The 56,230-nt window shown below is 62.5% G+C and carries 54 protein-coding genes and 2 tRNA genes; 32 read left to right on the top strand and 24 right to left on the bottom strand.

The annotated features are described in order from the left end of the window. Window positions 1-10: 10 nt before the first annotated feature. On the bottom strand, window positions 11-325 hold the full coding sequence (locus AC52Q4_RS15390; protein WP_495537678.1) for a cell division protein ZapA: 315 nt from the start codon (window positions 323-325) through the stop codon (window positions 11-13). Window positions 326-330: 5 nt separating this feature from the next. Then, window positions 331-567 (bottom strand): TIGR02449 family protein, encoded by a 237-nt coding sequence (locus tag AC52Q4_RS15385; protein WP_495537677.1) that lies wholly within the window; start codon window positions 565-567, stop codon window positions 331-333. 114 nt (window positions 568-681) lie between these two features. Here AC52Q4_RS15385 and AC52Q4_RS15380 point away from each other — a divergent pair, with 114 nt between their 5' ends. From AC52Q4_RS15380 to AC52Q4_RS15335, 10 genes are all read left to right on the top strand, one after another. Then, complete coding sequence (locus AC52Q4_RS15380; RefSeq protein ID WP_495537676.1) at window positions 682-1,260, top strand: UPF0149 family protein; 579 nt, start codon at window positions 682-684, stop codon at window positions 1,258-1,260. 22 nt (window positions 1,261-1,282) lie between these two features. Next, complete coding sequence (locus AC52Q4_RS15375) at window positions 1,283-2,587, top strand: aminopeptidase P N-terminal domain-containing protein (RefSeq protein WP_495537675.1); 1,305 nt, start codon at window positions 1,283-1,285, stop codon at window positions 2,585-2,587. A gap of 8 nt (window positions 2,588-2,595) precedes the next feature. After that, window positions 2,596-3,846 carry a 2-octaprenyl-6-methoxyphenyl hydroxylase gene (ubiH, locus tag AC52Q4_RS15370; protein WP_495537674.1) on the top strand — a complete coding sequence of 417 codons (1,251 nt, stop codon included), beginning with the start codon at window positions 2,596-2,598 and terminating at the stop codon, window positions 3,844-3,846. Next, the gene (locus AC52Q4_RS15365; protein WP_495537673.1) at window positions 3,843-5,039 is read left to right on the top strand and encodes a UbiH/UbiF/VisC/COQ6 family ubiquinone biosynthesis hydroxylase; all 1,197 of its coding nucleotides are present in this window, start codon (window positions 3,843-3,845) and stop codon (window positions 5,037-5,039) included. The genes ubiH and AC52Q4_RS15365 overlap by 4 nt, the downstream gene beginning before the upstream one ends. Window positions 5,040-5,069: 30 nt before the next feature. Then, the gene (gcvT, locus tag AC52Q4_RS15360; RefSeq protein WP_495537672.1) at window positions 5,070-6,152 is read left to right on the top strand and encodes a glycine cleavage system aminomethyltransferase GcvT; all 1,083 of its coding nucleotides are present in this window, start codon (window positions 5,070-5,072) and stop codon (window positions 6,150-6,152) included. A 28-nt stretch (window positions 6,153-6,180) separates the two neighbouring features. Further along, window positions 6,181-6,573, top strand: a complete 393-nt coding sequence (gene gcvH / locus AC52Q4_RS15355; RefSeq protein ID WP_495537671.1) for a glycine cleavage system protein GcvH — start codon at window positions 6,181-6,183, stop codon at window positions 6,571-6,573. A gap of 45 nt (window positions 6,574-6,618) precedes the next feature. Continuing rightward, window positions 6,619-7,992, top strand: coding sequence for an aminomethyl-transferring glycine dehydrogenase subunit GcvPA (gene gcvPA, locus AC52Q4_RS15350; RefSeq protein WP_495537670.1), 1,374 nt, complete (start codon window positions 6,619-6,621; stop codon window positions 7,990-7,992). A gap of 29 nt (window positions 7,993-8,021) precedes the next feature. Next, window positions 8,022-8,522: a thiol peroxidase gene (gene tpx / locus AC52Q4_RS15345; protein ID WP_495537669.1), complete on the top strand. Its 501-nt coding sequence runs from the start codon at window positions 8,022-8,024 to the stop codon at window positions 8,520-8,522. Window positions 8,523-8,574: 52 nt separating this feature from the next. After that, entirely contained in the window at window positions 8,575-10,026 is a 1,452-nt protein-coding gene (gene gcvPB / locus AC52Q4_RS15340; RefSeq protein ID WP_495537668.1) for an aminomethyl-transferring glycine dehydrogenase subunit GcvPB, read from the top strand. Between the two features lie 236 nt (window positions 10,027-10,262). Further along, window positions 10,263-11,204, top strand: coding sequence for a carbohydrate kinase family protein (locus tag AC52Q4_RS15335; RefSeq protein WP_495537667.1), 942 nt, complete (start codon window positions 10,263-10,265; stop codon window positions 11,202-11,204). Window positions 11,205-11,269: 65 nt separating this feature from the next. Here AC52Q4_RS15335 and AC52Q4_RS15330 read toward each other — a convergent pair whose 3' ends face one another. Both AC52Q4_RS15330 and AC52Q4_RS15325 read right to left on the bottom strand, forming a co-directional pair. Beyond that, a complete protein-coding gene (locus AC52Q4_RS15330; RefSeq protein ID WP_495537666.1) occupies window positions 11,270-12,130 on the bottom strand; it encodes an HDOD domain-containing protein in 861 nt (286 codons plus the stop codon). Between the two features lie 282 nt (window positions 12,131-12,412). Beyond that, on the bottom strand, window positions 12,413-14,485 hold the full coding sequence (locus tag AC52Q4_RS15325; protein ID WP_495537665.1) for a thioredoxin domain-containing protein: 2,073 nt from the start codon (window positions 14,483-14,485) through the stop codon (window positions 12,413-12,415). A 117-nt stretch (window positions 14,486-14,602) separates the two neighbouring features. On the opposite strand from AC52Q4_RS15325, the gene ampD reads away from it, so the two are divergent. Then, window positions 14,603-15,208, top strand: coding sequence for a 1,6-anhydro-N-acetylmuramyl-L-alanine amidase AmpD (gene ampD, locus AC52Q4_RS15320; protein ID WP_495537664.1), 606 nt, complete (start codon window positions 14,603-14,605; stop codon window positions 15,206-15,208). Between the two features lie 148 nt (window positions 15,209-15,356). On the opposite strand, the gene AC52Q4_RS15315 is transcribed toward ampD, so the two are convergent. The 6 genes from AC52Q4_RS15315 to AC52Q4_RS15290 form a co-directional block, all read right to left on the bottom strand. Next, entirely contained in the window at window positions 15,357-16,193 is an 837-nt protein-coding gene (locus AC52Q4_RS15315; protein ID WP_495537663.1) for a symmetrical bis(5'-nucleosyl)-tetraphosphatase, read from the bottom strand. 39 nt (window positions 16,194-16,232) lie between these two features. Further along, a complete protein-coding gene (apaG, locus tag AC52Q4_RS15310; RefSeq protein ID WP_495537662.1) occupies window positions 16,233-16,616 on the bottom strand; it encodes a Co2+/Mg2+ efflux facilitator ApaG/CorD in 384 nt (127 codons plus the stop codon). 432 nt (window positions 16,617-17,048) lie between these two features. Then, on the bottom strand, window positions 17,049-17,858 hold the full coding sequence (gene rsmA, locus AC52Q4_RS15305; protein WP_495537661.1) for a 16S rRNA (adenine(1518)-N(6)/adenine(1519)-N(6))-dimethyltransferase RsmA: 810 nt from the start codon (window positions 17,856-17,858) through the stop codon (window positions 17,049-17,051). 11 nt (window positions 17,859-17,869) lie between these two features. Further along, a complete protein-coding gene (pdxA, locus tag AC52Q4_RS15300; RefSeq protein ID WP_495537660.1) occupies window positions 17,870-18,877 on the bottom strand; it encodes a 4-hydroxythreonine-4-phosphate dehydrogenase PdxA in 1,008 nt (335 codons plus the stop codon). Window positions 18,878-18,886: 9 nt separating this feature from the next. Further along, window positions 18,887-20,185 (bottom strand): peptidylprolyl isomerase, encoded by a 1,299-nt coding sequence (locus AC52Q4_RS15295; protein ID WP_495537659.1) that lies wholly within the window; start codon window positions 20,183-20,185, stop codon window positions 18,887-18,889. A 100-nt stretch (window positions 20,186-20,285) separates the two neighbouring features. Next, on the bottom strand, window positions 20,286-22,544 hold the full coding sequence (locus AC52Q4_RS15290) for an LPS-assembly protein LptD (protein WP_495537658.1): 2,259 nt from the start codon (window positions 22,542-22,544) through the stop codon (window positions 20,286-20,288). A gap of 225 nt (window positions 22,545-22,769) precedes the next feature. On the opposite strand from AC52Q4_RS15290, the gene AC52Q4_RS15285 reads away from it, so the two are divergent. Together AC52Q4_RS15285 and murU are read left to right on the top strand one after the other, a co-directional pair. Continuing rightward, a complete protein-coding gene (locus tag AC52Q4_RS15285; protein ID WP_495537657.1) occupies window positions 22,770-23,786 on the top strand; it encodes an aminoglycoside phosphotransferase family protein in 1,017 nt (338 codons plus the stop codon). Further along, window positions 23,783-24,466 (top strand): N-acetylmuramate alpha-1-phosphate uridylyltransferase MurU, encoded by a 684-nt coding sequence (murU, locus tag AC52Q4_RS15280; protein WP_495537656.1) that lies wholly within the window; start codon window positions 23,783-23,785, stop codon window positions 24,464-24,466. Before AC52Q4_RS15285 ends, murU begins: the two co-directional genes overlap by 4 nt. Window positions 24,467-24,519: 53 nt before the next feature. On the opposite strand, the gene lipB is transcribed toward murU, so the two are convergent. The 9 genes from lipB to AC52Q4_RS15235 all read right to left on the bottom strand — a co-directional run bounded on the left by lipB (window position 24,520) and on the right by AC52Q4_RS15235 (window position 34,141). Beyond that, window positions 24,520-25,161 (bottom strand): lipoyl(octanoyl) transferase LipB, encoded by a 642-nt coding sequence (gene lipB, locus AC52Q4_RS15275; protein WP_495537693.1) that lies wholly within the window; start codon window positions 25,159-25,161, stop codon window positions 24,520-24,522. A 54-nt stretch (window positions 25,162-25,215) separates the two neighbouring features. Further along, the gene (locus tag AC52Q4_RS15270) at window positions 25,216-26,373 is read right to left on the bottom strand and encodes a D-alanyl-D-alanine carboxypeptidase family protein (protein WP_495537655.1); all 1,158 of its coding nucleotides are present in this window, start codon (window positions 26,371-26,373) and stop codon (window positions 25,216-25,218) included. 219 nt (window positions 26,374-26,592) lie between these two features. Further along, window positions 26,593-27,366 carry a septal ring lytic transglycosylase RlpA family protein gene (locus tag AC52Q4_RS15265; RefSeq protein WP_495537654.1) on the bottom strand — a complete coding sequence of 258 codons (774 nt, stop codon included), beginning with the start codon at window positions 27,364-27,366 and terminating at the stop codon, window positions 26,593-26,595. After that, entirely contained in the window at window positions 27,363-28,379 is a 1,017-nt protein-coding gene (mltB, locus tag AC52Q4_RS15260) for a lytic murein transglycosylase B (RefSeq protein WP_495537653.1), read from the bottom strand. The genes AC52Q4_RS15265 and mltB overlap by 4 nt, the downstream gene beginning before the upstream one ends. Before the next feature lie 169 nt (window positions 28,380-28,548). Further along, window positions 28,549-29,679: a rod shape-determining protein RodA gene (gene rodA / locus AC52Q4_RS15255; protein ID WP_495537652.1), complete on the bottom strand. Its 1,131-nt coding sequence runs from the start codon at window positions 29,677-29,679 to the stop codon at window positions 28,549-28,551. Window positions 29,680-29,696: 17 nt separating this feature from the next. Continuing rightward, window positions 29,697-31,547, bottom strand: a complete 1,851-nt coding sequence (mrdA, locus tag AC52Q4_RS15250; protein WP_495537651.1) for a penicillin-binding protein 2 — start codon at window positions 31,545-31,547, stop codon at window positions 29,697-29,699. 6 nt (window positions 31,548-31,553) lie between these two features. Continuing rightward, window positions 31,554-32,042 (bottom strand): rod shape-determining protein MreD, encoded by a 489-nt coding sequence (mreD, locus tag AC52Q4_RS15245; RefSeq protein WP_495537650.1) that lies wholly within the window; start codon window positions 32,040-32,042, stop codon window positions 31,554-31,556. Continuing rightward, the gene (gene mreC, locus AC52Q4_RS15240; RefSeq protein WP_495537649.1) at window positions 32,039-32,962 is read right to left on the bottom strand and encodes a rod shape-determining protein MreC; all 924 of its coding nucleotides are present in this window, start codon (window positions 32,960-32,962) and stop codon (window positions 32,039-32,041) included. Before mreC ends, mreD begins: the two co-directional genes overlap by 4 nt. A 135-nt stretch (window positions 32,963-33,097) precedes the next feature. Then, the gene (locus AC52Q4_RS15235; RefSeq protein ID WP_495537648.1) at window positions 33,098-34,141 is read right to left on the bottom strand and encodes a rod shape-determining protein; all 1,044 of its coding nucleotides are present in this window, start codon (window positions 34,139-34,141) and stop codon (window positions 33,098-33,100) included. Between the two features lie 121 nt (window positions 34,142-34,262). Here AC52Q4_RS15235 and gatC point away from each other — a divergent pair, with 121 nt between their 5' ends. The 3 genes from gatC (at window position 34,263) to gatB (ending at window position 37,561) form a co-directional block, all read left to right on the top strand. After that, on the top strand, window positions 34,263-34,550 hold the full coding sequence (gene gatC / locus AC52Q4_RS15230) for an Asp-tRNA(Asn)/Glu-tRNA(Gln) amidotransferase subunit GatC (protein ID WP_495537647.1): 288 nt from the start codon (window positions 34,263-34,265) through the stop codon (window positions 34,548-34,550). A gap of 64 nt (window positions 34,551-34,614) precedes the next feature. Next, window positions 34,615-36,069 carry an Asp-tRNA(Asn)/Glu-tRNA(Gln) amidotransferase subunit GatA gene (gene gatA, locus AC52Q4_RS15225; RefSeq protein ID WP_495537646.1) on the top strand — a complete coding sequence of 485 codons (1,455 nt, stop codon included), beginning with the start codon at window positions 34,615-34,617 and terminating at the stop codon, window positions 36,067-36,069. A gap of 58 nt (window positions 36,070-36,127) precedes the next feature. Then, window positions 36,128-37,561, top strand: a complete 1,434-nt coding sequence (gatB, locus tag AC52Q4_RS15220; protein ID WP_495537645.1) for an Asp-tRNA(Asn)/Glu-tRNA(Gln) amidotransferase subunit GatB — start codon at window positions 36,128-36,130, stop codon at window positions 37,559-37,561. A 100-nt stretch (window positions 37,562-37,661) separates the two neighbouring features. Here gatB and AC52Q4_RS15215 read toward each other — a convergent pair whose 3' ends face one another. After that, window positions 37,662-38,459, bottom strand: a complete 798-nt coding sequence (locus AC52Q4_RS15215) for a HesA/MoeB/ThiF family protein (RefSeq protein WP_495537644.1) — start codon at window positions 38,457-38,459, stop codon at window positions 37,662-37,664. Window positions 38,460-38,737: 278 nt separating this feature from the next. Between AC52Q4_RS15215 and AC52Q4_RS15210 the strand changes: the two genes are divergently transcribed. The 4 genes from AC52Q4_RS15210 to AC52Q4_RS15195 are packed head-to-tail and all read left to right on the top strand — an operon-like array spanning window position 38,738 to window position 41,155. Then, the gene (locus tag AC52Q4_RS15210) at window positions 38,738-39,502 is read left to right on the top strand and encodes a MotA/TolQ/ExbB proton channel family protein (protein WP_495537643.1); all 765 of its coding nucleotides are present in this window, start codon (window positions 38,738-38,740) and stop codon (window positions 39,500-39,502) included. Then, window positions 39,480-39,887 carry an ExbD/TolR family protein gene (locus AC52Q4_RS15205; protein ID WP_495537642.1) on the top strand — a complete coding sequence of 136 codons (408 nt, stop codon included), beginning with the start codon at window positions 39,480-39,482 and terminating at the stop codon, window positions 39,885-39,887. The genes AC52Q4_RS15210 and AC52Q4_RS15205 overlap by 23 nt, the downstream gene beginning before the upstream one ends. A gap of 12 nt (window positions 39,888-39,899) precedes the next feature. Further along, window positions 39,900-40,301 carry an ExbD/TolR family protein gene (locus AC52Q4_RS15200; protein ID WP_495537641.1) on the top strand — a complete coding sequence of 134 codons (402 nt, stop codon included), beginning with the start codon at window positions 39,900-39,902 and terminating at the stop codon, window positions 40,299-40,301. After that, the gene (locus tag AC52Q4_RS15195; protein ID WP_495537640.1) at window positions 40,298-41,155 is read left to right on the top strand and encodes an energy transducer TonB; all 858 of its coding nucleotides are present in this window, start codon (window positions 40,298-40,300) and stop codon (window positions 41,153-41,155) included. Before AC52Q4_RS15200 ends, AC52Q4_RS15195 begins: the two co-directional genes overlap by 4 nt. Window positions 41,156-41,264: 109 nt before the next feature. On the opposite strand, the gene prmC is transcribed toward AC52Q4_RS15195, so the two are convergent. Beyond that, complete coding sequence (gene prmC, locus AC52Q4_RS15190; RefSeq protein WP_495537639.1) at window positions 41,265-42,137, bottom strand: peptide chain release factor N(5)-glutamine methyltransferase; 873 nt, start codon at window positions 42,135-42,137, stop codon at window positions 41,265-41,267. Next, window positions 42,134-42,400 carry a Trm112 family protein gene (locus AC52Q4_RS15185; RefSeq protein WP_495537638.1) on the bottom strand — a complete coding sequence of 89 codons (267 nt, stop codon included), beginning with the start codon at window positions 42,398-42,400 and terminating at the stop codon, window positions 42,134-42,136. Before AC52Q4_RS15185 ends, prmC begins: the two co-directional genes overlap by 4 nt. Window positions 42,401-42,565: 165 nt before the next feature. On the opposite strand from AC52Q4_RS15185, the gene clpX reads away from it, so the two are divergent. The 3 genes from clpX to dksA all read left to right on the top strand — a co-directional run bounded on the left by clpX (window position 42,566) and on the right by dksA (window position 45,816). Next, the gene (clpX, locus tag AC52Q4_RS15180) at window positions 42,566-43,828 is read left to right on the top strand and encodes an ATP-dependent Clp protease ATP-binding subunit ClpX (RefSeq protein WP_495537637.1); all 1,263 of its coding nucleotides are present in this window, start codon (window positions 42,566-42,568) and stop codon (window positions 43,826-43,828) included. A 266-nt stretch (window positions 43,829-44,094) separates the two neighbouring features. Beyond that, entirely contained in the window at window positions 44,095-45,168 is a 1,074-nt protein-coding gene (locus AC52Q4_RS15175; protein WP_495537636.1) for a 3-deoxy-7-phosphoheptulonate synthase, read from the top strand. A gap of 216 nt (window positions 45,169-45,384) precedes the next feature. Beyond that, window positions 45,385-45,816 carry an RNA polymerase-binding protein DksA gene (gene dksA, locus AC52Q4_RS15170; RefSeq protein WP_495537635.1) on the top strand — a complete coding sequence of 144 codons (432 nt, stop codon included), beginning with the start codon at window positions 45,385-45,387 and terminating at the stop codon, window positions 45,814-45,816. 258 nt (window positions 45,817-46,074) lie between these two features. On the opposite strand, the gene prfA is transcribed toward dksA, so the two are convergent. Both prfA and hemA read right to left on the bottom strand, forming a co-directional pair. Then, on the bottom strand, window positions 46,075-47,169 hold the full coding sequence (gene prfA, locus AC52Q4_RS15165) for a peptide chain release factor 1 (protein ID WP_495537634.1): 1,095 nt from the start codon (window positions 47,167-47,169) through the stop codon (window positions 46,075-46,077). Beyond that, the gene (gene hemA, locus AC52Q4_RS15160; RefSeq protein ID WP_495537633.1) at window positions 47,166-48,440 is read right to left on the bottom strand and encodes a glutamyl-tRNA reductase; all 1,275 of its coding nucleotides are present in this window, start codon (window positions 48,438-48,440) and stop codon (window positions 47,166-47,168) included. Before hemA ends, prfA begins: the two co-directional genes overlap by 4 nt. Window positions 48,441-48,641: 201 nt before the next feature. Between hemA and AC52Q4_RS15155 the strand changes: the two genes are divergently transcribed. From AC52Q4_RS15155 to AC52Q4_RS15115, 9 genes are all read left to right on the top strand, one after another. Further along, window positions 48,642-50,330, top strand: coding sequence for a tetratricopeptide repeat protein (locus tag AC52Q4_RS15155; protein WP_495537632.1), 1,689 nt, complete (start codon window positions 48,642-48,644; stop codon window positions 50,328-50,330). Continuing rightward, window positions 50,330-50,929, top strand: coding sequence for a lipoprotein insertase outer membrane protein LolB (lolB, locus tag AC52Q4_RS15150; protein WP_495537631.1), 600 nt, complete (start codon window positions 50,330-50,332; stop codon window positions 50,927-50,929). The genes AC52Q4_RS15155 and lolB overlap by 1 nt, the downstream gene beginning before the upstream one ends. Further along, on the top strand, window positions 50,926-51,828 hold the full coding sequence (gene ispE, locus AC52Q4_RS15145; protein WP_495537630.1) for a 4-(cytidine 5'-diphospho)-2-C-methyl-D-erythritol kinase: 903 nt from the start codon (window positions 50,926-50,928) through the stop codon (window positions 51,826-51,828). The genes lolB and ispE overlap by 4 nt, the downstream gene beginning before the upstream one ends. Window positions 51,829-51,910: 82 nt before the next feature. Then, window positions 51,911-51,985: transfer RNA gene (locus AC52Q4_RS15140), tRNA-Gln, on the top strand. Window positions 51,986-52,053: 68 nt separating this feature from the next. Continuing rightward, window positions 52,054-52,992 carry a ribose-phosphate diphosphokinase gene (locus AC52Q4_RS15135; RefSeq protein WP_495537692.1) on the top strand — a complete coding sequence of 313 codons (939 nt, stop codon included), beginning with the start codon at window positions 52,054-52,056 and terminating at the stop codon, window positions 52,990-52,992. A gap of 253 nt (window positions 52,993-53,245) precedes the next feature. Further along, complete coding sequence (locus AC52Q4_RS15130) at window positions 53,246-53,947, top strand: 50S ribosomal protein L25/general stress protein Ctc (protein ID WP_495537629.1); 702 nt, start codon at window positions 53,246-53,248, stop codon at window positions 53,945-53,947. 30 nt (window positions 53,948-53,977) lie between these two features. Next, window positions 53,978-54,586, top strand: coding sequence for an aminoacyl-tRNA hydrolase (pth, locus tag AC52Q4_RS15125; protein ID WP_495537628.1), 609 nt, complete (start codon window positions 53,978-53,980; stop codon window positions 54,584-54,586). A gap of 17 nt (window positions 54,587-54,603) precedes the next feature. After that, complete coding sequence (gene ychF, locus AC52Q4_RS15120; protein WP_495537627.1) at window positions 54,604-55,695, top strand: redox-regulated ATPase YchF; 1,092 nt, start codon at window positions 54,604-54,606, stop codon at window positions 55,693-55,695. A gap of 153 nt (window positions 55,696-55,848) precedes the next feature. Then, window positions 55,849-55,925: transfer RNA gene (locus AC52Q4_RS15115), tRNA-Met, on the top strand. Window positions 55,926-56,230 lie beyond the last annotated feature (305 nt).

Below are 56,230 nucleotides of genomic sequence, written 5' to 3'. Positions count from 1 at the left end.
AGGATTACGGTCAATCGGCGTCCGTGCCGTCGTCCTGCCTCTCGGTGTCCAGCGCCTCGGCCACGCGACGGCTCAGTCGGCGCAGCCGCTCGTCTACGGTCTCCAACCGCCCGGCATTGTGCCGTGCCTCGAGCATCTCGTGGGTGATATTCAAAGCGGCCATCACGGCGATGCGGTCGATGCCTACGATCTTGCCCGAATCGCGGATTTCGCGCATTTGTTCATTCAGATAAGCGGCAGACTCGAGCAGGTTGGTGCGCTCCTCGTCGGGGCACGCGACGAAATATTCCCTTTCCAAAAGGGTTACTTTGACGGGTCCGGACATGGGCCTTAGTGATTCTCCATGGCTTTGAGACGGCTGATCATTGCCTCGATTCGGGAGCGGGCCGTCTCGTTTTTCTCCAGCAGCGAAGCTCGCTCGGCGTTGAGCGATTCATGAGATTGGCGGAGCATTTTGTTCTCATGACGCAGGCGTTCTATGGCACGCAGCAATGTGTCGATGCGCTGCTCTAGCTGGACGATCTGTTCAGTAACTGAATCAGTAACTTGGCTTACATCCTTCGTCATATGCTGAATATAAGGTGATGCGCGTGGCCGGTCAACGGCCCAGTCGAGGCCCGCTCTGTTACGATAGGCACATCCGATGCGGCATAAGGGCGCGAAAACGCGGCGGGTGCGATCATGTCAGAGCTCTATGAACCACTCGAGCAGGCCCTTGCGGCGGTCGAGGCGCAATCGGGCGCCGCGGCCGCCCACGGAAGGCTTTGCGGCATGCTCACTGCCTCGAAACGAACCGACAGCGCGCACTGGATTGCCGAGGTGCTGGAAGAGACCGCGCCGCGGGGAGAGGCGGCAAAAGCCTGTCTGGTGTTGCTGAGCCGTCTCTATGAGGAGACGTGGGAGGCGTTGGAGGACCCGGAGCTCGGTTGGCGAATGTTGTTGCCGGATGATTCCGAGCCTTTGGCGTCGCGCGCCACTGCCCTCGGTGCGTGGAGCGAGGGCTTTCTGCTTGGTCTGGCCGTCGGGGGCCTGACGGAGAAAAGCGCCTTGCCGAGCGAGGCGCGCGAGGCTTTGAGCGATCTCGCCGAAATCGCGCGAGTGGATACCGACCCGCAAGCCGACGAGGACGATGAGCAGGCTTACGAGGAGCTGGTCGAATACGTGCGCGTGGCTACGCTGCTCATACGCGAACACGTCCGGGGACCGCAAGCCGCTCGCGTACGTGCCGCCGGCCGTAACAACGAGCCGCAGTTGCACTGACTCAGACCTCGTGGGAGGTGCCATGGACCGTAGTGAGTTTGCCAAACGCCGAAGGGATCTGATGCGGATGATGGGCGAGGAGGGTATCGCCATTATTCCGGCCGCACCGCAACGACGCCGCAATCGCGACGTTTTCTATCCGTATCGTCAGGACAGTGATTTTTACTATCTGACAGGTTTCGCCGAGCCGGAAGCCGTCAGCGTTCTTGTCCCGGGACGTCAGCACGGCGAGTACCTGCTTTTCTGTCGCGAACGTGATCCTGCCAAGGAGATCTGGGACGGCCCGATCGTTGGCCAGGAGCGTGCGGTCAGCGAGTATGGCGTCGATGACGCCTTTCCCCTGGACGATATCGACGAGATACTGCCGCGTCTGATCGAGGGGCGGCGCAAAGTATTCTGCACGATGGGCGTCGATGCCGATTTCGATCACCGGGTGATTGGCTGGGTGAATCAGGTACGCGAGCGGGTACGCTCCGGCGCCCGGGCGCCGGCGGAATACGTCTCGCTGGAGCATCTGTTGCATGAGATGCGCCTGATCAAGGGACGCGCGGAGATCGAGCTCATGCGCCGTGCCGCCAACGTCAGCGCGCAGGCGCATCGGCATGCCATGGCGGTCTGCCGGCCCGGCCTGCAGGAGTACGAAATCGAGGCGGAATTTCACGCCATCTTCCGCCGCCACGGCGGCTGGCCGGCCTATCCGCCGATCGTTGGCGGAGGCGGCAACGCGTGTATCCTGCACTACATACAGAATTCGGCGCCCCTGCGCGCCGGGGATTTGCTGTTGATCGATGCGGGGGTCGAATTGGACTGTTACGCCTCCGATGTCACCCGCACCTTCCCAGTGAACGGGCATTTCAGCGGCGAGCAGCGGGCAGTCTACGAGCTTGTCCTTGCCGCGCAGCAGGCGGCCATCGCGGAGGTGCGGCCCGGCAATCACTGGAACCGGCCACATGAGGCGGCGACCGGCGTGCTCGTCGACGGCATGCTCGATCTCGGTTGGCTGCGCGGCGAGCGTGACGCGATCATCGAGCAGGGGGACTATCGGCGGTTTTTCATGCACCGAACGGGTCACTATTTGGGGATGGACGTCCATGACGTGGGCGATTACCGCATCGATGGGCAATGGCGTGAGCTCGAGCCGGGCATGGCGCTGACGGTGGAGCCGGGACTGTACGTCGCGGCCGACAGTGACGGCATCGATGAGCGGTGGTGGAACATTGGCGTGCGCATCGAGGACGACGTGGTGGTGATACGTGAGGGTTGTGAGGTGTTGAGCGCTAAGGCGCCGCGGACGATCGACGCGATCGAATCGTTGATGGCGGGATAGGCGTTGCGGTGGTAGCGGTGGACTACGATGTCATCGTGGTGGGCGGCGGACTGGTGGGTGCCAGTCTCGCTTGTGCGCTGGCCACGGCCGGAACACGGGTTGCCGTCATCGAGCCGTTTGCGCCCGAGCTCGATGCACAGCCAAGCTTCGATGAGCGGCAGATCGCCTTGGCGCCCGCGACGCGGCGTATCTTCGAGGCGCTCGGGCTGTGGCCGGCAATTGCAATGGAAGCGGCGGCAATCCGTGAGATCCATGTATCCGAGCAGGGTGGCTTCGGAATCACGCGCATGTCCGCCGCCGAGGAAGGCCTGGATGCCCTCGGGCACATACTTCCCAGCCGCCGTCTCGGTCGTGTGTTGTTCGAGCGCCTGCGGTCAATGCCTGAGGTTGCGCTCTATTGTCCGGCCAAGGCGCGCGAGGTGACGGTGGACGCGGCGAGCGCCACGGTGGGCATCGACTGCGAGGACGGCGTGCGGCATCTGAGCGCGCGCGTGCTCGCCGTGTGCGATGGGGCCCGCTCGCGTATCCGCGAGTGCCTGGGGATCGGGTTGCGGGAGCGCTCTTACGAACAAATCGCCGTGATCGCGAATGTGACTCCGGAGCGAAATCCCCAGGGGCGGGCCTATGAGCGCTTCCTGGCGGGCGGCCCGCTCGGCGTGTTGCCGGCCGCCGGAGGACGTTGTGCAGTGATCTGGACCCTTCCCGTGGATGCGGCCGAAGGGCTGCTGACGCTGGACGAGACCGAATTTCTCGCGCAGTTGCAGGAAGCATTCGGGTATCGGCTCGGGCGTTTCCTTGCTACGGGCAAACGTTCCGCCTATCCTCTGTCGGCTTTAGCGGCAGAGCGCTGCATCGCACAGCGGGCGCTGGTGATCGGCAACGCCGCGCACACGCTGCACCCGGTGGCCGGTCAGGGCTTCAATCTGGCGATGCGCGACGTGGCCGTTGTCGCCGAGCTTGTCGCGGACGCGCTTGCCGCGGGTGGCGATCCGGGGGAGCCGCTGTTACTGGAGCATTACCAGCGTTTGCGACGGCGTGATTACCAGCGGACCCTAACGTTTACGGACGGGATCGTGCGGATCTTCTCCAATCGCTTGCCTGGTTTGAGGCTGGCGCGGAATTTCGGGTTGCTTTTCCTGGACCTCTTTCCCGGCGGTCGGCAAGTGCTGATGCGCCAAGCCATGGGGCGCTCCGGATGGTTGCCGCGCCTTGCGCGCGGGCTGCCGCTCGCCCGCGCGGACCGCGGAGCAAGCGGATGAGCCGCGCTGACGCCGACGTTGCGATCCAGGGCGCGGGCATGGTGGGTCTGTTGCTTGGCGTGGCTCTGGCGCGCGAGGGGCTGCGCGTGGTGTTGCTGGACAATGCGAACCCGCCGCATTGGCAAGCGGATCAGTACGGTCAGCGCGTATGTGCGATCAATCGTGCCAGCGAGTGCATGCTGCGCGAGCTTGGCGTTTGGCGTGCGCTGCAACGCGAGCGCGTGAGCCCGTTTCGGGCGATTCGGGTGTGGGATTCACTCGGTGGCGGTCAGATTGGTTTTGATGCCGCCGATTTGGGTGAGCCGCATCTGGGCCATATCGTCGAAAATGAGCTGATTCGCCGCGTGCTCTATGAGGCGATCACGGCGATGAATGGAGTCCAGATGCGGATGCCGGCGGCTATCCAGCGTCTGGAACCCGGTGATGCGTCGGTCAACTTGCGCTTGACCGACGGTAGCCGTCTTAGGGCGGCTTTGGTCGTAGGCGCCGATGGAGCCCGTTCGGCAATCCGTGGGCTGCTCGGGATCCCGGTGAGGCGGGGGAGCTATGCGCAGAAGGCCATCGTAGCGCCGATCCGCACCGAGATTTCGCATGGCGAGGTGGCCCGCCAATGGTTTCTCTCCGGGGGGCCGTTGGCGTTTTTGCCGCTTGCTGACGGGCGCTGTTCCATCGTTTGGTCGCTACCGGCCGCGCAGGCGCAGGCGCGGCTCGCCCTGGATGAGCCTGCCTTCTGCAGGACGTTGACGCACGAATCGGCGGGGGCATTGGGCGAAGTCCTGGCGGCCGGTGAGCGGGGCGCGTTTCCATTACAGCGACTGCATGCCGCCCATTACTGCACGGAGCGGGCTGCTTTGATTGGTGATGCCGCTCATGTGATTCATCCGCTCGCCGGACAGGGCGTCAATCAGGGGTTTCGCGATGCCGCGGTGCTAGCCCGGGTCGTCATCGAGGCCAAGCGCGGTGGTCGGGATCCCGGTGGCCGGCTGGTGCTGCGGCGGTACGAACGGGCTCGGCGAGGCGACAACCTGCTCATGGAATGGTCCATGGAGGGGTTGCACCAGCTGTTTACGCGCGAGCGGACGTCCTTGGTGCGGCTGCGCAGCTTAGGGCTCGGGCTTACGGACCGCGTTGGCCTGGCGAAGCGGTTTTTCATGCGGCGGGCTATCGGTCGGGGTGCCGAAGCGCTGCCATGACGGACGTTGATTGGCGGTCGAAGAGAGATCATGGGATATCGTACGGCGCTTTATGAGAACCATCGCGAGGCGGGCGCCCGCATGGTCGATTTCGCTGGCTGGGAGATGCCGATTCAATATGGCTCGCAAATCGAGGAGCATCATGCGGTGCGTCGCGATGCCGGCATGTTCGACGTCTCGCACATGGCCGTCGTCGACTTGGACGGTGAGCGGATCAAAGACTGTTTGCGTTATCTGCTGGCCAATGATGTCGCAAAGCTTAAAGAGCAAGGCAAAGCCCTTTACACTTGTCTGCTGAATGAGCGGGGCGGCGTGCTCGATGATCTGATCGTCTACCGTCTTGCCGAGGGGCGTTACCGCAGCGTGCTCAACGCGGCCACGCGGGAAAAGGACCTCGAGTGGATCAAAGCCCATAGCGAGCGTTTTGGCGCGCACGTCGAATACCGCGACGACTTGGCGATGCTTGCGGTGCAAGGGCCCCAGGCGCGGGAGAAGGCGCTGCGAGTATTGCCCACCGAACTGGCAGCGGCCGCGCGGGAGTTGCCGCCGTTCTCCGGGCTCGAGCGGGACGGGGTGTTCGTCTCGCGCACGGGCTACACTGGGGAGGACGGCTTCGAGATCATGTTGCCGGTGGCGAGCGCGCCCGCATTGTGGGAGGCGCTCCGTGAGCAAGGAGTGCATCCGTGCGGGCTGGGCGCGCGCGATACGCTGCGCCTGGAAGCCGGCATGAATCTCTACGGCCAGGACATGGACGAGACCGTTTCGCCCCTTGAGTCCGGGCTCGCCTGGACGGTGGCCTGGAAGCCGGCCGAGCGGGACTTCGTCGGCCGCCAGGCCTTGGCGGCGCAGCGGGATGCGGGCGTGCAACACCACCTCGTCGGGCTAGTGCTCGAGGGACGCGGAATCATCCGGGCACACCAGACGGTGCGTGCCGGTGAGCTAAGCGGTACCGTGACGAGCGGCAGCTTCGCTCCGACGCTGGGTCAATCCATCGGTCTTGCGCGAGTACCGGTGGCGTTCGGAGAGCGCTGCGAGGTGCAGATCCGTAATCATTTTCTTCCGGCGCAGGTGATCAAACCGCCGTTCGTACGCCGCGGCCGGGCGCTGGTGTGACAACACGACGAGAACAGGGAATCTGACCATGAGCAATGTGCCAGACGATCTGAAATACACTGAAAGCCACGAATGGCTTCGTTTGGAGCAAGACGGGGCCATTACCGTGGGCATCACGAGCTATGCGCAGGAATCACTCGGAGATCTCGTCTTTGTCGAGACACCTGAAGTGGGTCGCAAGCTCAAAGCGGGCGAGGCCTGTGCCGTGGTGGAGTCTGTGAAGGCGGCTTCGGATGCCTATGCCCCGGTCGCCGGTGAGGTGGTCGATACCAATTCGCGCCTGGCCGAAGAGCCGGAGCTTATCAATCGCTCGCCGTATGACGAGGGCTGGATCATGCGGATACAGCCCGATGACGCCGGTGCTTTGGAGTCGTTGCTCGATCCCGAGGATTACGAGAATATCCTCGCCGAGGCGCAGTGACACTTTGCGAACGGCGCCTCGCAATGACTTCTCCAGGGGTTGGCCATGCCTTTCATTCCGCACACTGAGCAGGATATCCGGGATATGCTGAGCGCGATCGGCGTCGCCGATATCGCGACTTTGTTCAACGAGATCCCGGCGTCCCTGCGCAGCCACTTGCCCGCCAGCGTGCCGACTCAGGTCACGGAGATGGAGATCGCCCGGCTGCTGCACGAGCGCGCCAGCCGCGACGTGCAGCCGGTGTGCTTCATCGGCGCGGGTGCTTACGATCACCATATACCCGCGGTGGTCTGGGAACTCACCACCCGGGGCGAACTCTACAGTGCCTACACGCCCTATCAAGCGGAGGCTTCGCAGGGGACCCTGCAGATCGCCTATGAGTTCCAGACCATGATGGTCGGCCTCACCGGACTCGATGTCTCCAATGCCTCGCTATACGACGGCGCCTCCGCGCTGGCAGAGGCGTTATTGATGGCGGTGCGCAGTAATCGCCAATCCAAAGCTCGACGCGTGCTGATGCCAACCACGGTTCATCCGGCGTACCGTCGGGTTGCCGAGACGATCGTGCGCAATCAGGCCATTCGGCTCGAGGCGGTCGACTACGAGGACAGTGGCGGGAAGCTGGATCCGGCCGTCTTGGAGCGCTGGGATGGCGAGGATGTTACCGCCTTGGTCATTCAGCAGCCGAATTTCTTCGGGTCTCTCGAAGAGGTCGATGCCCTCGTCGATTGGGCCCACGCGCACGGTGCGCTGGTCATTGCGCTGGTCAACCCGATCTCGCTCGCGCTGCTTGCACCGCCCGGGGAATGGGGACAAGAGGGTGCGGACATCGCCTGTGGTGAAGGCCAACCCTTGGGTATTCCGGTGTCCTCCGGTGGTCCCTATTTCGGCTTCATGGCGTGCAAGAATGCTCATGTACGCCAGATGCCCGGGCGCATCGTCGGCAAAACGGTGGATGCCGAGGGGCGTCCTGGCTATACGCTGACCCTGCAGCCGCGGGAGCAGCATATCCGCCGTTCCAAAGCGACCTCAAACATTTGCACCAATCAGGGGCTGATGGTCACCGCCGCCACCCTGTACATGAGCTTGCTCGGCGCCGGCGGCCTGGAACGGGTAGCGGCGGCCTCGCATGCCAATATTCGCTCATTGGTCAATGCAGTGGGCGCCATGGATGGGGTGCGCCCTGCCTTCGCCGGACCGTATTTTCACGAAGTCGTGCTGCAGCTCGATGCGCCGGCGGCGCAGGTGCTTGAGCGTATGGCGGGCTCCGGCGTCCTCGGCGGTTACGACTTGAGCGAGTGTTACCCCGAGCTCGGTCAGGCCATCCTCGTTTGCGCCACCGAGAAGCATTCCAAAGAAGATATCGTGGCCTATGTCCAGGCGATGCGTGAAGCGCTGCGGGTGGCCTGGCGGGCTTGAGCGAATCTACCGGCAAAGAGGCAGCAGTGATGGCAACAGTCACCTTCAAGGGTAAGCCCATCCGACTCAGCGGCGAGCTTCCGGCCGTTGGGTCGAAGGCGCCGGACTTCCGCTTGACCGCAAGCGATCTCAACGAGATCAGCCTGGCCGACCTGCGGGGCCGCAAGAAGATTCTAAATATCGTGCCGAGCTTGGATACGCCAACCTGCGCCACGTCTACGCGTCGGTTCAACCAGCGGGCAAGCGAGTATCCGGATGCCGTCGTGCTGGTGGTCTCCGCAGACCTGCCCTTTGCGCAGAAACGCTTTTGCGAGGTCGAGGGAATCGACGGTGTCAGACCGCTTTCCATGATGCGTGACAAGCAATTTGCCCGTGATTACGGCGTGTTGATCGAGGAGGGGCCGCTGGCGGGCCTGACTGCTCGCGCCGTGGTTGTGCTCGATGGCGAGGACACCGTGCTTTATACGCAACTGGTGGCGGAGCTGGCCGACGAGCCGGACTATGAAGCCGTGCTCGCGGCGCTCGGTTGATGGTGAGCCATTGGGCCGGGCCCTGATTGCGCTCACGCCGGAGGAGTGAACGATGTTGATTTTCGAGCACAGTCGCGAGGGCCGGCGGGCGTTTGCGCAGGCGCCGCGTGCGGAGGCGGATGTTGCGGACATCCCCGCCGCCTACCGGCGCCGCAAGCGGGCTCTGCTGCCGGAGGTCTCCGAGCTGCAGGTGGTGCGCCATTACACCCGTCTGTCGCAGAGGAATTTTTCCATCGATACGCACATGTACCCGTTGGGTTCTTGCACAATGAAATACAACCCGCGGGGCTGCAATACCCTGGCCATGCAGCCGGAATTCCTCGGCAGGCATCCGAATGCGCCGGATCGCTTCGGCCAGGGCGTCCTCGCCTGCTTGTGGGAGCTCCAGGAGATGCTGGCGGCGGTTACCGGTATGCAGGGAGTTTCGCTCGCGCCGATGGCGGGCGCCCAGGCCGAGTTTGCCGGCGTCGCCATGATCCGTGCTTACCATGAGGCGCGTGGCGCCCACGAGCGTACCGAGATCATCGTTCCTGATGCGGCTCATGGCACGAATCCCGCGACGGCGGTGATGTGTGGCTATCGGGTGCGTGAGATTGCGACCGCCGCGGATGGGGACGTCGATATGGCGGCCCTCAAACAGGCGCTTGGGCCGCAGACCGCGGGTATCATGCTGACCAATCCATCGACGGTCGGCGTTTTCGAGCGGCGTATCGAGGAAATTGCACGCCTCGTCCACGACGCCGGCGGTTTGCTATATTACGATGGCGCGAACCTCAATGCCATTCTCGGTAAGGCCCGTCCGGGCGATATGGGCTTTGATGTCATTCACTTGAATTTGCACAAAACCTTCTCCACTCCTCACGGCGGTGGCGGACCCGGTGCCGGGGCGCTAGGTGCCGGGCAGCGCCTGCAGGAATTCATGCCGATACCCATCGTGGCGCGAGAAGGGGATTACTATCGCTGGCATTCCGAGGCCGACCGTCCGCATAGCATCGGTCGGCTGTCCACCTTCGGTGGCAACGTCGGCGTTTTGCTGAGGGCCTATGTCTATGCCCGGATGCTGGGCCGGGAGGGGATGCCTCGCGTGGCGGAATTTGCCACGCTCAATGCCAATTATCTCATGGCACGCCTACGGGCTGCCGGCTTCCAGGTGGCTTATCCGCAGCGCCGGGCGAGCCACGAGTTCATTGTCAGCTTGAAGCGCGAAGCCAAGGAACTCGGCGCCACGGCCATGGATTTCGCGAAGCGTCTGTTGGACTATGGATTCCATGCGCCTACGACCTACTTTCCGCTGCTGGTGGCGGAGGCGTTGCTGATCGAACCGACGGAGACTGAATCGAAGGAAGATCTGGACGGTTTCGTGGCGGCATTGTGCCGCATCCGCGAGGAAGCGCGGGAGGATTTGGCGTTCGTTAAAAACGCCCCGTACAAGTTGCCGGTACGCCGCCTCGACGAGGTGCGCGCCGCTCGTGAGTTGAATCTGAGCTGGAAGACCGGAGAATGATTCTCCGGGCAGCTCGCAGCGAATTCGGCTGAGTCAGCCAGGGGGCAACTCGGCGATACGCCGCACGCAATGAGCGCGCTGGTCTGACCGTAGCCTTCGTCCGATGCCTGCTCACGTCTCGTTGGGCGGGATAAGCTAATATTAATTATATGTAAGGTGCGCGCTTGGGTGTGTGCGGTGATCGCCGTTAGCTTCCCTTGCCGCGCCGGAGATGTTCAGCAAGGGGGATCAATTCGATGACGGCACTGATCAGCGGTTCATTCGCATTCGACACGATCATGGTATTTCGTGATCGGTTCGCGAATCACATTCTGCCGGAACAGGTTCACATTCTGAACGTCTCATTCCTGGTCCAGCAGATGCGGCGCGAGTTTGGCGGTTGTGCGGGCAATATCGCCTACAATCTGCAACTGCTCGGTGATGAACCTGTCCCGCTGGCCGCCGTGGGCAGCGACTTTGAGGAATACGCTCGCTGGCTGGCGCGCTGGGACATACCGCAAACGCATATTCGCCGGATTGATGATCTCTATACCGCGCAGGCCTACATCACCACCGACCTGGACGACAACCAGATCACCGCGTTCCATCCAGGGGCCATGGCGCAGGCGCACGAGGTGAACGTACCCACCGACTACCGGGACAGCGTGGGTATCGTCGCACCCAATGGCCGCGAGGCCATGCTCAAGCACGCTCAGCAGTTCCATGAAGCCGGGATACCGTTCATCTTCGACCCCGGCCAGGGCATGCCGATGTTCGACGGTGACGAACTCACGCAGTTCATCGACCAGGCGACCTGGGTCGCGGTGAACGACTATGAATCGCAGCTGCTGCAGGAACGTACCGGTTTTATGCAGGAGGCTATCGCGGCGCGCGTGCAGGCACTCGTGGTGACGCGCGGTGCCGAGGGCTCACTCGTTTATACCGATGGCGAGTGTTTGGAGATTCCTGCCGCGACGCCGGATTCGGTGCAGGATCCTACCGGTTGCGGCGACGCCTATCGGGCGGGCCTGCTCTACGGCCTCTCGCGGGGCTTGGACTGGGCGGCCACAGGCCGGATCGCTTCGCTTATGGGCGCGATCAAGGTGGCGCATCATGGGACGCAGAACCATCATTTCACGATGGATTGGTTCGGCGATCGCTACCGCGAAACGTTTGACGAGCCATTTCCGAGCGGCTGAGTGATTCGCCGGGATTTTGCTCGGCCTCGTGGGGCCGTAAGGCGCCACGTCCCGCCGGAGATTGATCAGGAAGTCGGCTTTCCGAAGAGCGTGCTGTAGACCTCGATGGATTGAAGATCGGCGTCGATGGCGAGTTCCTCGGTGAGCGCCGCGGTGAGCCCGACCCTCGGGGGAGTGGCGGGTTCGAAGGCCGGGAAGGTTTCGCAACCCGGTGAAACCTTGCGGCCGGGCTCCACCTTCGCGCTCAAGGCATCGGCCACATGGACGATCCAGGACTCGTCGCGATAATGTCGGCTTCGAGCGGGATCGTGGTGGTGCGCGGCCACCTCGCAGAACACGGCCGGCAGACCCCACTGCTGCAATAAAGCTTCGCCGACCGCTGCATGGGTGAATCCGAGTACATCCCGTTCCACCTCATGAAGCGGCACGCTCGAGTCAGCGGCCTGAGCCAGGACCTTCTCCGCCTGCTCCGGCAACTGATGGTAGATTGCCAGCTTGCCGATGTCATGAAGCAGTCCCGCGACGAAAATCTGCTCGCTCTCGCCGATCCGCAGCCGCTTGGACAATAATCGGGCCATGATGCCGCCGTAGACGCTGTGGTGCCAGAAGTCGGCGACGTCCACCAATCGTGTGTCGATCCGGGCAAACGCACTCGCCACGCTCGTCGCGAGCACCAACTCGTGCAATGCCCTGGTACCGAGTACGGAAATGGCCAGGGGCACGCTATCGACCCGCGTGGCGAGGCCAAAGTACGCACTGTTGACCATGCGCAGCAGTCGCGCTGTGAGCGCGGGTTCATAGCGTATTACCTTGCCGATATCCGCAGGGCCGTAGCGCGGATCGTCAAGCATTTCGCCGATGCGATGATAGGCCCGGGGCAGTGAGGTTAGGGCCGCCGTTCGGGCTGCGATTTTTTGGGGTGTCATCGCCAGATAGCCTTCCATGCGGTGGCTGTAAGTACCTCTGGAGTCGAGCCGACTCTGAGCTACGGTACGCGGCTTTCATGCGCAAACGAACGCCTCTCCCGAGAAAAGGAGCAACTGTGGCATCGAGTGCGCAAGGGTTCCGGCCGCCCTGGTGGATTGCGCTCCTCTTATCGCTTAATTTCAGCCGGGAAGCCTCGACATGTTTCGTAAATTCTTCGATACGCCCGATGACCAGCGGATGCCAGACCGTTGGCAACGAGAATTCTTTGATCAATGATTCCATCAATCGCCATGCCGGGAGAGTTGCTCGGCCAACTCACCGGCCGTTCGCAACGGCGCCAAGCAGCTGGTCCCGCGGCAAACCCAGGCCCCTTGGCCCTCCAGCCGCACGGCGCCGAGCTGAATCGGGCCGGCGTCGCTCTCGGAGAAAAAGAACGCTTGTCGGGCGGGTGCATAACGCTGCTCCACGGCCTCGCGATAGGCTGCCGTCCCACCGATAGGGGGGCGAACCAGAACGGTTTCCACCGGGTATAGCTGCTCCTCGAGTGCCGTAATCAGGGCGCAATGTCCGTGCGGCAGCTCTCGCATGGCGCCGGCGCCGGCGTGAATCGTGCGCTCGGCCGCTTCCAGATAGCGCGGCTCGGCGAGCAAATGCCCGAGTCGTCCCAGCGCGCGGGCGGCAACGGCATTGCCGGACGGGCAGGCATCATCGCCGAAGGGGCGCGGACGCTGTACCAGCGGTTCGTGGTCGTTCGCCGTGAAAAAGAACCCGCCGTTCGCCTTATCCTCGAAATGCTCGACGAGCAGCTCAGCGATGGCGCGTGCCCAATCCAGCCAGTGCGGTTCCCACCTTGCCTCGAGTTGTTCCAGAAGCGCGTCGAGCAGATAAGCGTGATCGTCCAGATAGGCCGGCAGATCCGCTTGACCGTCCTTCCAGACGGTCAGCAGGCGGCCGTCGCGCCAGAGATTCGCGTGCAAAAAGCTCAGCGCCTGATCGCCCGCTGCCGTAAGGGCGCCACTCGCGAACCGCCGTCCCGCCCTCGCTAGCCCGGTAACCATCAACGCATTCCAGCTCGTAAGCACCTTTTCATCCCGCGCAGGGCGTGATTTTCTCTCGCGCGCCTCACGCAGCCGGGCGCGTGCGGAGAGCCACAGCCGGATCAACTCGTGGCGTGGGCGGTGAAGTTCCTCGGCGAGATCCGTGAAGGTCGACCGAACGTAGAAATGCCAGCGCCCTTCGAAGTTGGGGCGTTTGTTGAGGCCAAAGCGCGTAAGGACGAGTTCAGCCTCTTCGGCGGTAAGGATGCTGCGAACTTCCTCCGGGGTCCACAGGTAGAAAGCACCCTCGCCGCCCTCGCTGTCAGCGTCCAGGGAGGCATAAAAACCGCCGTCAGGGTGGCGCATCTCGTGCATCGCCCATTCGGCGGTCTCCTTGGCCACGCGTTCGAATAGCTCTTCGCCCGTGGCGCGCCAAGCGTCTGCATACAGCGCCAGAAGCTGGCCATTGTCGTAGAGCATCTTCTCGAAATGCGGAATGATCCAGTAGTTATCTACTGAATAGCGGGCGAATCCGCCACCGACTTGATCGTAGATTCCGCCCAGCGCCATTTTCCGTAGCGTCAGCCGAGCCATGCGCAGGGCTTCGTAATCGGGCGCGTCGTCGCCGGCCGTGCGGGCATAGTCGCGCAGTAGCCGCTCGATGCTGCTCGGCTGAGGGAACTTGGGTGCGAAGCCGAAGCCGCCGAAGGTGGCGTCGAACTCGCCGGCCAGAGCGTTACGCGCGCTGTCGAGCAGCATCGCGTGCGGCGCGCCGGAACGGTCCGGGGGCGGCTCGGTCAGCCGGTTGAGGGCATCGAGCATGGCCTGGTTTTGTTTTCTGATTTCCTCGTGATGCTCGCGGTAGGCTTGGGCAATCTGCAACAGGATTTCCGAAAATCCGGGCAGTCCATACTGCGATCCCGGCGGGAAATAGGTCCCGGCAAAAAAGGGAACCTGGTCTGGAGTGAGGAAAACCGTCAGCGGCCAGCCTCCCGGTCGACGGGTCAGCAGCTGGTGTGCCGTTTGGTAAATTCGGTCGAGATCGGGCCGTTCTTCCCGGTCGACCTTGATATTGATGAAGTGCTCGTTCATCACCTGCGCGATTTCGGGGTCCTCGAAGGATTCGTGGGCCATGACGTGGCACCAGTGACAGGCCGAGTAGCCGATCGAGAGCAGGATCGGGCGATTCTCACCACGCGCTCGGTCCAACGCCTCCGGCCCCCAGGGGTACCAATCGACCGGGTTGCCAGCGTGCTGCAGCAGATAGGGGCTGGTGGTGGCGGCGAGGCGATTGCGAGCACGGTGGGCTTTGCTCATGGCGGCACCTCAGTGGTGACGAGAAGTGGGCCGCTGCAAGCGGCAACGACGCCAATCGCTACTTTTGCATGCTAACATTTTGCCGATCCCTTCCGCGTTAAACCTTCGGAGGCAGGCGTGCGGATTGATCGGCAAAGCGGACTGGCACGTCACGCGCGTTACGTGGCCTCGCCAAACTGCGATGAACGCCCACCCGAGACCATAGTGGATCTCGTGATAATTCACGGCATCAGCCTGCCGCCCGGGCGCTTCGGTGGGCCGTGGATCGACGCCTTGTTCACGAATACGCTGGATCCAAGCGCGCACCCGTATTTCGTCCCGCTGCATGGCCTGCGTGTCTCCGCCCATTTGCTGATCCGCCGCCGCGGTGAGCTGGTGCAGTACGTGCCCCTGCACCGGCGCGCCTGGCACGCGGGCGTCTCCCGGTTCGAGGGGCGCGAGTGCTGCAACGATTTCTCCGTTGGCATTGAGCTCGAAGGCGAGGACGATCGCCCCTATACCGAGGTCCAGTACCGGCGCTTGATCGGATTATTGCGCGCCGTCATGGTGGCGTATCCGCAGATTACACCGCGGCGAATTGTCGGGCATTGCCATGTGGCACCCGAGCGCAAGAGTGATCCGGGGCCGGCTTTCGACTGGCAGCGCTTGCATGCCGCATTCGCTGGCTATGGCAGGGCGGTGAAGAGTGTACCGTTCGATGGAATCCGGTCAGCGAAAACGTGACGCGTTGCCGCCGCACAGATATTGCTCGCATATCCTACGGGGGGCCGGGTAAAAAGGCGGGCGAATGCGGGATTGACATTGCTGCGTGGGGCGTTTGGCGCTTCGCGCGGGTCTGTCCAACCGAGCCAGTGAAGCCGGGTCAATGCGTTCAAATTTTGGGCTTGCTGCGAGTTTGGCAGGGCATCGATATGATCTGCACCTTGCCGTCCAGACGGGCCGCCGTTAATTGCCCCCCCCAGAGACAGCCCGTATCGATCGCCAGTAATCCGTCCTCATGCCGCAGCCCCAGAGTGGACCAATGGCCGCAGACCACGGTTGCTTCCGCGTTTTGAAAACGCCGGCTCGGGGTGGCAAACCACGGATAGTAGCCACTCGGTGCGCCGGCGGGAGCGCCCTTGTAGTCGAGCAGCAACTCGCCGTCGGCGCCGCAGTAGCGCATCCGGGTCAACGCGTTGGTAATGAAGCGTAACCGCTCCCATCCCCGCAAACGGCTGTGCCAGCGTGTCGGGTGATTGCCATAGATGTGCCGGAAAAAATCGCCGATATCGGGGCCGCGCAGCGCGGCTTCGAGCTCGCGGGCGTATTTGTGTGCCTCCCGTGCAGTCCACACCGGGGGGATACCCGCATGCACCAGTAGATAGGGGAAACCGGGTTCTTCGTAGAGCAAGGGCTGCCGTCGCAGCCACTGCATGAGCTCCTCGCCATCGGGCGCCTCGAGGACGGCGCGTAGCGTATCGCCATGCTTGATTTCGCCGCGACCGGCCCACAGCGAGAGAAGGTGCAGGTCATGGTTGCCGAGCACGACTTGTGCGCCATCGCCCAGTGAGCGGATATAGCGCAGCACTTCCAGGGATTGCGGTCCCCGATTTACCAGATCACCGGTGAACCAGAGTCGGTCCCGCGCGCTTTGAAAGTCGATTCGCTCGAGCAGGGCTCGCAAGGGCTCGTAGCAACCTTGTATGTCTCCAATGGCGTAGACAGCCACTGCACTTGCTCCCGACACACTAGAGGATCAGAAAGCCGCTCAATGGACGGTCCGGGGGTCGGCCAAGCGGAATGCATCGATGGCGGCATCGAATTCGACCCCATCCGAGGCCTGCAGGCGATAGCTGCCGTGCATGGTACCCACTGGGGTCTCGATTACCGTGCCACTCGTGTATTGAAAAGTTTCTCCGGGGGCAATCCGGGGTTGCTGGCCGACTACGCCCTCGCCGCGGACCTCACGGACTTCGCCCTCGGCATCGGTAATCACCCAGTGACGGCTGAGCAGCGTAACATCCACGGCGCCGGTGTTGCGGATGAGCACCGTGTAAGCAAAGGCATAGCGTTTTTCCGTCGGATTGGACTGAGTTGGCAGATAAACAGCGTCCACCTTGACGGCTACGGCATAGCGCCCCCGATCGGTCACAATTCGTCGCCCTCGTCGTCGTATTTGCACGAACTTCCAATATTAGCGCCGCACGCCGAGACCGAAAACCGATCTGCTTTTGAATTATGTGATGAGCCTGGCAAGTTGCGCTGCCTCAGTGTGGTATATGATCGTCACATCCAGCAAGCGCGGCGGCGAAGGCCAGCGGCGCTGATTAGCTGAGCAACGGACGGGAGAACCAGGGAGAATTCTTATATGGTGGGCACTCCGCGGCGATTTCGCAAACCCGACCTGATGACATCATTGGCGGTGACGGTGGCCATTGCCATGACCGTCACGTTGGTACTGCCGTATTTCTGAATCGGTTCTCCAGGGCCCCGGGTTTGACGTGGCTGACTCAATGGAACGCAACCCGCCCGTAGCGAGCCGCTGAGCACGACGGCTTTCAATCTTGAGAGCAAGCCGACGCCGTTACGAACGCGCTTTTCCTGCCTCCCGCTCTGCGAGCACTTGGGCGAGGCGGAGGTAACGTTCAAGGTCGATGGTTTCGGCCCGGGCCGAAGGCTCGATGTCCGCAGTTTGGAATTCGTGCTCCGAGACCAGTCCCCGCAGGGCGTTGCGCAGCGTCTTGCGCCGCTGTGCGAAGGCGCGCGCGACGAGTTGGGCCAAGCGGGGTTCTTCATCCCGACTCCAGCCGACTGGCCGGGGCAAGGGAATCAGGCGCACCCAGGTCGAGGTGACTTTGGGAATGGGACGGAAGGCTCCGGGTGGCACATCGAACATCGGCACCACCCGGCAGCGGTATTGGATCATGACCGAGAGTCGGCCGTAGCTGGCATGACCGGCAGCCGCCGCCATTCGCTCCGCCACTTCTTTTTGCAGCAGGAAGTGGGCGTCCCGTAACTGCTCGGCCAAGCCTGTGACGTGAAACAGCAACGGCGTGGCGATGTTGTAAGGAAGATTGCCGATCACACGCAGCTTCTCGCTTCCCCGGCGAAACGTGGCCAGATCCAGGCGGAGCGCATCATCCTGGATGATTTCCAGTCGACCGTCGCCCTCGCATCGACGCCGCAGCGGGTCGATCAGATCGCGGTCGAGCTCGATGGCCACTAAAGAGCCAAGGCGTTGCAGAAGCGGCCGGGTCAGCGCACCGAAGCCGGGACCGATCTCGATGCAGCATTGGCCCGGTCGCGGGTCGATCGAATCGATCATCCGACGTACGGTATTGGCATCGTGCAGGAAGTTCTGCCCAAAACGCCGACGCGCACGGTGCTCCGTCATGGCAGAAGATGTCAGCGCGGGCCGGCGGATCGTACGCGCGAGAGTTCGCCGGCGATGCGCACCGCCTCGCGCAAGCTGCCGTCCTCCGCCCGGCCGGAACCGGCCAGGTCGAGGGCGGTGCCATGATCCACCGAGGTGCGTACAATCGGTAGCCCGAGCGTGACGTTCACGGCGCGCCCAAAGCCGGCGTATTTCAGCACGGGCAGGCCTTGGTCGTGGTACATCGCAAGCACCGCATCCGCGGCTTCGAGACGGCGCGGCGTAAAGAGCGTATCCGCGGGCAACGGCCCCTCGAACAGCAGGCCCTCGGCGCGTAATCGCTCCAAGACCGGTTGTATGATGGTGATTTCCTCGCGGCCCAGGTGACCCCCCTCGCCCGCGTGCGGGTTGAGCCCGGCCACCAGAATACGCGGTTGCGCGATACCAAAGCGCAGACGCAGCTCGTGCTCGAGAATCCGGCAGACCCGCTCCAGTTGCGCTTCGGTGATCGCGTTCCCGACGTCTCGTAAGGGCAGATGGGTGGTGGCCAGCGCAACGCGCAGGGTGCCGGCCATCAGCAGCATCACCGGTTGACTCGCTCCGGTCAACTCGGCGAAAAACTCCGTGTGGCCGCGGAAGGGCACCCCCGCCTCGTTGAGGATTCCTTTATGAACCGGTGCGGTAACCACTGCATCGAAGAGCCCATCCAGACAGCCACGTCCGGCGCGTTCCAGCGTCTCCAGCACGTAACCGGCGTTGCCGGGGTCGAGCTGCCCCGGCACCACGGAAGTTCGCAGCGCGACCGGCAGCACGCTCAGCTGACCAGGCCAAGCGCTCGTCAACGCATCGGGACGAAAGGTCCGGGTCTTCAGACTCATCCCGAGCGCATCGGCCCGGTGGCTCAGCAGCGCGGGATCGCCCACCGCGACCAGGTGGCACCACAGCGGCGCCTGCGCGAGCATCACGGTGAGGTCCGGACCGATTCCCGCCGGCTCGCCGGTAGTCAATGCGATGCGGGGGTAGTGATCGCGGCGGCTCATGGGGGCGGCTCAACTCTGCAATCGGATATCGACGTACGCCTGCTCACGGAGCTTTCGTAGCCACAGTTGGGTTTCATCCTGTAGCTTGCGCTTTTGGAGCTGCTGTGCCGCCTGCTCGCGGCGATAGTCGTCGGTTGTGTCCTGCTCGCGCCGGTCGAGAACCTGGACGATGTGCCATCCGTAGCGGGTACGGAAGGGTTGGCTCAACTCGCCCGGTTGCAGGGTGTTCATGACCTCTTCGAATGTGGAGACCATGCGACCCGGGTCGACCCATCCGAGATCCCCCCCCTGGAAGGCGGAGGTCGAGTCATCCGAGTTTGCCTTGGCAAGCCCCGCAAACGAATCGCCGTTTTTGATCCGCTTGCGCAGGGAATCCAGTTTCGCACGGGCGTCGCGCCCGCTCACCACGGCGTTCGTTTCGATGAGGATGTGCCGGGCATGGGTTTGTGTGACGATGTGTCGCTCGCCCTTGCGTCGCGCGATCAGCTTGAAGATATGAAAGCCGCTTGGGCTGCGCAGAGGCGGTGTGATCTTACCCGGATCGAGCTTGCCCACGACGTTGGCAATGAGCGTGGGCAGTTCGCCCGCTTTGCGCCATCCGAGGTCGCCGCCTTGCAGCGCCGTTTGGCTGTCTGAATAGGATGCGGCCAGGGTTTGGAAGCTGGCACCCTCATCCAGCTGAGCGCGGATGCGCTCGGCTTTCTCGCGGCCTTGGGCGATGACATCCGGGGAAGCGGCGTCCGGCAGAGCGATCAGGATATGGCCCAAATGATATTCGACCGATTGGCCGCTGCGTTGCTGCTCCACGAATTGCGTGATTTCCTGCGGGGTGATATTGATTCGGCTCTGCATCACCCGCTGGCGTAGCCGAGAAATTATGATCTGATTGCGCAGCTGCGCGCGAAAATCCTCCCAGCCGATCCCTTCGGCCACGAGCGCGTCCCTGAATTGGGAAAGCGCCATGTTGTTTTGCTGCGCGACGCGCCGCACGGCGGCGTCCAACGTGGCATCATCGACGGTGATACCGGCTCGCGAGGCCGCATCGAGCTGCAGTTTCTCCATAATGAGTTGCTCGAGCACCTGATGCTGCAGATTCTCGGGATCCGGCAACTGCATGTCCCGGCGCTGCAGCTGTCGGCGCACGGAGATCAGTTCCTCTACGAGCTCGGATTGCAGCACGACGTTGTCATTGACAACCGCAACGATGCGATCGAGGAGCTGAGCCGCCCGGAGGGGAAGGGGCGCCGTGACCCCGAGGAAGACAAACAGGGTGAGGAGGCTCGTGAGCGAACGCTCGCGCATGTTCATTGACGCGATCTCTCCGGAAAAAGGCACATGATGGGGCCGGCTGCAGCGGCCCTTGAGACAGCCCGCGCGATTTCACGGCTCGACACGATAGACTATCGACTCAGGAGGACGGACGGAAGCCCGGGATCGTCTTGGTGAGGAATTTCGGAATCTCATCGCCGAAAGCGCCTAGTCCCTTGAGCTCGAACTGCAGCAGATACCCGGTTTGCAGCTGCGCCGAGATGCTTCTGCGGTTGGCCTGAAACTGCCGAAACAGCCCGCGGACGGCGTAACAGCAGCTATTGAACTCCAGCCCGGCGAAGCGCTCCTGGGTCTGTCTGTCCAAAAACGAGTAATTCCAGCCGCCGACGAAGCGCCAGTTCGTCCCCACCGGCAAGACCACGCTGCCCTCGGCCTCCGAGAGAATCTTTCGGCCCTCATTTTCCTGGAAACGGTAGGCGAGATTGAGCAGGCGTCCCGATCCTCCCAGAAGTTGCAGCTGAGAGGTCAGCCTGCGATTGTCCGTGCCCTGGGGATTGAAGCGGTAATCCACCCACGCGTTCATTACCCCCGGCACCGCGGTGCGCAGCTCCGCGATGTAATCCGAGCGCCGGGTGGATTCCTCGCGGCGTCCCGGTAGGGTGACCTCGCGATCACTGAAATACAGGATCTGGCCTAGCGAGAGGCGCAAATACTCGAAGCCCGACGTATCCGAGAGGAACCGGGTGGTCACGGCCGCCGTGAGCTGATTTGCATCGCCCATCCGATCGGGGCCCGTGAAGCGGTTGGTCTCGAAGAGCTGGGAGAAGGTGAACGTGGCCCGATTCGTCTCGAATACCGGAAAATCGTCCTGATCGCGCCGGGGCACATAGAGATAGTAGAGCCTCGGCTCGAGTGTCTGGGTAAGCGCGTTGCCGAACAGATTGAACTGGCGCTCCAGGAACAGCCCGCCGTCCACGCTGTAGATCGGTAGCGCCCGTGAGGGCCGGCTCGGCAGCGTCTCATCCGGTCGGTCGAGCCGGTAAGCCGTATACCGGTAGGCAACCGCAGGTTCGATGAAATAGCCGAGCGTTTTCAACGGCATTCTAAGCTGAGGCATGACGTCGAGACGGTAGCCGGTATCGAGCACATCCGAGGCGGAGTGCACGAAACGCACCGCTTCCGTTGTAAAGCGAAAGCGCACCGGCAGCGAGTACGAGCTGGGCGCATAGTCCAAGCGAAGACTCGGCACGGTCGAAAACGGCTCGTTGCGAGGCGCGAAATTGCGAACGATCGTCTGCCAGCTTTGCGCTTGTGCGCTAAGGCTCCAGTCGCGGAAGCTCAACGCCGCATCGAGGCGGCTGGGCAGTGCGATATAGGAGCTCTGCTGCAGGTTGGTGCTGAAGTCGTTGAGGTATTCCTTGTCACTGATGCGGTTGACGTCGGCGCGGGCCTGAAAATGCTGACCGGCACGCAGGCTGTGGTCGAGGTCGAGCAACCAGCGGTCTTTTCCGGCCGCCATGTCGCGGGGCAGGTAGTCGAACTGGCTGCGCCCATCGGCGTTCGGCAGCAAATAGCGAAACTCGGTGCCAAGCTGCGCTCCACGCTTGGCGTAGTACGCCGGAGTGAACGTGGCATCGTAGTTGGGAGCGATATTCCAGTACCAGGGGGCGGCGAACTGCAGCCCGCCTTGGCTGGTGCTGCCGATCGCGGGTATCAGAAAGCCGGTCTTGCGCTTTGCTCCCACCGGAAAGCTCAAGAACGGCGAATAAGCGAACGGTACGCCATGGTAGCTGAGCCAGACGTTGCGGGCTGTGCCGCGGTGCTCGGCTTCGTCGATGGTCAGTGAGCCGCTGGAGAGCCACCAATCCTCCTTCCCAGGCTCGCAAGTCGTGAAGCGAGCATCCGTGTAGGTCGTGCGATCGGGGTTCTCCACCTCACCACGGGCGGCGTCTCCATGCATGTGGCCCTGCTCGATGCGATAGCGCAGCTGATCGAAGACGCCGGAGTTCGTGTTCAAATTGAAGTGACCGCGCTCGCCCGCCAGTGTCGCGCCGGACTGGCGGTAGTGGACGTCGCCTTGGGCATCGACGCGGCCGGTTTGCGCATTGTAGTGCATGCGATCGGCTTTCAGGCGCTGATCGGCCCGTGTGATCACGGGTCGGCCGAGCAGGGTGTACTCGCCGCTGCGGGCGTTGTGACGGGCCGTGTCCGCTTCGATCTGCAGCGCCGTATCCGGTGCGTTGCGCCGGCTCGGATCGCCGAGCGGAGGAGGAACCAACGGACCGCCGCATAATCCCCAGTTGCCGGCTGGCGGGCGGGCGGAGGCAATGTCTCCGAGCAGGCTCGAACCGCATAGCGCCAGGGTCGTCAGATATCGCGATAATTTCGCCGGTGTCACGCTGTCCTCTCCGCGGGGCCACACCTTCGCACAGCTCGCATGGGCCTGCAATGAAGGGCGATTCGCATCCGCAATGCGGCACCTGTGCTCGAGCCGGCTTGGCGTGCACGGCACAGCGCTGCCGCCCGGTGCCGGCAACCGGCCGTCATTGGCCGGCGTCGCCGGCTCCCGTATCATGGCGCATTGGAGATTACGCCAAGGCAGGCCGGCGAGGGTACAGGCGGTATGGTCGGGTCGACGGCGGATACGGATGATCGGCTCGCACGGTTACAGCGGTGGCTTGCCGATGAGCTGGGGCTTCGCGTGCGCGCGCTCGAGCCGATCACCAACGATGCCAGCTTCCGGCGCTATTTTCGCGTGCACCTGGCGAAGACGACGTACATCGCCATGGATGCGCCTCCGGCACGGGAGGATTGTCGCCCCTTCGTGACGGTGGCGAAGCTGCTCCGTGAGGCGGGCGTCAACGCTCCGGCTGTTTTGGCGCAGCAGAGCGCCGAGGGTTTTCTGCTGCTCACCGACTTGGGTCGCGAGAGCTATCTCGATGCACTCGCTCATCACGATGCCGACGCCCTGTTCACGGATGCAGTCGACACGCTGATCCGCTGGCAGGCCGCCAGTGAGCCGGACCGTTTGCCCTCCTACGACCAGGATCTGCTGCAGCGGGAGCTGAATCTGTTTCCCGACTGGTACGTCGCCCGTCATCTGGGTATCGATCTCAGCGCCGCCGAGCGGGAGGGCTGGCGCGAGACTTGCGATCGGCTCGTAACCAACGCGCTCGAACAGTCGCCGGTCTATGTGCATCGTGACTACATGGTGCGCAATCTGATGTACTGCGAGCCAAACCCCGGCGTCATCGATTTCCAAGACGCCGTCTATGGGCCGGCAACCTACGATGTCGTCTCGCTGCTGCGTGATGCGTTTGTTTCCTGGGAACCGGATCTGGAGGCGCGCTGGCTGCGCTATTATCGCCGCCGTGCGCGCCTCGAAGGTATTCCGATCCCGGCGGACGACGAGGAGTTTGCGCGGGCGCTCGACTGGATGGGCGTGCAGCGCCACCTCAAGGTGATCGGAATATTTGCCCGCCTGTGCTACCGCGACGGCAAGTCCCGTTATCTGGCCGAGACGCCGCGCTTCATTGGCTATGTGCGCACGGTGGCCGAACGCTACGCGGAACTCGGTGAGCTGCTCGAGTTCTTTGATGGCCTGCAACGACGCGGGCCTCGGCAGCGGCCGCGATCATGAGGGCGATGATATTGGCCGCCGGCCGGGGCATGCGCATGCGCCCGCTGACGGAACGAACCCCCAAGCCGATGCTCACGCTCGCGGGGCGGCCGTTGATCGACCATCAACTAACGGCGCTCGCGCATGCCGGCGTCGACACGGTCGTGGTCAATGTGGCGTGGCTGGGCGCTCAGCTGATCCGTTATCTGGGTGATGGCACTCGCTGGGGGCTCGAGATCCGAATTTCGGATGAGGGCGCGCACGCGTTGGAAACCGGCGGTGGCATACAGCGTGCCTTGCCGTTGCTCGGCAACGAGCCGTTCTGGGTCGTCAACGGTGACATATGGAGCGCCTATCCATTGCGGGGCCTACCGGGCGAGCCCGCCGGTCTGGCGCATCTGGTTTTGGTGGACAATCCGCCTCACCACCCGCAGGGGGATTTCTCGCTGATCGGGAGGCAGGTAGTTGAGCCGCCGCACGGGCAGCGGTTGACGTTCGCCGGCATCGGCTGCTATCGGCGGGAATTGTTTGACCGGGCTCGCCCGGGAGCCTTCCCCCTGGCGCCGTTGCTGCGCCAGGCCGCCGCGGACGGGCTGTTGACCGCCGAGCACTATCAAGGTCGCTGGTGTGATATCGGAACGCCGGAGCGGTTGGCCGCGCTGGACGCCGAGCTCTCATGCTCGAGCCCGGCGCGGCGCTGATGGGTTGGTATGCGCATCGGCGCTCCCGGCATCGCGGCCGCGCGTCTCGCGGCTTAGCTCTTGAGCGGGACCGTGCTTCGCGCGCGCAGCTCATGAGTCAGCGCGCGCGCGAGCTTCTGTCCGACCGCATCCGCCGACAGTGTCACACCCTGTTGCCGCATATCCGTTACCTGCAGCCCCGCATAGCCGCAGGGATTGATCCGGCTGAACGGCTCGAGGTCCATTGCGATGTTGAACGCAAGCCCGTGGTAGGTGCAGCCCCGCCGAACCCGTAGCCCGACGGCAGCGATCTTGGCCTCGCCGACGTAGACGCCCGGTGCTTCCCGGCGTGCTCGTGCCTCGATGCCGTGCTCGGTGAGCACGCGGATGACGGCATTCTCCAACACCGAGACCATGCTCCGCACCCCGATCCCTCGGCGGCGCAAATCGACCAATACGTAGGCGACCACCTGCCCCGGACCGTGATAGGTAACCTGCCCGCCCCGATCCACCGAGAGCACCGGGATCGGCCCAGGGGCAAGGACATGCATGTGTTTGCCGCTCACCCCCAAAGTAAAGACGGGAGGGTGCTCGAGAAGCCACAACTCGTCTTGCGTCTGCGGGCCGCGCGCGGCCGTGAACGCCTGCATGGCTCGCCACGTCGGCTCGTATTCGGCGAGTCCGAGCTCGCGCACGCTCAGTTCCACATCGGGCATCGTCTGCAACCGGTATCTCCTGCGTCTCGCGGCGGCAATGCGGACCGTCACTCGCTACTGGAGCATCAGCAGAACCTCATCGGTCATACGTCGCCAGATGCCGCCCTCGGAGACCTCTTCGAGAGCCACCAGTGGCTCGGAGGAAATCGTCTGCCCATTGAGTTGTACCTGGACCTTACCGTAATGTTCGCCCCGTTTCACCGGAGCCATGAGCGAATCATCCACGCTCATGGAGGCCTTGAGCTTGTCGTATTGGTGCTGCGGGATGGTGACGAAAAGGTCATGGGTCAAGCCAAGCGGCAGCGTTTCCACGGCGCCCTTCCAGATCCGAGTCTCGGTGAGGGCCTGACCGGCCTCATAAAGGCGGTGGGTTTCAAAAAAGCGGAAGCCGTAATTGAGCAGGGCCTGGGTATCGCTGACCCGGGCTTCCTCACTGTCTGCGCCCATGACCACGGAAATCAGTCGCATGTCCTGGCGTTCGGCGCTGGATGCCAGACAATAACCCGCCTTCTCCGTATGACCGGTCTTGATTCCGTTCACCGAGGGGTCACGCCAAAGCAGCTTGTTGCGATTGTACTGCTCGATCCCATTGAAGGTGTATTTCTTCTCGGCGAACAAGCGGTGGTATTCGGGGAAGTCATTCATCAGTGCCCGCGAAAGTATGGCGGTGTCCCGTGCCGTCGTGTAGTGCTTCGGGTGCGGCAGGCCGGTGGCGTTGACGTAGTGCGTGTGCTCCATGCCCAGACTTTGAGCATATTGATTCATTACCTGAGCAAAGGTCGATTCGTTGCCGGCCACGTGTTCGGCCAGCGCTACGCTGGCATCGTTGCCGGACTGGACGATCATGCCGTGCAGTAACGCTTCGACCGGGACTTTGTCACCCACCTCTATGAACATGCGCGACCCCGGTTCGCGCCAGGCCCTTTCGCTTACCGTCACGCGATCGTCCATGGCGACGTGGCCGGCCTGCAGCTCGCTGAACACAACGTAGGCCGTCATCATCTTGGTCAGACTCGCCGGATCATGGCGCTGATTGACATTGACGTCGACCAGGACCTGCTTGCTGTCGTAGTCCATCAGGATGTAGCTGGTGGCGCCCAGAGCAGGAGGCGACGGAATGGGGATCGCTTGCGGCGCGGCGGCAGCGACGGTGGCGAGCAGTGCTGTAACGAGCGGGATCAAAACAAGGGTCGATAACCTGATTACCTGCATAGCTTGGTTCGCTGTTTGTCTGTAGAGGTTGGTCATAGGCCCACTGCGCTTGCGGTCCGCGAGTTTAACCCGTTCTCGTTGTCAGAGTTGCCGAGAATCGACGTGCTACCAACCTGCGTTCCGCCAGTAAGGCAATGATCGAAACCAAATGGCTCGGATCGCGATTACGCGTTGCCGTCTGGTGAGCGCACGCTAGCGGCGCCGTCAGCATGTCGATGATTACTGCGAGGCGACCGTGCGCGCGTCGCTGACCCCATGATCGGCCAGTTGGCGCGTAAGCTGACCGGCGGCATTGCGGTCGCGCAGAGGGCCCAATCTCACTCGGTAATATGTGTTCTGCCCACGTTCAACGGGTTCTACCCGCACCGGCGTTGCCAATTTCGCGGCCCTGAGTTGTTGTTGCAGGCGGTAGGCGTTCGCGCGATCGGCAAATGCCCCCACCTGAACAAAGAATACTTCGTCCGGGACGCCGGCGGCGCTTTGCGCGGAGGCTGGGGTCTCAGCAACGGCGCGTTCATCGCCGTTACCTGCCGCCACCGGCTGGGCGCTCAGGGTGCGGATTTCGACCGATGCCGTACCCTTGCTGAGCATACCGAGTTGCTTGGCCGCCGCGTACGATAGGTCAATGATTCGATCGCGCACGAATGGCCCGCGGTCGTTGATTCGTACCACCACGCGACGCCCGTTCGCGAGGTTCGTCACCGCGACCCGGCTGGCGAGGGGAAGGCGCTTGTGGGCCGCCGTCATGGCGTACATGTCGAAGCGCTCCCCGCTGGAGGTGCGCTTGCCATGAAACTTGCGTCCATACCAGGAAGCGATACCACGTTGGATGAAGCCATCGCCGCTGTCCAGTGTATGATAGCGGTGACCGTACACCACGTAGCTCGTCGCTCTGGCGCTCGAACGCGTTGCTGCGTTTTCGGAGTTGACGCTGCAGCCGACCGCGGCGAATCCGAGCAGCAAAACGATCGGCCAGTACGGTTGCTGGGTCATTGGGGCGATGGCTCGCGCCGCTGCCTGATTGCCTGGCTCAATTGATAAACCGCCATCGCATAGAGTGCGCTGTGATTGTAGCGTGTGATGACGTAGAAGTTGGGTAAGCCGAGCCAGTACTCTGGGCCGTCCTTACCTTCCAGAACGACCAGGCCTGCGGGTTGCTCGGCGGGCAGCGCGTGTTTCGGAATCACACCCCGGTTGCGCAATTCAGCCACGCTGCTGTCGGCCTTGAGCTTCGACTCGTTTTTCCCGGGCCAATTGTCGTCGCTCACTTCAGCCGGTACGGCGATGGCCTCGCCACGTTGCCAGCCGTGCGCTTTGAAATAGTTTGCAACACTGCCTATGGCGTCGACGGGCTGATCCCATAGATCGCGGTGTCCGTCACGATTGAAGTCGACGGCATAGACGCGATAGCTGCTGCTGATGAATTGAGGTATACCCATGGCGCCTGCGTAGGAGCCTTCGGGGCGCAGCGGGTCAAAGCCTTCCTCACGTGAGAGCAACAGGTATTGCTCCAGCTCGCTGCGGAAGAAATCGCTCCGCGGCGGATAGTCGAAAGCCAGCGTACGCAGGGCATCGATGACCCGATGCTTGCCGCGGTAGCTGCCGTAACGGGTCTCGACGCCGAGTATGGCGACGATAATCTGCGGTGGGACGCCGTACTGACGCGCGGCGCGTTCCAACACGGCCTGGTTTTGCTCCCAAAAGGCCACGCCCCGGCGGATCCTGGACGGCTGCAGGAAAATGGGCCGGTAACGATGCCAGGGCAGCGCTTCCGCCGGTTTGGCGATGGCCGCCAGAATGCCGTCCTGGCGCTCGCTCTGATCGAGCAGATGCTTGATCTGCTGCGCATCGAAGCCGTGCCGTGCCGCCATCCGCCCGGCAAAGCGCTCGAAAGCGTCGCTGTCCGAAGCGCTGGTATCAGCCTGCGCGCCGCTGATCAGCGCTGCCCAGAGCAGCAGCAATAACGCCGCGCTCGGGTAGGGCGAGAAGCGTTTTTCTACAGGCAAGTTCGTTCTCCTTGTCGCGCCGCCACTGCGCTTTTTTAGCGAAAGCACCGCACACGACCGCCGTCCCCTGGGAGGCTCGATTGCTGCCTACCCGCCCGTGCCGGCGGCCAAGACCACGTCTGGATTACCCTTCGATCGTCCCCCTGCCGTTTACGCGAAAAATGCCGCCTCACGAGACCCATAGCCGCCGATGGGTGTGAATCGACATGAGCATACCGAAGGCGGCCAGCAGGGTCACCATGGAGGTTCCACCATAGCTGATCAGCGGCAACGGTAGACCTACCACGGGCAGCAACCCGGATACCATGCCGATGTTCACAAAGAAATAGATAAAAAAGGTCAGCACGATGCTGCCGGCGAGCAGCCGACCATAGTTGTCCTGTGCGTGGGCGGCGATGTGCAGACCGCGGGCGATTACCGTCAAATAAAGCACGAGTAGCACCATGATGCCGATGAAGCCGAACTCCTCGGCGAGCACGGCAAAGACGAAATCGGTGTGCTGCTCTGGCAAGAAACTCAGATGCGCTTGGGTTCCGTTGAGCCAGCCTTTGCCGTAGAGGCCACCGGAGCCAATGGCGATCTTCGATTGGATGAGGTGGTAGCCGGCGCCGAGCGGATCACGCGTCGGATCGAGGAAGGTCAGCACCCGCTCGCGCTGATAGTCGTGCAGCAGGAAAAACCATAACAGCGGAGCGCTTGCCGCCACCACGAGCAGCATCGCGAGGATTGGCCACCAGGCGAGTCCGGCGAGGAACAGCACGAACAGGCCCGACATGGTCACCAACAGCGCCGTTCCGAGGTCGGGCTCGATGGCGATCAGGCCGGCTGCTGCGACGATCAGGAGCAGGCTGACCGCGAGACGCTTCCAGTGAGGCGGCAACTCCCCGCTGCCAAGGTACGCGCTAAGCATCATGGGCAGGGCGAGCTTCATCATTTCGGAGGGCTGAAAACGCACTACGCCAAGATTGAGCCACCGTTTGGCACCGCCGCCGGCGACACCGAACAGCAGCACGCCCAACAGTAACGCCAGGCCGAGGCCATAGAGCCAGGGCGCCCAATGTCGCAGCCGCCTCGGGGGGATTTGCGCAACGGTAAGCATCACGACGAAGGCGACGCCCAAGCGCACCAGTTGCTTCTCGACCTGGCCGATCTGCTCGCCGAACGCGCTATACAAGACCACCAAACCGAAGGCCGAGAGCAGCAGCAAGGGCGTCGCCAAGGTGAGATCGACATGCAGGCGGCGCTGGATGAACGACAGCTGATTGGCGGTGACGGTGGATTCGGTTGGATTGAAATGCACGCTTGAGCGATCCTCAGTCAGTCAGTCAGCCAGGCATCCAACACGCGCCGTGCGATCGGACCCGCCACGGCACTTCCGCTACCCCCGTTTTCTACCACGACGGCCAACGCGATGTCCGGCTCATCCGCCGGAGCGAAAGCAACGAATAGCGCATGATCCTGTAAATGCTCGGCCAGCACTTCTTCGTCGTCGCGCTCCTCTTTGGTGTGTTTCAGGCCGAAGACCTGAGCGGTGCCGGTTTTCCCCGCGATTAGGTACTCTGCTCCTCTGCCTACCCGGCGGGCGGTACCGTGACTCCCGTTGACCGCCGCGACCATGGCCTTCTCCACCTGATCCCAATGCGCGGATTCTTTCAATGTGGGTGGCCGCCGCGGGGGGTGAGGCAACGGCAAGAGGGTAAGCTTGCTTTGTCCCGATGCTTGCGAGGCGCGCGCAAGGTGCGGAACGATGGGCTGGCCGCGGTTGGCGAGCAGTGCGGTCGCGTAGGCAAGCTGCAGCGGGGTCGTTAAGACGAAGCCCTGTCCGATACCGGTGATGACGGTTTCGCCAGGGTACCAGGGCTCGCCTTTGACGCGGCGTTTCCATTGCCGCGAAGGGAGCAAGCCGGGAAGTTCGCCTTTGAGGTCGATTCCGGTGGGTTGCCCGAAGCCAAACCGTGCCAGTGAGTCATGAATGGAATCAATCCCGAGATCGTGGGCGAGTTTGTAGAAATAAACATCGCAGGACTGAGCGACCGCCTGCTCGAAGTTCATCCAGCCGTGGCCCCAGTGTTTCCAGTCGTTCCAACGATATTCGCTGCCCGGCAGGCTGAAATGCCCGGGGCAATAGATCGTGTCCTGGGCCCGGCGCGCCCCCGTTTCCAGGCCGGCGAGTCCGACAAACGGCTTGATCGTCGACCCTGGCGGATATTGGCCTCGCAGGCTGCGATTGAACAGTGGCTTGTCCCGGCTTCTTTGCAGGTGTTTGTAATCCTGCAGCCCGATTCCGTTGACGAAGAGATTCGGATCATAGGTTGGATTACTGGCCAACGCGATAATCTCGCCGTTGCGGGGATCCATGGCCACGACGGCGCCGCTGTGCTCGCCCAGCGCATGCTCCGCAACGCGCTGCAGTTCGATATCCAATGTCAGATAGAGATCTTCGCCAGGGGTCGGGGGGTTGCGGGATAGCGTTCGAATGACGCGACCCAGCGCATTGGTTTCCTGGTGTTCCAAACCGGCCGTGCCATGCAGCAGAGCCTCATAGTAGCGCTCGATCCCGGTTTTGCCGATGTGGCTGCTGGGCTGGTACTGAGCGGCATCGGCTTGCCTGAGCTCGCGCTCGTTGATTCGGCCAACGTAGCCTAGCGCATGTACGGCAGTCTCACCCTGCGGATAAAAGCGCGTCAGCCGTGCCTTGACTTCCACACCGGGAAAACGTTGGCGATTTACCGCGAAGCGGGCGACCTCATCCTCGGTGAGCTCGAACTTGAGCGGTATCTCCTGAAATGGTGGTGACTGCTCTAACAGCGCCTGGAAGCGTTCCACGTCCGTTGGGCGCAATCGCACCAAGTGGCCGAGGTCTTTGAGCGTTGCCTGCAGCCCCTTGACCTGCTCGGGGATGAGCACCAAGCGATATGAAGGCCGATTCTCGGCCAGCAGGATGCCGTGGCGATCATAAATGAGGCCACGCGATGGCGGGATCGCCTGCAGGCGCAGCCGATTATCCTGCGAGAGGGTGCTGTAGTGCTGATAGTCGAGTATTTGCAGGTAGGCGAGACGGCTGACGAGTCCGGCGCAGAGCATCAACATGCCGAACAAGCTAACGACCAGGCGCCGGCGGATGAGGCGTGCATCCCGGGCCGGATCGTTAAGGTGCGGCAGCGCCATAACGGTCTACTGCACCCGCGTGCGGCGGCGGATTTCGCGCAGGCCGAGGAAGATCAGCGGCCAGATCGCCGCTCCCGTCAGCGCCGGTAGCCAGTATTGCCAGTCGGAAGGCGGACGGCCGCTCACGCCCCGGGTCCACAGCAAAATCAGCCGGATGACCAGCAGCAACAGGACGATGCTCATGGGCTGCTGCCACAAGGGGAAAACCCGTATGCGCTGGTGCAGCTTCAGCGTGAGGAAAGCGACTACACCGAAGGCAAGTGCATGAGCCCCCAGAAGAAATCCCTGGAGCACGTCCTGCAGCAGCCCGACCGTCCAGGCCACGCCGACCCCGACCCGCTGGGGTAACGCCATGCACCAGTATATGAGAATCAGGGCCGTCCATTCCGGACGCAAAGGCTGCGCCCAGAGCGGTAGCGGCAGTACCGTAAGAACCAGCCCCGTGAGCAGGCTCAATAGGATGACCGCGAAAGCGGAGTGCTGGAGCACGCTCACGAACCGGGCTGCTTCCTCGGCGACTGCTCGGATTCGCTTTCGGTGCTTATCAGCTGGGCGGCTCTCTGATCGCGCTTGACCAACAGTACCTCCTGTAGACGGTCCAGCGCAGCCGTGGGAACTGCCGCCACCCGCGCGAATGCAGGCCCCGGGTCCGTTTTGACGGATTTTACGCGTGCCACCGGATAGCCGCGCGGAAAGCGCCCGCCGAGGCCGGAGGTGATCAACAGATCGCCCGGTCGGATATCCGTGTTGTTGGGCAGGTTGGTCAGCTTCAGTTCGTGTAGGTTGCCTATGCCCACGGCGATACTGCGGATGCCGTTGCGGTTGATTCTCACGGGAATCGCATGGCTGGGATCGGTGATCAGGCGCACCGTAGCGCTCAGTGGCCCCACTTCGTCCACTTGGCCGACGATCCCGTTGGCATCGAGCACCGGCTGGCCGCGGAATACGCCCTGGCGTGTGCCTTTACCGATTTGTATCAGATGACTGTAGGGATCCAGATCGATTCGCATCAGCGGTGCAATCAACACGGCCTCTCCGACCTCGTAAGAGGAATCGAGCAGCTGGCGCAGTCGAATATTCTCTTGCTCGAGGGCGTCGAGTTTTTGTAGCCGTGCCTCATTGAGTAGCCGCTGCGCTTGCAGGCGACCGTTTTCCACCATCAATTGCCGTCGACCGGAGAGTTCGCGGGAGAGCAGGTTGCCCATTTCGAAGGGCAATGCCGCCATCATTCGGATGGGATACACCACGGCGGAGAGCGTGTAGCGGACCGGCTCCGGCATGGCGCGCCGATGGTCCAGTGACATCAGCAGCAGCGCGAGCAATGCCAAGACGATGAGCCGTGCCGTGATCGACGGGCTTTGTCTGAATAGCGGCTTGATAATGTGCTCCCAACGCTCGTTATGACGAGGGGCCACGGGATATCGACCGTATAGAGCGAGGTGCCAACGCACCGCCGCCGGCGATCACCGTGGCAATCGAGAGCATTCTGGCGGATGCTGTTCGCTGGAGTCCGTGAACGGTATCGCAGCCGTGTCAACGGAGCAATTCGCCTACTCGGCGACGAACAGATCAGCGCCGCGTTCGTCCATCAGTTCGAGCGCTTTGCCACCGCCGCGCGCCACGCAGGTCATCGAGTCCTCTGCGATCACAACGGGCAAGCCCGTCTCCTCCATGAGGAGGCGGTCGATATTGCTGAGCAAAACGCCGCCGCCGGTGAGCACGATACCGCGCTCGGCCACATCGGCGCCGAGCTCTGGCGGCGTTTGCTCCAGGGCGGTTTTCACCGCGCTGACGATGCCGGACAAGGGTTCCTGCAGAGCCTCCAGGATCTCGTTGCTGTTGAGGGTAAAGCTGCGGGGCACGCCCTGGGCCAGATTGCGGCCGCGGACCTCGATCTCGCGCACCTCCGTACCCGGAAAAGCAGTACCGATCTCGTGTTTGATCCGCTCGCCGGTGGTCTCGCCGATCAGGATGCCGTAATTGCGACGCACGTAGTGGATGATGGCGTCGTCGAAGCGGTCGCCGCCGATGCGCACTGAAGAAGAGTAGACGATGCCGTTGAGCGAGATCACGGCCACTTCCGAGGTGCCGCCGCCGATATCGAGAATCATCGAGCCGTGCGCCTCATCCACCGGCATATTCGCTCCGATCGCGGCTGCCATGGGTTCCTCGATGAGAAAAACCTCGCGCGCGCCGGCCCCGATAGCGGATTCCTTGATCGCTCTGCGCTCGACCTGCGTGGAGCCACAGGGCACGCAGACGAGCACCCGCGGGCTCGGTTTCAAGAAGCGTGTCTCGTGTACCTTGCGGATGAAGTGCTGGAGCATCTTCTCGGTTACCGTGAAATCTGCGATCACTCCGTCCATGAGAGGGCGAATGGCGCGAATGGTGCCCGGCGTTCGGCCGAGCATCATCTTGGCCTCGGTGCCTACCGCGGCAATGGATTTGGGTCCGCCGTCTCGATTCTGCCGGATCGCCACCACCGAGGGCTCGTTCAGCACGATCCCTTGACCACGTGAGTAGATCAGTGTGTTAGCGGTACCAAGATCGATGGAGAGGTCGTTCGAGAAGAGCCCGCGAATTCCCTTGAACATGCTCGACGTAATGCCTGTTAGAAACGGTCTGAAAACCCAACCGCCGGGTGGGGCTTGGGCAAGCTTGCAAGTATGCTAGACTTTTTTACTTTTCTTGCTCAATCGCGATGGAGCACTGTATATGTCCCTAGAACCCTCCAAGGTTCGCGAAATTGCTCACCTTGCACGCCTTGCGATAGACGGCAACGATATACCGGCGTACACCGAAAATCTATCGAGAATTCTCGATTTCGTGGAACAGTTGGGCTCAGTTGCGACCGAGGGTACGCAGCCGCTGGCGCACCCGCTCGAGATGCCGCAACGCCTGCGCGCCGATGTGGTTGAGGAGGAGGATCAGCGCGAGCTGTTCCAATCGATCGCGCCCGCTACGCGAGATGGGCTCTACCTTGTGCCCAAGGTGATCGAGTGAGCTTGGCGGCAAGCCATCCGCAGCGCCGCTCGTTCGGCCTAGTCTGACAGGGTTCTAAAAAAGCATGTACAGGAAAACCATTGCGCAGCTGGCGGAGGATTTGCGCACCGGTGAGCTTACCAGCACCGAGCTCACGCGGTCGTGCCTGGAGCGCATCCGGCGCCTCGATCCGGGGCTCAACGCATTCATCACCGTTTGCGAGGAGCAAGCCCTGGCGGCGGCACGGGCGGCCGATGCCGAGCGCGCCGACGGGCGGGGCGGGCCGCTGACGGGTGTGCCGATCGCCCACAAGGACATATTCTGCACGGCGGGAGTGCTCACGAGTTGCGGCAGCCGCATGCTGGACAACTTCATCGCCCCTTACGATGCCCACGTGGTGGAGCGGCTCAAGGCCGCAGGCGCGGTCATGGTGGGAAAAACCAACATGGACGAGTTCGCCATGGGCTCTTCCAACGAGACCAGCTACTTCGGTCCGGTGCGCAATCCCTGGGTCAACTCGGCGGTGCCGGGCGGTTCCTCGGGTGGCTCGGCGGCGGCCGTGGCGGCGCGGCTCGTGCCTGGAGCAACCGGGACCGACACCGGAGGCTCCATCCGGCAACCGGCTGCGCTGTGCGGGATCAGCGGCCTCAAGCCAACCTACGGCCGGGTCTCCCGCTACGGCATGATCGCGTTCGCCTCGAGCTTGGATCAGGGCGGACCGATGGCTCGTACCGCGGAGGATCTCGCCTGGCTGCTCGGCGCGATGGCGGGATTCGATCCGCATGATTCCACCTGCGTGGACCGGCCGGTGCCCCGCTATGCGGCGGGGCTTGATGCGCCGTTGACCGGCTTGACGGTCGGCCTGCCCAAGGAGTATTTCGGCGAGGGACTGAGCCCCGAGGTCGGGGATCTCATTCATGCGGCGATCGATGTGCTGCAGCGGTTGGGCGCGCAGGTCAAGGAGATTTCGCTGCCCAACTCGCATCTGGCGGTGCCGGTGTATTATGTCATCGCTCCGGCCGAAGCGTCGTCCAACCTTTCGCGCTACGACGGGGCGCGCTACGGATACCGATGCAGTGAGCCACGGGATCTGGAGGACATGTATTTTCGCACCCGTGGCGAGGGGTTCGGCGCCGAGGTCAAGCGCCGCATCATGGTCGGTACTTATGTGCTCTCAGCGGGCTATTACGATGCCTATTATCTCAAAGCCCAGCAGGTGCGTCGCATGATCCGGGATGATTTCGTCCGTGCCTTCGAGGAAGTCGATGTCATTGCCGGTCCGACAGCGCCGACGGCGGCCTTCGATCTGGGCGAGAAAACCTCGGATCCGGTACAGATGTATTTGTCGGATATCTATACGATCGCAGTCAACCTGGCGGGGCTGCCCGCGCTATCGGTGCCAGCGGGTTTCGCCACCGGGCGGCCGGTAGGCCTGCAGCTCATCGGCAACTTCTTCGCCGAGGAGCGCTTGCTCAACGTGGGGCATCAATATCAGCAGGCAACCGATTGGCATGCGCAGGTGCCGCCTGGCTACGAATGAGCCGGGAATCGGCCGAGGCGCACGGCGCCGTGATTTTCCGGGACAAACAGAGGCGGGCATGAACTGGGAACCGGTCATCGGGCTCGAAATCCATATCCAACTGGCCACCAAGACAAAAATTTTCTCCGGGGCCTCCACGGCTTATGGAGCGGCGCCCAACACGCAGGCCTGTGCCATCGATCTCGGCATGCCCGGCGTGTTGCCCGTGCTCAATGACCAGGCGGTGCGAATGGCCGTCAAGCTCGGTCTTGCGCTCGGTGCGAGCATCGCGCCGCGCTCTGTGTTCGCGCGGAAAAATTATTTCTATCCCGATTTGCCCAAAGGCTACCAGATCTCGCAATACGAGCTGCCGGTCGTGGGCAATGGTCATCTCAATATCGAGCTCGACGGCAGCGTGAGCAAACGCATTGGCATCGTTCGCGCGCATCTGGAGGAGGATGCCGGCAAGTCGCTGCACGAGGGCTTCGAGCATGTCACGGCCATCGATCTCAACCGCGCCGGGACGCCGCTGATCGAAGTCGTCTCCGCGCCGGATTTGCGCTCCGCGAAGGAGGCCGTGGCTTACATGAAGAAGCTGCACAGTCTGGTGCGTTATCTGGAAATCAGCGACGGCAACATGCAGGAGGGCTCCTTTCGCTGTGATGCCAATGTCTCGGTGCGCCCCGTGGGCGAGCCGCGGCTTGGGACCCGCACCGAAATCAAGAACGTCAACTCCTTCCGCTTCGTCGAGCGCGCCATCAATTATGAGATTGATCGCCAGATCGAGCTGCTGGAGGACGGCGGCGAGGTGGTCCAGGAGACTCGGTTGTTCGATACCAACCGCAACGAGACGCGGCCGATGCGCACCAAGGAGGAGGCGAACGACTATCGCTACTTTCCCGATCCCGACCTGCTGCCCGTGGAGGTCGTCCCCGCGCTGATCGAGGAGGTGCGCCGGACTTTGCCGGAACTTCCCGATGCCAAGCGGGAGCGCTTCATGCGCGATTATGGGCTCGATGCCTACGAGAGCACCGTGCTGACGGGAAGCCGGGCCGTGGCCGATTACTTCGAGACGGTGGCGGCCCAATGCGCGGACGCCAAGCTGGCCGGTAATTGGGTCATGGGGGAGCTGTCCGGGGCCTTGAACAAGGCGGGAATGGACATCAGCGAGGCGCCGGTCAGCGCGAATATGCTTGCTGCCTTGCTGATGCGGATCAAAGACAACACCCTGTCGGGGAAAATCGCCAAGGAAGTCTTCGAGGCGATGTGGAACGGCGAGGGCGAGGCCGATGCGGTGATCGAGCAGCGGGGACTGAAGCAGCTCACGGATCGCTCGACCATCGAGACGATGATCGACGAGATCATCGTCGCCAATCCAGGCCAGGTGGAACAATTCCGTGCCGGCAAGGAGAAGCTGATGGGCTTTTTCGTCGGTCAGGTGATGAAAGCCTCCAAGGGCCAGGCCAACCCTCAGCTGGTCAACGAGCTGCTCAAGGAAAAACTCAGTACCTGAACGTCTGCCTCCACGACGGCAGGACGATTCGGTTTCGCGCCAATGCGGCCATTCGTTGCAATATTCTCCTGGCTGGCGCGCTGCTCGCGCGGCACGAGTCTCAGTGGCTGGTACCCGCTTTTCCGGCCGATGGAACGGCGGACTCATCGCCGTCGAGCGAGTGGCAGACCGGGCAGTTGGGATCGGCGCGCAGCCGCAGGGTGCGGAATTGCATGGTCATGGCATTGACCACCAGCAGGCGGGAATCAAGCGGCTGACCCAGTTCGAGCAGGACTTTCATGGCTTCTACCGCCTGGATGCTGCCGATGACACCTGGCAGCGGCGCCATCACTCCGGTCTCGCTGCACGTCTCGCCGGCTTCGCCGGCGTCGGGGTAGACGCAGTGGTAACAGGGCTCGCCGTGGCGATCGCCACGGAATACGGCAACCTGGCCCTCCATGCGGATCACGGAGCCGGAGACCAACGGGCGCCGGGCGGCCAGGCAGGCGGCGTTTACCGCATAGCGGGTGGCGAAATTATCGCTGCCGTCGACGACGAGATCTACGCTGGCGACCAATGTTGGCAGGTTATCCGGATCGAGCGTTCGGGTGATCGATTCCACCTGGACTTCCGGATTGAGCGCATGAACGGCATCCGCGGCCGAATCGACCTTGAGCCGCCCGATGTCGGCGCTGCGATGGATGATCTGGCGCTGCAGATTGGAGAGTTCCACGCGGTCGAAATCCGCTAGCACGAGCGTGCCGACCCCGCCCCCGGCAAGATACATCGCCGCGGGCGAGCCCAGGCCGCCGAGGCCAACGATCAGTACCCGGCTGTCGCGCAGCCTCTCCTGGCCTTCGATGTCCAGGCCGGGGAGCATGATCTGGCGACTGTAGCGAAGCAGTTGATCATCATTCATGGCAAGCAATGAACCCGTGAGCGGGAGTGTCCGCGACCGTTGCAGCCAATTCACTATAAGCCCTAAGCTCCGCGGTTGGCTAGCCACGGGTGGGCGGACCGCAAACACGTGTGCCAATCGCCCGGCTATTTAGCCGTGCGGCATGGGGAAGCCGGAGCAAAAAATATGATAAAAAGTGATCTCGATAGAAATGCAATGTATTCGTGTTTATCCTGCCTCAGTGGTAATCTTTGCGCCGATGGCGTTCTCCGATCCTGGAATAATGAGAGTCTGCGTTTATGAATGCATTAGAAGATGGCCAAGTTACTCCCTTGGGCGTGGCCGGCACGCTCGGGCGCGCCGGCGAGCTGATCGACGCCGGCGGCCCCGTGGTTGTAATTCTGGGTTTCATGTCCGTTATCGCGCTTGCGATTCTTTTCCTCAAGCTATGGCAGTTCGGGCGCCTGCGGCTCGGCGATCGTCGCACCTCCCATGAGATGCTCCGGTTTTACCGCAGCGGGCGTGCCGGCGATGCGCTCGCGCTCGCCTCGCGCACGCGCAATCCCGTAGCGCAAGTGCTCGCGCTCGCCATTCACGGTCAGCAACGCAACGATCTGACCGAGGCGCAAGTGCGTGAGGAGGTATTGCGGGTCGGGACCGATCTGCTCGAGACGCTGCGGACCTACTTCCGACCGCTCGAGGTCATTGCCTCGCTCGCGCCCCTGCTCGGACTTTTCGGTACTGTGTTGGGCATGATCACGGCCTTCCAACAGCTCGAGCAGGCTGGCAATCAGGTGAATCCGGCGATTCTATCCGGCGGCATCTGGGAGGCACTGCTGACGACCGCGGTCGGTCTCGCCGTCGCCATACCGGTCGTGGTAGTGGTCAACTGGCTTGAGCGCAAAGTCGACCGCTTGGCGCTGGAAATGCAAAGCGCGGTCACTCAAGTTTTCACCTTCGACCTTGCGGAAGCAGGTGAGGTAATCGAGGAGCAGCATGACAACTCCGCCCTCCATTCTGAAAACGTCAACTTCCGCGCCCGTGCCCGTCTCGCTGGCCAATAGCGCCAGGCCGCGCCGAGCGCTGGTCAGCCTGACACCACTGATCGACGTCGTTTTCATTCTTCTGGTGTTTTTCATGCTGGCCTCGTCCTTTTCGAATTGGCGCTCGATCGAGCTGGATGCGCCGTTGCGTGCCGGAGGCAGTTCCACGAGCGATAAGGCGTTGGTGATCGAGGTGAGCAAGGACGGGCTGCGACTTGCCGGCGTTGCGGTCGAGAGTGATCGCCTCGCCGCCCGGGTCAAAGAGCAAGTGGAGCGGCAACCCGCGCTCAAGGTTTTGATCAGGCTCGCGGAAGGCGTAGCCCTGCAGGAGGCGATTGCCGTGCTCGACCGTCTCACCGCGGCGGGAATAGAGAACTTATCGCTCGCCGGCAATTCGCCCCGCTGAGAGAGATTGACCATGCAGTTCCAGCCACGCCGTCCCAAGAATGATGAAGAGCGGATACTTCCTCTGATCAACGTGGTTTTTCTGCTGTTGATCTTTTTCATGCTGGCAGGGCGGCTCACCGCCTCCGATCCCTTCAAGGTCGAGCCGCCGAGTTCGGTCAATAAGCATCCGGCTGAGCAGTCGGAGGTGACCGTGCTGATTGGAGCCGATAAGCGTCTTGCCCTGGATGGCAAGGTGATGAATGCGGATGCGCTCGAGAAAGCCGTCGCCGAGCGCATCGATAGCAGCGGATCAACCGTGGTTCGGGTAAAAGCCGACGGTAGCGCCGAGGGGGTGCGGGTGGTCGAGGTGATGGAAAGACTGCGCCAAGCCGGTGTGGCGAAGCTGCGGCTGCTGACGGTGCCGTCCCGATGATCAGACTCTCAGGCCGACATTGGCTGGCGGCGCTCGCAACGGCCATGACGATTCACGTGGGAGTTCTGCTCGGGCTTTTGTGGCAGATGCCGGACCCCGGCGCCAAAAGTGCCGGCTTTGGCGGTATAGAAATTTCTTTGGGTCCGGTCGGCGGCGGTGCCCCCGCAAGCAGCAAGGCGGATCCGGTCAGCCCGGAGGAGCCGAGTCCGCAGCCGCCTCCGGAGCCTTCGCCGCCGGTCAAAACACAAGAGCCGGTTACCAAGCCAGAGCCAAAGCCGGAGGTGGTGGAGCAGGTTCCCGAGGCGCCGCCGCCTGAGCCGGTACCGCAAGAGCCGGTCCCTGAGCTCAGCGAGGTCAAGCCGCAGGAGCGCGTTCCCGAGCCGCCGAAGCCGCCACCCCCGGTCGTTGAACCGGCGCCGAAGCCAACCCCGCGCGAGACGGCCATGGCGACAAAGGACGCGGCGACGGAACGCACCGCCCTTACGTCCTCGACCCGTCCCACTGAGGGCGAGCCCAGCCAGGAAACCGCCGGCGGCGACGCGAGCTCGGGCGGCGGCTCACCCGGAGCGGTCGCCGATTATGCCTCGCTCATTCGAGCCTGGCTGGAACGGCACAAGGAATATCCGCGGCGGGCTCGGTTGCGTCGCCTCGAGGGGACGGCGATGCTTTACTTCGTGATGGACCGCAAGGGGCGCGTGCTGGAGTACCGTATCCAGCGCAGCGCCGGCTCCACGATCCTCGATCGGGCCGTGGAGGCGATGATCGAACGTGCCAAACCGCTGCCCGAGATGCCCGAGGATATGCACCAGGCCCGTCTCGAGCTGATCGTTCCGGTGACCTTCTCGCTGCGATGAGTGGGCGGGTTGGCCGATGATGCGGGTAGTTCGCGTGCAGTGTGGCGGGTATTCAGGCCGCGTGCTGAAAGGCGAAGAGGACAGGAGTCACGGCACCTTTGTAAGAGAATTAACTGTGCTCGTGTGATACCGCGGGTCGGGTCCCGAGTGATACGCGCGGGTGGCCCTGCAAATCGATCTCAGTGCGAATCTTCTCGAAGCCGAGCGCTTGGAATAAGGCGCGCACCGCGGGGCCCTGACCGTAGCCATGCTCCAGAGCCAGAATGCCGCCCTGACGCAAATACGCGTTGGCTTGGTTAACGATGCGCCGGATCTCACCGAGGCCCTGCTCCGAGGCAAACAAAGCGCCGGGGGGTTCGAAGCGCAGCGGCGCACAGCAGGACTCCGAGGCGCTTGGGTCGACGTAAGGGGGGTTGGCGAGGATGAGATGATAGCGCCCGCCGTCAAGGGGTGCGAACCAATCGCCCACCAGAAAGCGAATATTGCGCAGCCCCAGGCGGCGGGCATTGCTGCATGCCACGGCGATCGCTGCGATGCACATGTCCACCGCTACTACGGTCGCATCCGGACGCTCGCTGGCGACGGCCAATGCCACCGCGCCGCTCCCAGTGCCCAGATCGAGAAGCTTCGGCTGGTGAATGCCGACGAGCGACGCCAGCGCCACCTCGACAAGGCCCTCTGTCTCGGGCCGTGGTATTAACGTCTCCGGCGTCACCCGTAGCTGCAGTGACCAGAATTCGCGTACTCCCGTGAGGTAAGCCACCGGATAGCCACTGGCTCGGCGTTTTATCTGGGCGCGATAACGCGTGCGCACAGCCGACGGCAGGCGTCGTTCAGGCCAGGCAACGAGGTGGCTGCGCCCCACGGCGAGCAAGCTGGCAAGCAGCACCTCGGCGTCAAGCCGGTTTCCTTCCCCATGATGGGCAAGCTCTGCGTATGCCCAAGCCAATGCGCCGGCAATCGTTTGATCCTCTCGGTTCACTTGAAATTCAGTGAACGGACCGGAATGGCCCTTTCCTCCAGCATGATGGGGATGCCGTCATCCACGCGGTAGACGCGCTCGGCGTTTTCCGTAATCAGCCCTTCTTCGAGTTCGGCTTCGACCGCGCTGTTATCCAGATACCGCAGGTGACCCTGCGCGATTTCCTCATTGATGCGGCGCAGTTCCTCTCGTTTGAGCGGACGTAACGGCATCTTGCTGATGGGGCAGCAAAGAAGGTCTAGCAGCTTGCGATCGAGAGCCATACGTCACCTGAGTTATCGACCGTTGTTCGGACTATATCAGATCGGGTTCGACTGGCGTGCTTGCTCAAGCCTCCCTATAAATATCAAGAGAGGCGTGAGTTGCCGAGCCGAGCAAATGGCGGGTGAGGGGTTTCGCTACCGGCGAAATAATGCCGGAGGTGCTTCATGGGGCGGAAAGTAGGTGACGATACGCTTGAGCGCAATCTTGACGCCCATTCGGCCTGCTCTTTCTGTGCCCGCTCCCAGGCGGCCGCCGGCAAGTTGGTTGCCGGTCCAGGTGCCTATATTTGCGCCGCCTGCCTAGCCGAGTGCAGCCGCATTCTGGCGCGCGAGAGCGATGTGCCAGCGTTGCCCGATATGGCGGATTTGCCACGGCCCCGCGAGTTGCACGATTTTCTCGATCGCTACGTGATCGGCCAAGACAGCGCCAAAAAGGTGCTCTCCGTGGCGGTGTACAATCACTACAAACGCATTGGCGCCTGTCCCGCGTTGGGCGAACCGGAGATCGGCAAGAGCAACATTTTGCTGATCGGCCCGAGTGGCGCGGGCAAGACCTTGCTTGCCCAAACACTTGCACGTCGTCTTGCGGTGCCTTTCCTCATCGCGGACGCCACCTCACTGACCGAAACGGGGTACGTCGGTGAGAACGTGGACAGCCTCATCCGACGTCTTCTTCAATTGTGCGACAACGACGTGCGCCAAGCTTGCCGAGGCATCGTTTATCTCGATGAGGTGGATAAGCTCGCCGCAAGACGCGCTTTGGGAAACGGTCGGGATGTTTCGGGAGAAGGCGTGCAGCAGGCGCTGTTGCGCTTGATGGAAGGCAGCGTGGTAAGGGTTGCTCCGGCCGGGCGGTCCGGTTCGGGCCACGGCGAGTGGCTCGAGTTTGATACTCGGCAGATCCTTTTCGTTTGCGGCGGTGCCTTCGAGGGTTTGGCGCGGCTGGTCGCGAGGCGCCGGCAGTATCACGGTATCGGCTTCACCGCCGGCCTTGCCGACGTGAAGGGGCTTGCTGACCCCGTGGTACATGTCGAGCCGGAGGATCTTGTCCGTTATGGCTTGATACCCGAGTTCATCGGACGACTGCCCGTTGTAAGTGTCCTTGACGCGCTGGATGAAGCGGCGCTGGTGCGCATTCTGACAGAACCCGCTAACGCCCTGGTGCGCCAGTATATTAGGCTCCTTGCGATTGAGGGTTGCGAGTTGCGGTTTACCTCGGGTGCCCTGCGTGCGCTCGCGCGGGAGGCACTGGCCTGCGGCTCGGGTGCGCGCGGCTTGCGGGCGGTGATCGAGCGGGTATTGCTCGAACCGATGTATCGGCTCCCGCGGTTGCACGAGGCGCGCCGTCTAACCGTCGACGAGAGCGCCGTGCGGGCCGGGTCGTCACGGCGTCGCCTCAACCCGGATCGTTGCGCGCTGCGCTCTTGATGCCGTCAACGGCGGACGCTGGCGCCGCGGATTGCCTAGCCGAGGGAGTGTAAGCTGATACAATCAAAAATTCAGCCGATATACCAGGAGTCGGTTCAATGGCCCTGCAAACGACCTTGGGCCGAACCTGCGGAGAGGCGGAATCGCGATTGGGCGTCAGGCAGGGAGGCCGGTTACGAACCGGTTGGCGGTCGGTGGTGTCCTGAGGCTAACGTCGAACACTCGCGCCTTGTTACGAGCATCTCGCAATAGCCAAAGAGTGGCGTATGACGGATATCAGCATTGACAATATCAATGTCCTGGCCCAGGAACTTCTGCCCACCCCAGTGCAGGTGAAGTCGAGCCTGCCGCTCTCCGAGCGGGCGCTCGCTACCGTGGTCCAGGGTCGTGAGGTCGTGAAGAATATCCTCGACGGCAAGGACCACCGACTGCTGGTAATTGTCGGACCGTGTTCGATCCACGATACCGTGGCGGCTAACGATTATGCGGAAAAGCTCAAAGCGCTGCACGATCAGGTCGCCGACAGCCTTTTCATCGCCATGCGGGTCTATTTCGAGAAGCCGCGCACCACCGTGGGGTGGAAGGGCCTGATAAACGACCCTTACCTCGACGATTCGTTCCATATCGAGGAAGGTCTTCAGAGGGCCCGGGCTCTGCTGCTGCACTTGGCCGAGCTCGGACTGCCGGCGGGGACCGAGGCACTGGATCCGATCACGCCGCAATACCTGGGCGATCTTGTAAGCTGGACGGCCGTGGGCGCGCGAACGACCGAGTCGCAGACCCATCGGGAGATGGCCAGCGGGCTTTCCACGGCGGTCGGCTTCAAGAATGGAACCGACGGAAGCCTGGCCGTGGCCATAAACGCCCTGCGCTCGGCGGCGACACCACACAGTTTCCTGGGCATCAACCAGATGGGGCAGTGTGCGGTGATTCGCACGCGGGGCAATCGTGATGGCCATGTCGTGCTGCGCGGCGGCAATCAGCCAAACTATGATTCAGTCAGCATCGCTCTGTCTGAGAGGGAGCTGGAGGAGGCGGGGCTGCGAAGCAGACTGATGGTGGACTGCAGCCATTCGAACTCCAACAAGGATCCGGCGTTGCAACCGCTCGTTCTGGATAATCTGGTGACGCAGATTTTGGAAGGTAACAAATCGATCATCGGCATGATGCTGGAGAGTAATCTTGGCTGGGGATACCAGAAGCTGAGCGCCGACGACCCGGCGGCGCTGCGCTATGGCGTCTCGATCACCGATCCCTGCATCGATTGGCCGACGACCGAGCGGATTCTGTGCGAGGCGGCAGAGCGGCTGCGTGATGTCTTGCCAGCACGCGTGATTTGAGGGAACCTTTGTGATCGAATCAGGTCTTTAGGTGTTGACCGCCAATGCAGCCACAGGAAGAATCCATTTTTACTGTGTCACACATTCGCTTCGTCTTGCTGGGTAAGATGCGGAACGCGTGACGCTAGCGGGTGGGATCGAGCTGCCTCCCTGCTGTGGACCTTGCCGGGGGGCTTTATGATCGCTTCGCCAACGGGATGGAGTGGAGGATAGAGCATGGCTGACAAACACGCTTTGCCGGTCAAGGACTTCGAACCCTATTGGCCTAAGGAGGGAGAAGAGTACATGAACGAGGAGCAGCTGGAGCATTTCCGGCAGCTGCTCCTGGCCTGGAAGCGACAGCTTCAGGAAGAGGTCGAGCGCACCGTCAGCCACATGCGTGACGATGCGAACAATTATGCCGACCCCGCAGATCGCGCTACGCAGGAAGAAGAGTTCGCCCTAGAGCTCCGCACGCGTGATCGCGAGCGTAAGCTGATTCGCAAGATTGACGAGACGCTTGAGCGCATTCGCAAGGACGACTACGGTTTTTGCGATCAATGCGGTGTGGAAATCGGTCTGCGCCGTCTCGAGGCGCGGCCCACAGCCACCTTGTGCATCGATTGCAAGACGTTGGAGGAAATTCGCGAGAAGCAACGCGTGGCTTGACCGAGGGGTCGGGGTGAACCGAAGAACATCGGCGCCGATTGCGTGCGTGCCCTGCTTACGGCCAGGGCGCCTGAAGCGCAGGCTGGCTCGGGCGAGCCGGGCGTGTCAGGAGGTAAGCCTTGCGAATAGCCCGCAGCATGCCTTGCTTTGCGGTGAATTGCAGAGGTAAGCATTCGCCTGCAGATGGACGATTTGGCCGCGGGGGTGGCGCGGATGAGCGACGAACCGCACCTGCGCGATGCCATCTTTTGAGAGTGATTACTGAAAATCCTCGTCGGCTATCGCGGCTAGCTGATCGGCCCGATGCGAGCTGACCAGAGCGTCGATGATCGGGTCGAGGTCGCCTTCCAGGATTTCGTCGAGTTTATGCAGTGTGAGGCCAAGTCGGTGATCCGTTACCCGACTTTGGGGAAAGTTGTACGTGCGGATGCGCTCGGAGCGATCACCGCTGCCGACTAACGAGCGACGAGTGGCGCTTTGTTCCTGCGCCTGCCGATCGCGTTCACGCGCCGTGAGTTTTGCTTGCAGTAATCCCATCGCCTTGGCCCGGTTCTTATGCTGAGAGCGCTCATCCTGGCACTCGACCACGATGCCCGTGGGTAGATGGGTAATACGGATGGCGGAATCGGTTTTGTTGACATGCTGGCCGCCGGCGCCTGAGGCGCGGAACGTATCCACCCTGAGATCGGCGAGCGCCGCCTCGATCTCCTCGATCTGTTCGGGCTCGGGAAGGACCGCCACCGTGCAGGCCGACGTATGGATCCGTCCCTGGGACTCTGTTGCCGGTACGCGCTGTACCCGGTGGGCGCCGGATTCGAACTTGAGTCGTGAGTAGACGTCCGGGCCCTCGAGGCGGCTGATAATCTCCTTGTAGCCGCCGTGTTCGCCAAGGGCCTCGTTGATGATCTCGACGCGCCAGCGCCGGCGCTCTGCGTAGCGAGCATACATGCGGAACAAGTCGCCGGCGAACAGCGCGGCCTCATCTCCCCCCGTGCCGGCGCGAATCTCGAGGAAAACACCCTTCTTGTCATCCGGATCCTGGGGAAGCATCAGCCACTGCAGTTGCTTGTCCAACCCATCGAGCCTGGTTTGAGCGTTGCGAATCTCCTCTTTTGCAAGCGCCCGAATTTCCGGGTCGGGGTCTTCACTAAGGGCGCGGGCGGACGCGAGTGTCCGTTCCACACCTTGATACTCGGTCAGCGTCTGCACCACGGGTTGGAGGCGAGCGTACTCCTGCGAGAGCGCGGCGAATTGCTTCGGCTCGCCGATCACTTCCGGTTCGGCGAGCAAAGCCTCGATTTCTTCGTAGCGTTCACCGAGCTGTTCCAGCTTCTGGCGTAGCGTACCCTTCACGATATTTCGTCTTCATCTGTGTGCAAGCCCAGTAGGCGGCGGCTGGTGCGAATCGTCTCGGGATCCCCGCAACGAGCCGCCTCGCGTAAACCGACCGTGGGCTCGTGGATCAGCTTCTTGGTCAAGGTGTGCGAGAGGTACTCGAGCACCAGGGCGGGGTCGTCCCCCCGGTTGAGTCGCCGCCGTGCGCGTTGCAGAACCTCCTCACGCAGGCGTTCGGCGCGGTGGCGGTAAGAGCGTATGGGCGAGACGGCCTCCAGCGTGCGCACCCAGTCCATGAAGCGCTCGACCTGATCGACGATTATCAACTCAGCCTGACGGGCCGCTTCATGGCGCGAGCGCAAGCTATCGTCGATGACCTCGCGCAAGTCGTCGATCGTGTAGAGATAGACGTCGGCAAGGTCGCCGACTTCCGGCTCGATATCGCGGGGTACCGCAATATCGACCATGAACATGGGACGGTGCTTGCGTCGCTTGAGTGCGCTCTCCACGCTGCCCTTACCGAGGATTGGCAGCGCGCTTGCCGTGGAGGATACGACGATGTCCGTATCCTTGAGCACGTGTGGAATATCCGCGAGCGAGATCGCTTCACCATGAAATTGCTCCGCGAGTTTACGGGCGCGCTCCAGACTGCGGTTGGCTATGATGAGCTGGGTGATGCGATGTTCGCTCAGATGCCGAGCGGTGAGCTCGATGGTTTCGCCGGCGCCGATCAAAAGAGCCGTTTGCCGGTCCAGATCCCCGAAAATTTGGCTTGCGAGGCTGACCGCGGCGAACGCCACGGAAACCGGATGGGCACCAATCTCGGTTTCGGTGCGCACCTGCTTGGCTACCGAAAAGGCGTATTGAAAGAGGCGATCCAGCGTATGGCGCACGGTGCCGCAGCGCAGTGCGGCCTGATAGGCGCTCTTGGCTTGCCCGAGGATCTGCGGTTCGCCGAGCACGAGGGAGTCGAGCCCAGAGGCGACAGTGAGCAAATGCCGCACGGCCGCATCACCCTTGAGTGAGTACAGGTATTGCGTCAGCCAACCTGGGGTCAGGCGATGAGTGTGCTCCAGCCAACGTTGTAGAATCTCAGGTGTCGCCTCCGGCGCCAGGACGGCATAGAGCTCCGTACGATTGCAGGTCGACAACAGGACCGCCTCGTCGATGCCGGGCCGTTCCACCAGGTCGCAGACCGCCTCCTCAAGGCACTCCGGAGGAAAGACGATCCGCTCGCGGATCTCAACGGGCGCGCTCTTGTGGCTCAGGCCAAGCGTTACCACTGGCATGGGATACCGGACGGGAGGTAAATCGCAAATTTTAGGTGTATGTCGCTCGAATACAAGCGCCGCACGGTCGCTGCGCTGGCAACTGGCATTTATAGTCGCTTTGGGCACGGGCCGCCGCTCGTCGTCGATCTTACGGTACAGTTATCATAACAAGCTTTTGCGCTCGCGCAGCGCCCCGGGTATGGCGCCGAGGGAATGTTCATGCATCGTTGTCTCTTCTATCTAGTGTTAGGGCTGGTGGTCGGTTGTACTACCTCGCACGGACCGCAGCTGAATACCCTGGCGGCGCCGGCAGCCGACAAAGCTTCCGAGATCGAAGCCACCACACTTTACCATCTCATGGTCGCTGAGCTCTCCGGCAGTCGCGGTGATCTCGCGCGGGCGGCGAGTGAATACGTGGCGGCGGCGCGGCTCAGTTCGGATTCCGCCGTTGCCGAGCGCGCCACGCGCATTGCCCTTTTGGCCGGGAATGAGAAATTGGCCCTGACCGCCGCCGACCGTTGGCACGAGCTGAGACCGAATTCGCTCGAGGCGCGGCAAACGGTGGGCTTGCTGAGCCTTCGCCGCGGTGAGGTGGACAAGGCCGTCGAGACACTCACCGAGACGGTGCAGGCCGCAACGGGTGGTCCGGCACAGGGGCTGGAGAGTCTGGCGGCCATGCTCTCCCAGGAGGCCGGCAATACCGGCGCTTTGCAGGTGATGCAGCGGATTGCGGCGAAATACCCAAAGCAGCGGGCCGCGCACTATGGTGTCGCGCAAGTGGCGTTGCAGTCGCAACGGCCCAGGGCGGCGCTTGCTGCCCTCGATAAGGCGATTGATCTGGCGCCCCAATGGCGGGAGGCGCGTCTGCTCCGGGTCGAGACCTACCTACGACTCGAGCGTCCGCAGGCGGCCTTGGAAGATCTAACCGGCCTGTTGCGCCAGAATCCGCGAGACTATGACTTGCGCTTGAAATATGCGCATACGCTAGTGAGCGTGTCGCGCATTCGCGAAGCGCTCGCGGAGTTCCGCGAGCTGTTGAAACGTCGGCCGAACGATGCGCGGGTCCTCTATCCGGCGGCGCTGCTCGCCATCGATGCGCAGAAGACCGATCAGGCGAAGAGCTGGTTGCAACAGCTGCTCGCGTTGGGAGAGCGTCCTGACGCCGCGCACTATTTTCTTGGGCGGGTGGCCGAGCAGGAGACGAACTACCAGGCGGCTATAGGCTATTACAGCCGCACCCGCGGCGCCTATGGCGACGACGCTCAGTTGCGCATCGCCGTGGTGCTGGCGAGACAGGGGCAAATGGAGCAGGCGCATGAGCATCTCGTCGCGATGCGCGGAGCGGATTCACGCTTGGCCGCACGAAGCTATGTGGTCGAAGGCGAAATCTTGCGCACAATGGGGCGTATGCAGGATAGCCTCGAGGTATACAACACGGGATTGAAGGCTTTTCCGAATGACAAAGATTTGCTTTACGGCCGCGCGATGACCCTGATCGAGATGAAACGGCTGCTGGCGGCCGAACGTGATCTGCGGGCCATTCTGGCCAATGATCCGAACGATCCCCATGTTTTGAACGCGCTCGGCTACACGCTGGCGGATCACACCGACCGCTTGCAGGAAGCGGCGCATCTGGTGGAGCGTGCGTATGCGCAACGCCCGCATGATCCGGCGGTCATCGACAGTATGGGCTGGCTCGCTTATCGGCAGGGTCGCTTGTATGCCGCGCTGACTTATCTCAGTGCCGCTTGGGATCTCGGCAAGGATCCGGAGATCGGTGCTCATTATGGGGAAGTTTTGTGGAAGCTCGGGCGGCGCGAGCAGGCGCGTCGTATCTGGCAACAGGCGCTTCAGACGCATGCGGACAACACGTTGCTCAACAGCACAATAAAACGCCTGACCGAATAATGATGAGGCGGTTGCTCGGCGCTTGCTTCATCGGGCTCGTCCTTGTCGGCTGCGCGACGCAGCCACCGGTACCGCAGACAGCACGCGTGGCTGCGTTTGCCAGCCGTCAGCAGCGGATCAGTCAGCTCTCGAGCTGGGCCCTCGACGGCCGTGCGGCGATTCGAACCGCCCGAGAAGGTGGCAGCGTGACGGTGCATTGGCGGCAGCGAAACGAGCGTTATCGCATCGATTTGATCGCGCCTTTCGGTACCGGTTCGGTGCGCCTTACCGGAGATGCGCAACTAGTTCGGCTGCAAACCTCGCGTGGCGAGTCGGCGGTAGCTCGCTCGGCGCGGGAGCTACTACATCGCTATCTTGGCTATGATCTCCCGGTGGCGGCGCTGCGCTACTGGTTACGCGGAATTCTCGCGCCTGGCGCGGTAGAAATGCGCCGCCTGGACCGGCGAGGGCGACTCGCCTTGTTAGCGCAGCAAGGCTGGCGGATCGAATTCCGTGATTATGCCCGCTTCTCGGATATTGTGTTGCCGACCGCCCTGAAGCTCTCCCGAGAGGAGGTGGAGGTGAAGCTGGTGATTCGCAACTGGGAGCTCTCGGCATGAGCTCGGCTCCTTGGCCGGCTCCAGCGAAGATCAATCGCTTCCTCCATATCGTCGGCCGGCGTGATGACGGCTATCATTTGCTGCAGACCGTGTTTCAGTTTCTGGATATGGGGGATTGGCTGCGATTTCACTGCACGAGCGACGGTGAGGTCCATCGCCTCGGCGAGGTGCCGGGGGTAAGCGAGACGGCGGACCTCAGCGTGCGTGCGGCGCGGTTGCTCCAGCACGTTACCGGTTGCAGCCGTGGCGCGCGGATCCATATCGAGAAGCGATTGCCGCTCGGCGGCGGCCTCGGAGGCGGCAGTTCCGATGCCGCTACCACCTTGGTGGCGCTGAACGAGCTCTGGGGGACCGGCCTCGACGAGGAGGCGCTGGCGGAGCTCGCTCTGCGGCTCGGCGCCGACGTGCCGGTTTTCGTGCGCGGCCGGGCGGCCTGGGGCGAGGGAGTGGGCGAGTGCCTCGTGCCCGTGGCGTTGGACGAGCCTTGGTACGTGATCGTCGACCCCGGCATTACCGTGACGACCGGCCGAGTCTTCGAGTCCGCTGAATTGACACGTAATTCGCCGCGTATCACAATAGACCGCTTTCATGCGGGTGGTGTTAGAAACGATTGCGAGCCGGTCGTGCGCCGCCTGTATCCGGAAATCGGTCGCGCCCTGGATTGGTTGGGGCAGTTCGGGGAGGCGCGTCTTTCCGGTACCGGGGCGTGCATCTTCGCCCCCTTCGAGGAGGAGCGCTTGGCGCAACGCGTGCTGGAGCGCTTATCGCATCCGTGGCGAGGTTGGGTCGCGCGAGGTCGTAACCGCTCTGCGCTGCTGCGGCGGCGTTGCCTCGCGTCGCCCCAGGGTAAGCCGACGCGTGGCCACGAAAGCGGCTTCGGAATGGACCCTGTTGAGTAAGGGGTCGCCATCAGGGATTTCGCGGCCTGAGCTCGCGTCGGCACGGCCGGTTCAGCGGGGCTTCGGCGTGCCGCGAAGCAACTGGGGTGTCGCCAAGCGGTAAGGCACGGGGTTTTGATCCCCGCATTCGCAGGTTCGAATCCTGCCACCCCAGCCATTTCCGTCTATACGTCCCTCTGTGTCCAGCACAGCGACAGGTAAGCCACCGTGATCGAGAACGGACGCATGATGGTCTTTGCGGGTAACGCCAACCCGCAGCTCGCCGAAGCCATCGCCGAGAGTCTCAAGATCCGACTGGGCGACGCCCAGGTTACACGATTCAGTGATGGCGAGGCTCAGGTCGAGATCAACGAGCATGTGCGCGGCCGCGATGTGTTCGTCGTGCAACCGACCTGCACGCCGGCGAATGACAATCTCATTGAGCTATTGGTCATCGCGGACGCTTTACGGCGCTCTTCGGCTGCCCGGATCACCGCGGTTATCCCCTATTACGGCTATGCGCGTCAGGATCGGCGGCCACGTTCGCAGCGCGTGCCGATCTCTGCGAAGCTGGTGGCCGATATGATATCGGCCGCGGGAATCGATCGAGTGGTCACCGTCGATTTGCACGCCGATCAGATTCAGGGGTTTTTCAATATCCCGGTGGACAATGTCTACGCCTCGCCGGTGCTGCTCGGTGATATTTGGCGGCAGCTGCATCCGAACAAGATCGTCGTCTCGCCGGATGTCGGGGGAGTGGTACGGGCCCGGGCCATTGCGAAGCGACTCGATGATGCCGAACTCGCCATTATCGACAAGCGCCGTCCGCGACCGAACGAATCCAAGATCACCAACATCATCGGCGACGTTCGCGAGAAGACCTGTATCATCGTCGACGACATCGTCGATACGGCAGGTACCCTCTGTGAGGCCGCCAAGGCTCTGAAAGTCAAAGGGGCGGGCAAGGTCGTGGCCTACATTACCCATCCCGTCCTCTCCGGACCGGCGATTGAGCGAATTACCGAATCGACCTTGGATGAGCTGGTGGTGACCGACAGCATCCCGCTCGGCGAAGGCGGTCGCCGCTGCAAGAAGATCCGTCAGCTGAGCTTGGCGGAGATGCTCGCCGAGACGATGCGCCGAGTCAATAACGATGAGTCTGTCAGTGAGCTGTTCGTGGAATGAGGCGGGTTTTCGCATGGCGCGCCCGTTGGCCGCGCGCGAACGGCAAGGCGCGCAGCAGGTGGCTTGCGCGCTGCCGTCTTACGCTTACGTCAAACCAGCGGTACGACGCCGGTGGGCTTGCCCTGCAGCCGGCCGGGCAATGAGGCGGTGGATCTTAGCGAGCTGAATTCGCAATAACACAGAGCGCCAAACCGGATTTCGGGGAGGTGCGCGCCGCCAATCGGCGGACTGGTAATTAAGGAGCAACACTAAGATGAGCGTGGAGCTAAAGCTGGATGCCACGGTGCGTGAGCATCAGGGCAGAGGGGCGAGCCGTCGGCTGCGCCGGGCGAAGAAGCTGCCGGCGGTCCTTTATGGGGCGCAAAAAAACGCAGTGGCCTTGGCGTTGGATGAAGAGCAGGTCTTGCGGCTGATGCGCGAGGAGAAGTTTTTCTCGCAGATCCTCGACGTCAGTATCGACGGCGCGCTGGAGCGCGCGATCGTCAAGGATCTGCAGCGCCACCCCACCAAGCCGGTGATCCTGCACATGGATCTGCAGCGTGTGGCCGCCGGTCAGAAGTTTCGCCAGCGCGTACCGCTGCACTTCACCAACGAAGACAAAGCGGTCGGCGTCAAACAGGGCGGGGTCGTGCATCACGATGTCATCGATGTCGAGATCGAATGCCTTCCCAAGCATCTGCCGGAGTACATCGAGGTCGATCTCGCCGATCTGGGACTGAACGAGGCGTACCATCTCTCTGAACTCAAGCTGCCGCAAGGTGTCGCGCTAACCGCGCTTGGCTACGATCCGGACCACGATCCCAGCGTCGTGAGCGTTTACAATCCGCGCAAGGCGGCCGAGGATGAAGCCGCGGTGGAAGAGCAAGGCGTAGCTGTTCAGGCGCCCGAGGCGGAATTCGAGCCCGAGCCCGAAGAAACGGCAGGCGATCAGTCGAGCGGTAAGACCGAAGAATAGCTATCGCAGGGTCATGGAGACGGATCGATCGTGGCAGAGGCCGATCCTGAGGTGCGGCTTGTCGCCGGGTTGGGGAATCCGGGTCCGCGTTATGTGCGGACCCGGCATAATGCCGGCTTTTGGTTGGTGGACGAGATAGCGCGGCAATTCGGTGCGTCGTTTGGCTCACAGCGGAAGTTCAACGGCGATACCGCTCGGGTTCGTATCGGCGATATCGAGTGCCATCTGCTCAAGCCGATGACCTACATGAATCATAGTGGTCTCGCCATCAGCCAGTTTGTCCGTTACTACCGTTTGCCTACCCGTAGCATCTTGATCGCTCACGACGACGTCGATCTCTCCCCGGGCACCGTGCGCTTGAAGCAAGGCGGGGGACACGGCGGGCACAACGGGTTGCGGGATGCGATCAATGCGCTCGCGACGTCGGATTTCAACCGCTTACGGATCGGAGTCGGTCATCCGGGGTACCGGGACGAGGTGATCGGATACGTGCTCGCGCCACCCAGCCGAGAGGAGCAAGAGGCAATCGACGCCGGCATCGCCAGCGCCTGCGAAATCCTGCGATTTCTGATCGAAGGTGAGTGGGGCCGGGCATTCCAGCGTCTACATACCGTAGCGCCCTCTTCGAAGTCCCCCTGATATGCGAGAAGGCCGATATGGGCTTTAACTGCGGAATTGTCGGCCTGCCTAATGTAGGCAAATCGACCTTGTTCAATGCGCTCACCCGAAATCATGCGCCGGCGGAGAACTACCCTTTCTGTACCATCGAGCCGCACGTGGGTATCGTGGCTGTACCGGACCCCCGTCTGGAGCAACTCGCCGAGATCGTAAAGCCCCAAAAGGTCGTGCCGACCGTGATGGAGTTCTTCGACATCGCGGGGCTGGTCGCGGGCGCCTCCCAGGGTGAGGGACTAGGTAATAGATTTCTCGCCCAAATCCGTGAGACAGACGCGGTCGCCCATGTCGTGCGTTGCTTCGAGGGGACGGATGTCCACCATGTTGCCGGGCGAGTCGATCCCGCCGCGGACATCGAAACGCTGCAAACGGAGCTGATGTTGGCGGATCTGGACACCGTGACCAAGGCGCTGGAGCGTTACCAACGCCGGGCCAAAGCCAACGACAAGCTGGCCATTGCCTATTGCGATCGGCTCAAGCAGCTCGATACGGCGTTGAACCAGGGAGTGCCGGTGCGTGCCCAGGAGCTGGACGAAACCGCCAGGTCGCTGCTCCAGGAGCTGCATCTGCTGACCGCCAAACCGGTGTTGTACATCGCGAACGTCGCCGAGGACGGCTTCACGCATAATCCACATCTGGATACCGTACAGCAAATCGCGGCCCGGGAGCACGCGGCCGTGGTGCCGGTCTGTGCGGCCGTGGAGGCGGAGCTCGCGCAACTCGACCATGAGGAGCAACAGGCCTTCCTTGCGGAGTACGGTCTCGAGGAGCCCGGCCTTAACCGGGTGATTCGCGCGGGGTACCGCTTGCTCGGGCTGCAGACGTTTTTCACGGCCGGCCCGAAAGAGGTCCGAGCGTGGACGGTCAATGCCGGAGCGAGCGCGCCGCAGGCCGCCGCGCGGATCCATACCGATTTCGCTCGTGGCTTTATCCGTGCCGAGGTCATCGGTTTCGACGAATTCGTTCGCTGTAACGGTGAGCAAGGCGCCAAAGAAACGGGCAGACTGCGTCTGGAGGGCAAGGAGTATCTCGTCCAGGAAGGCGATGTCATTCACTTCCGGTTCAACGTCTGATTCGTCTCATTGCCGCGCACGGACGATCGTGCCCGGCTTTCACCAACGGTATTCGAGCCTAGCACAGAGGCCGGCGCAGACATTGGCCGAGCGGCATAACTTGACAGTTCGACGAGGCGCGCTGAAAATTCTCGTTTTTCCCGCCACGATCCAGGCTACGTAGCTCAGCTGGTTAGAGCACCACACTCATAATGTGGGAGTCGGTGGTTCGAATCCACCCGTAGCCACCAAATACCCTTGTACCGAAGGCATGGGACCATACTACAGTGTATTTCGGCATGGGCGGTGGGGAGCTTATTGCGCAGGGCTCGATGAACTCGCCGAAGCACTCCTGCTGCAGGAGTGTGGCGGTCCCTGGCTCGGTGGCTTCCTTTTTCAGCGCCCGGTGCTTGCGTTCATGGCGGTCACTCTGTGGTTGACCGGGCTCGATGCGTTCGACGCCGATGCCAAGCTGCGACCGCCACGCCGATGGCTCGCTGAGCCCGAGCAGCGCGTGCGCTGATGAGAAGGCAATGCGTTCGCGGTGCGGATCGTC

This window comes from Nitrococcus sp. (genome assembly GCF_059432795.1).
This window is presented reverse-complemented; position numbering and strand designations above follow the sequence as displayed.

Coding starts and splice junctions, on each gene's coding strand:
- AC52Q4_RS15135 (WP_495537692.1), top strand. CDS start 52,054: ATGATGGTCTTTGCGGGTAACGCCAACCCGCAGCTCGCCGAAGCCATC.
- AC52Q4_RS15195 (WP_495537640.1), top strand. CDS start 40,298: ATGATCAGACTCTCAGGCCGACATTGGCTGGCGGCGCTCGCAACGGCC.
- gcvH (WP_495537671.1), top strand. CDS start 6,181: ATGAGCAATGTGCCAGACGATCTGAAATACACTGAAAGCCACGAATGG.
- AC52Q4_RS15235 (WP_495537648.1), bottom strand. CDS start 34,141: ATGTTCAAGGGAATTCGCGGGCTCTTCTCGAACGACCTCTCCATCGAT.
- AC52Q4_RS15215 (WP_495537644.1), bottom strand. CDS start 38,459: ATGAATGATGATCAACTGCTTCGCTACAGTCGCCAGATCATGCTCCCC.
- AC52Q4_RS15155 (WP_495537632.1), top strand. CDS start 48,642: ATGCATCGTTGTCTCTTCTATCTAGTGTTAGGGCTGGTGGTCGGTTGT.
- gcvPA (WP_495537670.1), top strand. CDS start 6,619: ATGCCTTTCATTCCGCACACTGAGCAGGATATCCGGGATATGCTGAGC.
- gatC (WP_495537647.1), top strand. CDS start 34,263: ATGTCCCTAGAACCCTCCAAGGTTCGCGAAATTGCTCACCTTGCACGC.
- dksA (WP_495537635.1), top strand. CDS start 45,385: ATGGCTGACAAACACGCTTTGCCGGTCAAGGACTTCGAACCCTATTGG.
- mrdA (WP_495537651.1), bottom strand. CDS start 31,547: ATGGCGCTGCCGCACCTTAACGATCCGGCCCGGGATGCACGCCTCATC.
- ychF (WP_495537627.1), top strand. CDS start 54,604: ATGGGCTTTAACTGCGGAATTGTCGGCCTGCCTAATGTAGGCAAATCG.
- AC52Q4_RS15265 (WP_495537654.1), bottom strand. CDS start 27,366: ATGACCCAGCAACCGTACTGGCCGATCGTTTTGCTGCTCGGATTCGCC.
- AC52Q4_RS15335 (WP_495537667.1), top strand. CDS start 10,263: ATGACGGCACTGATCAGCGGTTCATTCGCATTCGACACGATCATGGTA.
- AC52Q4_RS15200 (WP_495537641.1), top strand. CDS start 39,900: ATGCAGTTCCAGCCACGCCGTCCCAAGAATGATGAAGAGCGGATACTT.
- AC52Q4_RS15210 (WP_495537643.1), top strand. CDS start 38,738: ATGAATGCATTAGAAGATGGCCAAGTTACTCCCTTGGGCGTGGCCGGC.
- gcvPB (WP_495537668.1), top strand. CDS start 8,575: ATGTTGATTTTCGAGCACAGTCGCGAGGGCCGGCGGGCGTTTGCGCAG.
- AC52Q4_RS15270 (WP_495537655.1), bottom strand. CDS start 26,373: ATGCAGGTAATCAGGTTATCGACCCTTGTTTTGATCCCGCTCGTTACA.
- AC52Q4_RS15295 (WP_495537659.1), bottom strand. CDS start 20,185: ATGAACATGCGCGAGCGTTCGCTCACGAGCCTCCTCACCCTGTTTGTC.
- AC52Q4_RS15375 (WP_495537675.1), top strand. CDS start 1,283: ATGGACCGTAGTGAGTTTGCCAAACGCCGAAGGGATCTGATGCGGATG.
- gatA (WP_495537646.1), top strand. CDS start 34,615: ATGTACAGGAAAACCATTGCGCAGCTGGCGGAGGATTTGCGCACCGGT.
- pdxA (WP_495537660.1), bottom strand. CDS start 18,877: ATGAGCCGCCGCGATCACTACCCCCGCATCGCATTGACTACCGGCGAG.
- murU (WP_495537656.1), top strand. CDS start 23,783: ATGAGGGCGATGATATTGGCCGCCGGCCGGGGCATGCGCATGCGCCCG.
- clpX (WP_495537637.1), top strand. CDS start 42,566: ATGGGGCGGAAAGTAGGTGACGATACGCTTGAGCGCAATCTTGACGCC.
- AC52Q4_RS15325 (WP_495537665.1), bottom strand. CDS start 14,485: ATGAGCAAAGCCCACCGTGCTCGCAATCGCCTCGCCGCCACCACCAGC.
- AC52Q4_RS15365 (WP_495537673.1), top strand. CDS start 3,843: ATGAGCCGCGCTGACGCCGACGTTGCGATCCAGGGCGCGGGCATGGTG.
- lolB (WP_495537631.1), top strand. CDS start 50,330: ATGATGAGGCGGTTGCTCGGCGCTTGCTTCATCGGGCTCGTCCTTGTC.
- rsmA (WP_495537661.1), bottom strand. CDS start 17,858: ATGACGGAGCACCGTGCGCGTCGGCGTTTTGGGCAGAACTTCCTGCAC.
- ispE (WP_495537630.1), top strand. CDS start 50,926: ATGAGCTCGGCTCCTTGGCCGGCTCCAGCGAAGATCAATCGCTTCCTC.
- AC52Q4_RS15130 (WP_495537629.1), top strand. CDS start 53,246: ATGAGCGTGGAGCTAAAGCTGGATGCCACGGTGCGTGAGCATCAGGGC.
- gatB (WP_495537645.1), top strand. CDS start 36,128: ATGAACTGGGAACCGGTCATCGGGCTCGAAATCCATATCCAACTGGCC.
- AC52Q4_RS15390 (WP_495537678.1), bottom strand. CDS start 325: ATGTCCGGACCCGTCAAAGTAACCCTTTTGGAAAGGGAATATTTCGTC.
- AC52Q4_RS15185 (WP_495537638.1), bottom strand. CDS start 42,400: ATGGCTCTCGATCGCAAGCTGCTAGACCTTCTTTGCTGCCCCATCAGC.
- AC52Q4_RS15385 (WP_495537677.1), bottom strand. CDS start 567: ATGACGAAGGATGTAAGCCAAGTTACTGATTCAGTTACTGAACAGATC.
- AC52Q4_RS15285 (WP_495537657.1), top strand. CDS start 22,770: ATGGTCGGGTCGACGGCGGATACGGATGATCGGCTCGCACGGTTACAG.
- AC52Q4_RS15330 (WP_495537666.1), bottom strand. CDS start 12,130: ATGACACCCCAAAAAATCGCAGCCCGAACGGCGGCCCTAACCTCACTG.
- hemA (WP_495537633.1), bottom strand. CDS start 48,440: ATGCCAGTGGTAACGCTTGGCCTGAGCCACAAGAGCGCGCCCGTTGAG.
- AC52Q4_RS15175 (WP_495537636.1), top strand. CDS start 44,095: ATGACGGATATCAGCATTGACAATATCAATGTCCTGGCCCAGGAACTT.
- lipB (WP_495537693.1), bottom strand. CDS start 25,161: ATGCCCGATGTGGAACTGAGCGTGCGCGAGCTCGGACTCGCCGAATAC.
- tpx (WP_495537669.1), top strand. CDS start 8,022: ATGGCAACAGTCACCTTCAAGGGTAAGCCCATCCGACTCAGCGGCGAG.
- AC52Q4_RS15380 (WP_495537676.1), top strand. CDS start 682: ATGTCAGAGCTCTATGAACCACTCGAGCAGGCCCTTGCGGCGGTCGAG.
- gcvT (WP_495537672.1), top strand. CDS start 5,070: ATGGGATATCGTACGGCGCTTTATGAGAACCATCGCGAGGCGGGCGCC.